Origin of the sequence: Hyunsoonleella ulvae (assembly GCF_016827605.1) — a bacterium.
Classification (GTDB): Bacteria; Bacteroidota; Bacteroidia; order Flavobacteriales; family Flavobacteriaceae; genus Jejuia; species Jejuia ulvae.
In genome coordinates this window covers 115,344-173,014 of sequence record NZ_JAEPJQ010000005.1, presented here as the reverse complement: position 1 = coordinate 173,014, position 57,671 = coordinate 115,344, and the positions used below count along the sequence as shown (strand labels likewise).

General features: G+C 34.0%; 55 protein-coding genes and 1 other RNA gene (2 of these 56 cut by a window edge). 23 read left to right on the top strand and 33 right to left on the bottom strand.

What is annotated here, in order from left to right; translation table 11 throughout:
* Both JS605_RS13650 and JS605_RS13645 read left to right on the top strand, forming a co-directional pair.
* Positions 1-3,940, top strand: the 3' portion of a protein-coding gene (locus JS605_RS13650; RefSeq protein WP_203258276.1) for a PKD domain-containing protein. 2,141 nt of this gene lie to the left of the window's left edge; only the last 3,940 of its 6,081 coding nucleotides appear in the window; the start codon falls outside the window, past its left edge; it ends in the stop codon at positions 3,938-3,940.
* A gap of 4 nt (positions 3,941-3,944) precedes the next feature.
* A complete protein-coding gene (locus JS605_RS13645) occupies positions 3,945-4,949 on the top strand; it encodes a PorP/SprF family type IX secretion system membrane protein (protein WP_203258275.1) in 1,005 nt (334 codons plus the stop codon).
* A gap of 48 nt (positions 4,950-4,997) precedes the next feature.
* Here JS605_RS13645 and JS605_RS13640 read toward each other — a convergent pair whose 3' ends face one another.
* The 4 genes from JS605_RS13640 to rlmD form a co-directional block, all read right to left on the bottom strand.
* On the bottom strand, positions 4,998-6,053 hold the full coding sequence (locus JS605_RS13640; protein ID WP_203258274.1) for an endonuclease/exonuclease/phosphatase family protein: 1,056 nt from the start codon (positions 6,051-6,053) through the stop codon (positions 4,998-5,000).
* A 119-nt stretch (positions 6,054-6,172) separates the two neighbouring features.
* Positions 6,173-6,919, bottom strand: a complete 747-nt coding sequence (locus JS605_RS13635; RefSeq protein ID WP_203258273.1) for a DUF6048 family protein — start codon at positions 6,917-6,919, stop codon at positions 6,173-6,175.
* A complete protein-coding gene (locus JS605_RS13630; RefSeq protein WP_203258272.1) occupies positions 6,885-7,436 on the bottom strand; it encodes a DUF6452 family protein in 552 nt (183 codons plus the stop codon). The genes JS605_RS13635 and JS605_RS13630 overlap by 35 nt, the downstream gene beginning before the upstream one ends.
* 8 nt (positions 7,437-7,444) lie before the next feature.
* Positions 7,445-8,860 carry a 23S rRNA (uracil(1939)-C(5))-methyltransferase RlmD gene (gene rlmD, locus JS605_RS13625; RefSeq protein WP_203258271.1) on the bottom strand — a complete coding sequence of 472 codons (1,416 nt, stop codon included), beginning with the start codon at positions 8,858-8,860 and terminating at the stop codon, positions 7,445-7,447.
* A gap of 121 nt (positions 8,861-8,981) precedes the next feature.
* On the opposite strand from rlmD, the gene JS605_RS13620 reads away from it, so the two are divergent.
* The 6 genes from JS605_RS13620 (at position 8,982) to JS605_RS13595 (ending at position 13,452) form a co-directional block, all read left to right on the top strand.
* Positions 8,982-9,470, top strand: coding sequence for a hypothetical protein (locus JS605_RS13620; RefSeq protein ID WP_203258270.1), 489 nt, complete (start codon positions 8,982-8,984; stop codon positions 9,468-9,470).
* Positions 9,467-10,012: an RNA polymerase sigma factor gene (locus tag JS605_RS13615; RefSeq protein WP_203258269.1), complete on the top strand. Its 546-nt coding sequence runs from the start codon at positions 9,467-9,469 to the stop codon at positions 10,010-10,012. Before JS605_RS13620 ends, JS605_RS13615 begins: the two co-directional genes overlap by 4 nt.
* Positions 10,002-10,388, top strand: a complete 387-nt coding sequence (locus JS605_RS13610) for a DUF6768 family protein (RefSeq protein WP_203258268.1) — start codon at positions 10,002-10,004, stop codon at positions 10,386-10,388. The genes JS605_RS13615 and JS605_RS13610 overlap by 11 nt, the downstream gene beginning before the upstream one ends.
* Before the next feature lie 197 nt (positions 10,389-10,585).
* Positions 10,586-11,869 carry an ornithine--oxo-acid transaminase gene (gene rocD, locus JS605_RS13605; RefSeq protein WP_203258267.1) on the top strand — a complete coding sequence of 428 codons (1,284 nt, stop codon included), beginning with the start codon at positions 10,586-10,588 and terminating at the stop codon, positions 11,867-11,869.
* Positions 11,870-11,982: 113 nt separating this feature from the next.
* Positions 11,983-12,747: a hypothetical protein gene (locus tag JS605_RS13600; protein ID WP_203258266.1), complete on the top strand. Its 765-nt coding sequence runs from the start codon at positions 11,983-11,985 to the stop codon at positions 12,745-12,747.
* A 258-nt stretch (positions 12,748-13,005) separates the two neighbouring features.
* Positions 13,006-13,452 (top strand): hypothetical protein, encoded by a 447-nt coding sequence (locus JS605_RS13595; RefSeq protein ID WP_203258265.1) that lies wholly within the window; start codon positions 13,006-13,008, stop codon positions 13,450-13,452.
* A 59-nt stretch (positions 13,453-13,511) separates the two neighbouring features.
* On the opposite strand, the gene JS605_RS13590 is transcribed toward JS605_RS13595, so the two are convergent.
* Positions 13,512-14,765, bottom strand: coding sequence for a tetratricopeptide repeat protein (locus tag JS605_RS13590; protein WP_203258264.1), 1,254 nt, complete (start codon positions 14,763-14,765; stop codon positions 13,512-13,514).
* Between the two features lie 16 nt (positions 14,766-14,781).
* Positions 14,782-17,319: a DNA gyrase subunit A gene (gene gyrA / locus JS605_RS13585; RefSeq protein ID WP_203258263.1), complete on the bottom strand. Its 2,538-nt coding sequence runs from the start codon at positions 17,317-17,319 to the stop codon at positions 14,782-14,784.
* A gap of 261 nt (positions 17,320-17,580) precedes the next feature.
* On the opposite strand from gyrA, the gene JS605_RS13580 reads away from it, so the two are divergent.
* The 4 genes from JS605_RS13580 to JS605_RS13565 all read left to right on the top strand — a co-directional run bounded on the left by JS605_RS13580 (position 17,581) and on the right by JS605_RS13565 (position 22,465).
* Complete coding sequence (locus JS605_RS13580; RefSeq protein ID WP_203258262.1) at positions 17,581-20,133, top strand: ATP-dependent Clp protease ATP-binding subunit; 2,553 nt, start codon at positions 17,581-17,583, stop codon at positions 20,131-20,133.
* Between the two features lie 118 nt (positions 20,134-20,251).
* Complete coding sequence (locus JS605_RS13575; RefSeq protein ID WP_203258261.1) at positions 20,252-20,815, top strand: RNA polymerase sigma factor; 564 nt, start codon at positions 20,252-20,254, stop codon at positions 20,813-20,815.
* A gap of 8 nt (positions 20,816-20,823) precedes the next feature.
* Entirely contained in the window at positions 20,824-21,393 is a 570-nt protein-coding gene (locus JS605_RS13570) for a hypothetical protein (protein ID WP_203258260.1), read from the top strand.
* Entirely contained in the window at positions 21,371-22,465 is a 1,095-nt protein-coding gene (locus JS605_RS13565) for a hypothetical protein (protein ID WP_203258259.1), read from the top strand. Before JS605_RS13570 ends, JS605_RS13565 begins: the two co-directional genes overlap by 23 nt.
* Before the next feature lie 111 nt (positions 22,466-22,576).
* Here JS605_RS13565 and JS605_RS13560 read toward each other — a convergent pair whose 3' ends face one another.
* The 3 genes from JS605_RS13560 to JS605_RS13550 all read right to left on the bottom strand — a co-directional run bounded on the left by JS605_RS13560 (position 22,577) and on the right by JS605_RS13550 (position 25,925).
* Positions 22,577-23,659, bottom strand: coding sequence for a hypothetical protein (locus tag JS605_RS13560; RefSeq protein WP_203258258.1), 1,083 nt, complete (start codon positions 23,657-23,659; stop codon positions 22,577-22,579).
* Positions 23,660-23,741: 82 nt separating this feature from the next.
* The gene (locus JS605_RS13555; RefSeq protein ID WP_203258257.1) at positions 23,742-25,043 is read right to left on the bottom strand and encodes an MFS transporter; all 1,302 of its coding nucleotides are present in this window, start codon (positions 25,041-25,043) and stop codon (positions 23,742-23,744) included.
* A gap of 66 nt (positions 25,044-25,109) precedes the next feature.
* The gene (locus tag JS605_RS13550) at positions 25,110-25,925 is read right to left on the bottom strand and encodes a M48 family metallopeptidase (protein WP_203258256.1); all 816 of its coding nucleotides are present in this window, start codon (positions 25,923-25,925) and stop codon (positions 25,110-25,112) included.
* Between the two features lie 160 nt (positions 25,926-26,085).
* Between JS605_RS13550 and msrB the strand changes: the two genes are divergently transcribed.
* Positions 26,086-26,574, top strand: a complete 489-nt coding sequence (gene msrB / locus JS605_RS13545) for a peptide-methionine (R)-S-oxide reductase MsrB (protein ID WP_203258255.1) — start codon at positions 26,086-26,088, stop codon at positions 26,572-26,574.
* Positions 26,575-26,648: 74 nt separating this feature from the next.
* Positions 26,649-27,200: a DUF1572 family protein gene (locus tag JS605_RS13540; RefSeq protein WP_203258254.1), complete on the top strand. Its 552-nt coding sequence runs from the start codon at positions 26,649-26,651 to the stop codon at positions 27,198-27,200.
* Between the two features lie 162 nt (positions 27,201-27,362).
* On the opposite strand, the gene JS605_RS13535 is transcribed toward JS605_RS13540, so the two are convergent.
* A complete protein-coding gene (locus JS605_RS13535; RefSeq protein ID WP_203258253.1) occupies positions 27,363-28,646 on the bottom strand; it encodes an NAD(P)/FAD-dependent oxidoreductase in 1,284 nt (427 codons plus the stop codon).
* A 107-nt stretch (positions 28,647-28,753) separates the two neighbouring features.
* Here JS605_RS13535 and lpdA point away from each other — a divergent pair, with 107 nt between their 5' ends.
* Complete coding sequence (lpdA, locus tag JS605_RS13530; protein WP_203258252.1) at positions 28,754-30,130, top strand: dihydrolipoyl dehydrogenase; 1,377 nt, start codon at positions 28,754-28,756, stop codon at positions 30,128-30,130.
* A 109-nt stretch (positions 30,131-30,239) separates the two neighbouring features.
* Complete coding sequence (locus tag JS605_RS13525; protein WP_203258251.1) at positions 30,240-30,728, top strand: hypothetical protein; 489 nt, start codon at positions 30,240-30,242, stop codon at positions 30,726-30,728.
* 12 nt (positions 30,729-30,740) lie between these two features.
* On the opposite strand, the gene JS605_RS13520 is transcribed toward JS605_RS13525, so the two are convergent.
* The 3 genes from JS605_RS13520 to JS605_RS13510 all read right to left on the bottom strand — a co-directional run bounded on the left by JS605_RS13520 (position 30,741) and on the right by JS605_RS13510 (position 32,244).
* A complete protein-coding gene (locus JS605_RS13520; protein ID WP_203258250.1) occupies positions 30,741-31,226 on the bottom strand; it encodes a porin family protein in 486 nt (161 codons plus the stop codon).
* Between the two features lie 19 nt (positions 31,227-31,245).
* Positions 31,246-31,665: a type II 3-dehydroquinate dehydratase gene (aroQ, locus tag JS605_RS13515; RefSeq protein WP_203258249.1), complete on the bottom strand. Its 420-nt coding sequence runs from the start codon at positions 31,663-31,665 to the stop codon at positions 31,246-31,248.
* A gap of 81 nt (positions 31,666-31,746) precedes the next feature.
* Positions 31,747-32,244, bottom strand: a complete 498-nt coding sequence (locus tag JS605_RS13510; RefSeq protein WP_203258248.1) for an outer membrane beta-barrel protein — start codon at positions 32,242-32,244, stop codon at positions 31,747-31,749.
* Positions 32,245-32,467: 223 nt separating this feature from the next.
* On the opposite strand from JS605_RS13510, the gene xerD reads away from it, so the two are divergent.
* Positions 32,468-33,364: a site-specific tyrosine recombinase XerD gene (gene xerD, locus JS605_RS13505; protein ID WP_203258247.1), complete on the top strand. Its 897-nt coding sequence runs from the start codon at positions 32,468-32,470 to the stop codon at positions 33,362-33,364.
* A gap of 86 nt (positions 33,365-33,450) precedes the next feature.
* Here the strand turns inward: xerD and rny are convergent, their stop codons facing one another.
* The 4 genes from rny to JS605_RS13485 form a co-directional block, all read right to left on the bottom strand.
* Positions 33,451-35,025, bottom strand: a complete 1,575-nt coding sequence (rny, locus tag JS605_RS13500) for a ribonuclease Y (protein ID WP_203258246.1) — start codon at positions 35,023-35,025, stop codon at positions 33,451-33,453.
* 56 nt (positions 35,026-35,081) lie between these two features.
* Positions 35,082-35,210, bottom strand: a non-coding RNA gene (gene ssrS, locus JS605_RS13495) — 6S RNA.
* A 55-nt stretch (positions 35,211-35,265) separates the two neighbouring features.
* Positions 35,266-35,559 (bottom strand): cell division protein ZapA, encoded by a 294-nt coding sequence (locus JS605_RS13490; protein WP_203258245.1) that lies wholly within the window; start codon positions 35,557-35,559, stop codon positions 35,266-35,268.
* A 14-nt stretch (positions 35,560-35,573) separates the two neighbouring features.
* On the bottom strand, positions 35,574-35,864 hold the full coding sequence (locus JS605_RS13485) for a hypothetical protein (RefSeq protein ID WP_203258244.1): 291 nt from the start codon (positions 35,862-35,864) through the stop codon (positions 35,574-35,576).
* A gap of 176 nt (positions 35,865-36,040) precedes the next feature.
* Between JS605_RS13485 and JS605_RS13480 the strand changes: the two genes are divergently transcribed.
* Positions 36,041-37,726, top strand: coding sequence for a M23 family metallopeptidase (locus tag JS605_RS13480; protein ID WP_203258243.1), 1,686 nt, complete (start codon positions 36,041-36,043; stop codon positions 37,724-37,726).
* Positions 37,727-37,738: 12 nt separating this feature from the next.
* Positions 37,739-40,201, top strand: a complete 2,463-nt coding sequence (locus JS605_RS13475) for a TonB-dependent receptor (RefSeq protein ID WP_203258242.1) — start codon at positions 37,739-37,741, stop codon at positions 40,199-40,201.
* Here the strand turns inward: JS605_RS13475 and JS605_RS13470 are convergent.
* Positions 40,185-40,811, bottom strand: a complete 627-nt coding sequence (locus JS605_RS13470) for a CHAP domain-containing protein (protein WP_317194156.1) — start codon at positions 40,809-40,811, stop codon at positions 40,185-40,187. The two genes, JS605_RS13475 and JS605_RS13470, sit on opposite strands and share 17 nt — an antisense overlap.
* Positions 40,811-41,947: a cysteine desulfurase family protein gene (locus JS605_RS13465; RefSeq protein WP_203258241.1), complete on the bottom strand. Its 1,137-nt coding sequence runs from the start codon at positions 41,945-41,947 to the stop codon at positions 40,811-40,813. The genes JS605_RS13470 and JS605_RS13465 overlap by 1 nt, the downstream gene beginning before the upstream one ends.
* A 98-nt stretch (positions 41,948-42,045) precedes the next feature.
* On the opposite strand from JS605_RS13465, the gene JS605_RS13460 reads away from it, so the two are divergent.
* Positions 42,046-43,089, top strand: a complete 1,044-nt coding sequence (locus JS605_RS13460; RefSeq protein ID WP_203258240.1) for a hypothetical protein — start codon at positions 42,046-42,048, stop codon at positions 43,087-43,089.
* Here the strand turns inward: JS605_RS13460 and JS605_RS13455 are convergent.
* Both JS605_RS13455 and JS605_RS13450 read right to left on the bottom strand, forming a co-directional pair.
* Positions 43,086-43,643 (bottom strand): Smr/MutS family protein, encoded by a 558-nt coding sequence (locus JS605_RS13455; protein ID WP_203258239.1) that lies wholly within the window; start codon positions 43,641-43,643, stop codon positions 43,086-43,088. The two genes, JS605_RS13460 and JS605_RS13455, sit on opposite strands and share 4 nt — an antisense overlap.
* Before the next feature lie 5 nt (positions 43,644-43,648).
* Positions 43,649-43,834, bottom strand: a complete 186-nt coding sequence (locus tag JS605_RS13450; RefSeq protein ID WP_203258394.1) for a hypothetical protein — start codon at positions 43,832-43,834, stop codon at positions 43,649-43,651.
* 159 nt (positions 43,835-43,993) lie between these two features.
* Here JS605_RS13450 and JS605_RS13445 point away from each other — a divergent pair, with 159 nt between their 5' ends.
* The 3 genes from JS605_RS13445 (at position 43,994) to JS605_RS13435 (ending at position 46,683) form a co-directional block, all read left to right on the top strand.
* Positions 43,994-45,976, top strand: a complete 1,983-nt coding sequence (locus tag JS605_RS13445) for a T9SS type A sorting domain-containing protein (protein ID WP_203258238.1) — start codon at positions 43,994-43,996, stop codon at positions 45,974-45,976.
* 77 nt (positions 45,977-46,053) lie between these two features.
* Positions 46,054-46,347 carry a DUF2752 domain-containing protein gene (locus JS605_RS13440; protein ID WP_203258237.1) on the top strand — a complete coding sequence of 98 codons (294 nt, stop codon included), beginning with the start codon at positions 46,054-46,056 and terminating at the stop codon, positions 46,345-46,347.
* A 12-nt stretch (positions 46,348-46,359) separates the two neighbouring features.
* A complete protein-coding gene (locus tag JS605_RS13435; protein WP_203258236.1) occupies positions 46,360-46,683 on the top strand; it encodes a CCC motif membrane protein in 324 nt (107 codons plus the stop codon).
* Between the two features lie 411 nt (positions 46,684-47,094).
* Here the strand turns inward: JS605_RS13435 and JS605_RS13430 are convergent, their stop codons facing one another.
* The 12 genes from JS605_RS13430 to JS605_RS13375 form a co-directional block, all read right to left on the bottom strand.
* Positions 47,095-48,165, bottom strand: coding sequence for a DUF3137 domain-containing protein (locus JS605_RS13430; RefSeq protein ID WP_203258235.1), 1,071 nt, complete (start codon positions 48,163-48,165; stop codon positions 47,095-47,097).
* Positions 48,166-48,168: 3 nt separating this feature from the next.
* Positions 48,169-48,975, bottom strand: a complete 807-nt coding sequence (locus JS605_RS13425; protein ID WP_203258234.1) for a DUF1266 domain-containing protein — start codon at positions 48,973-48,975, stop codon at positions 48,169-48,171.
* An 18-nt stretch (positions 48,976-48,993) separates the two neighbouring features.
* The gene (locus tag JS605_RS13420) at positions 48,994-49,554 is read right to left on the bottom strand and encodes a LemA family protein (RefSeq protein ID WP_203258233.1); all 561 of its coding nucleotides are present in this window, start codon (positions 49,552-49,554) and stop codon (positions 48,994-48,996) included.
* A gap of 13 nt (positions 49,555-49,567) precedes the next feature.
* Positions 49,568-50,596: a toxin-antitoxin system YwqK family antitoxin gene (locus JS605_RS13415; RefSeq protein WP_203258232.1), complete on the bottom strand. Its 1,029-nt coding sequence runs from the start codon at positions 50,594-50,596 to the stop codon at positions 49,568-49,570.
* Positions 50,597-50,645: 49 nt separating this feature from the next.
* Positions 50,646-51,071, bottom strand: coding sequence for a hypothetical protein (locus JS605_RS13410; protein WP_203258231.1), 426 nt, complete (start codon positions 51,069-51,071; stop codon positions 50,646-50,648).
* Between the two features lie 8 nt (positions 51,072-51,079).
* Positions 51,080-52,162 carry a trypsin-like peptidase domain-containing protein gene (locus tag JS605_RS13405; RefSeq protein WP_203258230.1) on the bottom strand — a complete coding sequence of 361 codons (1,083 nt, stop codon included), beginning with the start codon at positions 52,160-52,162 and terminating at the stop codon, positions 51,080-51,082.
* A 3-nt stretch (positions 52,163-52,165) separates the two neighbouring features.
* Positions 52,166-53,371: a type III secretion system chaperone family protein gene (locus JS605_RS13400; RefSeq protein ID WP_203258229.1), complete on the bottom strand. Its 1,206-nt coding sequence runs from the start codon at positions 53,369-53,371 to the stop codon at positions 52,166-52,168.
* 167 nt (positions 53,372-53,538) lie between these two features.
* The gene (locus JS605_RS13395; protein WP_203258228.1) at positions 53,539-54,105 is read right to left on the bottom strand and encodes a hypothetical protein; all 567 of its coding nucleotides are present in this window, start codon (positions 54,103-54,105) and stop codon (positions 53,539-53,541) included.
* Positions 54,106-54,141: 36 nt separating this feature from the next.
* Positions 54,142-54,354, bottom strand: coding sequence for a hypothetical protein (locus JS605_RS13390; RefSeq protein WP_203258227.1), 213 nt, complete (start codon positions 54,352-54,354; stop codon positions 54,142-54,144).
* A 148-nt stretch (positions 54,355-54,502) separates the two neighbouring features.
* Positions 54,503-55,237 carry a LytR/AlgR family response regulator transcription factor gene (locus JS605_RS17705; RefSeq protein ID WP_203258226.1) on the bottom strand — a complete coding sequence of 245 codons (735 nt, stop codon included), beginning with the start codon at positions 55,235-55,237 and terminating at the stop codon, positions 54,503-54,505.
* A gap of 4 nt (positions 55,238-55,241) precedes the next feature.
* The gene (locus JS605_RS13380; protein ID WP_203258225.1) at positions 55,242-57,251 is read right to left on the bottom strand and encodes a tetratricopeptide repeat-containing sensor histidine kinase; all 2,010 of its coding nucleotides are present in this window, start codon (positions 57,249-57,251) and stop codon (positions 55,242-55,244) included.
* Between the two features lie 357 nt (positions 57,252-57,608).
* On the bottom strand, positions 57,609-57,671 hold the final stretch of the coding sequence (locus tag JS605_RS13375; RefSeq protein WP_262896324.1) for a DUF5712 family protein. 258 nt of this gene lie beyond the right edge of the window; the window shows 63 of its 321 coding nt (coding positions 259-321); its start codon lies off the right edge, out of view — the gene reads right to left on this strand; its stop codon occupies positions 57,609-57,611.

Here is a 57,671-nt window from a genome sequence, read left to right as displayed (position 1 = left end):
TTGTTCTGGAACAGAAACTAGCGAAGTGGTTTTAACTTCCGATATTTCTGGGACAACCTATAATTGGACCGCTACGGCTCCTGCAGGGGTAAGTGGTTTTATTGCTAATGGTACCACCAATATAATACCAGTACAAACACTATTTAATACTAATACGACTTCAGAGGATGTTACGTTTACAGTAACCCCATCAAATGGTACTTGTGATGGTACTTCAGTAAATATTGTGATTACAGTTGATCCCGCACCACAGTTTACCAGTCAGCCTCAAGATGAAACTATTTGTTTAAACGGTACTGTATCGCCTTTAACGGTAAGTGTTAACGGTCCAGGAACACCATCTTACCAATGGTATAGTAATACTGTTGATAATACCACAACAGGAACAGCTATTGCAGGAGAGACAAGTGCATCCTATACTCCACCAAATGCTACTATTGGTGTTGTTTATTATTATGTTACAGTCTCATTTACATCAGGAGCTGGTTGTAACGAGATTACATCAAACACCTCTCGAGTTGAAGTTGTAGAAAATATACAAATAGACTCAAACCCAATAACAACCCAAAGTGTATGTGTGGATGGTGCTGTGAACACTGATTTGATTGTAACACACTCAGGAGGCACTGGCACCATTACTTATCAATGGTATTCCAATACTACAAATACAAATACTGGAGGCACTATTATTCCGGGAGCTACAGCAGCAACATATGCTCCACCTGCTTTTACAGTTTCTGGTAGTTATTATTTTTATGTAATAATTACTGCAAGCGGAAGTGGGTGTTCGCCAATTACAAGCGATGTTTCGGAAGTAGTTGTAGCAGATGATCCTATTATAACCTCACAACCTTTAATTTCCCAAGAGTTATGCCAAGGTACGGTGCCCCAAGATTTAGAAATTACTGCTTCTGGCGGTATAGGTTCTGGGTATTCCTACCAGTGGTATAGCAATACCACCAATACCAATACAGGAGGAACAGCCATTCCTGGTGCGACAAGTGCCATATTTACACCACCAACCAATACCGTTGGAACACTATACTATTATGTAGTTGTTACTGAAAATGAACCTGGATGTAGTGTTACGAGTCAAACATCAGAAGTTATCATAAATGCTGCTCCAGCTTTTACCAGTCAACCTCTTTCTGAGACCATTTGTTTTGGCAATACGTTTAACACGTTGTCTGTAGCGTTTGCCAACGGCGTAGGAACACCTACATATCAATGGTACAGTAACACTGTAAACAACAACACAACTGGAACTACTATCGCAGGAGAAACCACCAATACTTATACACCACCTTCAGGAACTGTAGGTACTGCATATTATTATGCCGTGATAACATTTTCTTCAGGAGGATGTTCTGAAATTGTTTCTCAAGTTTCTGAGCAAACAGTTAATGAAACACCAAATATTGGTAATACATCTACTATAATCTGTAGTGGAACATCTTTTAATATTACTCCCGATAGTTCTGGAGGAGATATTGCACCTGTGGGGACTACTTACACATGGGCAAATCCTGTTGTTAATCCAATAGGGACAATTACAGGAGCATCTCAAGAATTAACGCCCCAAAATACTATTAGCCAGACATTGACTAATACCACAACGACTCCTTCTACCGTTACTTATACAGTAACCCCAACCCTTGGTATGTGTGTAGGTAATACTTTTGAGATTGTAGTTACGGTTAACCCTTCTATAACCATTACTGCATCACAAACCAATAGCCTATGTTATTTAGATAATGGAGGTGCTTTAGAGATAGATATCACTGGAGGTGTACCATTTAGTTCAGGTGTGCCCTATCAAATAAACTGGATAGGACCTAATAGTTTTGTAAGTACTGATGAAGATATATCAAACTTAGCCCCTGGAGACTATACGGTTTCAATTTTAGATGATGGCGGCTGCCCTTACAATGAAACGTTTACTATAACAGAACCTGATGAATTAGTTTTTAGCAACATAGACTTTGATCCTGAAACGATCTCGTGTTTTCAAGCTGATGATGGAGAAATTGAAATTGATGTGTCTGGAGGTACTGCTCCATATACATATAGCTGGACAAGAAATGGAACGCCTTTTAGTTCTGATGAAGACCTATCTAACCTTGCTCCAGGAAATTATGTTATAACGGTTATTGATGCTAACAATTGTAGTCCTATTACCGAAAACTTCAATATTATTGAGCCACCTGAACTACAAGCAAGTTTAGATACAAAAGTTGATGTGATTTGTTTTGGTGAGGCTACTGGAGCAATAAATATAGACGTTACTGGAGGAAGACCCTTTGAAAATTCCCCAGGTATTTTTACTTATACGTATAGTTGGTCAGGTCCTAATGGTTTTGTGAGTACAAACCAAAATTTAACAGGGTTATTAGCCGGAACCTACAATGTAACAGTAACCGATAGGTCGGGCTGTATAGATGACTTGGAGGTTATAGTTAACCAAACAGATGAAATTATTATTGATTATACGGCAACAGAAATAGAATGTTATAATGATAATGATGCGTCTATTACTATAAATTCTATTACGGGTGGAAATGCTCCTTACACTATAACTTGGAGTAATTTGGGATCGGGAATGATGCAAAACAATCTTTCTCCAGGAAACTATGTTATTACGGTTACAGATGCTACCAATTGTGTTAAGCAAGAGACTGTGGTTATTGACTCCCCTCCTGTTTTCAGGATTAATCCACAAGTATCTAATGTCTCCTGTTTTGGAGAAAATGATGCAAGAATTATACTTAACCTAGAAGGCGGTATATCACCCATCAATCTTGTTTGGGATGATGATCCCTCATCAGGTTTAGAACGCAATAACATTGGACCTGGAACATATACAGTTACCATAACAGATAGTAAGCCTTGCGTTATCACAGAAACATTCGTAATTACAGAACCTGATCCTTTAGCTATTTCTGGAACAAAAACAGATGCCTTGGATTGTGATGATGCTAATAGTGGTTCTATAAACGCAATAATTACAGGTGGCACTTTACCACTAACCTACCAATGGTCTAACGGCGCAACTACAGAAGATTTAAGTAATATCCCTTCAGGAAACTACACATTAAATATTGTAGATGCCAACGGATGTGAAATATCAGAAGACTTTATTATTAATCGTTTTGAGCCTTTAGCCTTAGATGTTGAAGTGATAACAAACTATAATTGCGACACAAGAGTTGTAGAACAATCTTTTATTGCCAATCCAAGTGGTGGAGTTCCTCCCTATCAGATTAGTTGGTCTAGTGGTACAATAACAGGTGCAAATAACGAAATAATGCAAACGGATACCAATGGATTAGTAGCTGTTGATATCACTGATGCGTTGGGCTGTAGTAATACATTTTCTTATAATGTAGATATTCCTGTTTTGGGAGACGCCGATTTTACAGTTTCAGCTGAGGCATTTGATACCTTTGGTTTCTATTCTATTGAAGACCCCATTCAATTTACAAATACAGCAATAGGAAGTTTTGTTAGTGTTTCTTGGGATTTTGGAGATGGCACTTTTTCAAATGAAGAAAACCCTGTACACACCTACAAGTCTGTTGGGACTTATGAGATAACCCAAACCGTAGTGTATCCCTTTGATTGTGTTTATACCAAAACCATTACTCTTGAAATACAAAAAGGCTACAGCTTAATTATGCCTAATGCGTTCACTCCAAACAATGATGACTTAAACGATTACTTCTTGCCAGCACAAATAGCATTATCTAGTTTAAAATTAGAAATTTATAATACTTGGGGAAGCATGGTGTATTCTGAAGAAGACGATGAGAATATTGAAGGCTGGGATGGTAAAATAAAAGGTGATCCTGCCGAGAACGGTAACTATTATTATACGTTTTCTGGAGAAACATTCTATGGTAAAAAAATAGAAAGTAAAGGTGTAGTGGTTTTAATTAAATAAAGAAATGAAAGTAAGATTATATATAGCAATTATAGGAGTTTGCTTTTGTTTCAAAGCAAATGGACAAGATCCAGTTTTTTCACAGTATATGATGATGCCAGAAAGTTTAAATCCGGCGTTCTCTGGATTTGAACAGGCTACTTATTTTGGGGTAATCCATCGTACACAATGGCCTTATTTAGATTTACAAGTAGATACAGATTATGCATTTTTTAATACATGGTTAGAAAATGCAAAAGATGGTATTGGTATAGGTTTTAGTTTTTTAAACCAACGTGAAAATAGTACAAGCTATAATCATTTTCAGTTTAATGGAAATTTTGCTTACATCATAGGGTTGAATAACGATTGGTATTTTAGGCCAGCAGTAGAAGTAGGCTATGGTATGAAGTCCTTTAATTTTAGAAACTTAGTATTATCCGACCAAATAAATATTAATTCCGGTATGGTAAATCCAGTCAGTTCAGACCCTTTTGCTATGAATGCCAATAACAATATAGGTTTTATAGATTTTACTGCAGGATTTGTATTTGATAAGAAAAACAGACGTAATGATACGGATTTATGGCTTGGTGCTGCGATTAAGCATTTAAACCAACCAAATATTTCTTTTTTTGATGAAGGCAATGTACCGTTGGATATTTTTTATACTGTACATGCTAGTTATAGGTTTCCTTATTACGACTATAATGATATGATATTGTCTGCAAACTATATGCAACAAGGACGTTTTAATCGTTTGGATTTATCTGCTACTTTAAAGTTTAATAAACTTTTTGTGGGAGCTATGGCTGTTACCAATCCCGCAAAAAATAGTGGTAATAGCCATTTGCTAACTTCCTTAAATGCTTTGGTTGGTGTAGAATTAGAACGTTTTAGATTTGGTTTTTCGTATGATTTTAATACGTCAAACATTGGTAGAACCGATGGTATATACGAAATCTCCATAACCTATCTGGCAGATTGTTTAATTTGTAGAAGCCCTGTAAACAACGAACGTAGAAAATAAAAATACTCCTAAAATTATTGGTTTAAGAGATGTTTAAACTAAATCCAACTAAACAAAATTATCTGTAGATACTGTACACGTCACAGGAAAATGATCAGAGGACTTTGGGAAATCTTTATAAATAGGATTACCACTGCTCATATTAATTAAAATTTCTGCATTCGACACCCAGTTTTGTGGAGCTCTTGAATATAAGATATGATCGATCCACGATCTTCTGTAGCTATTGTTAAAAATAGGATCTTTAAAGCTTGCGGTATACAATGAGGTAAAATTTAATTCCTTTTTATGGCGGTCGCTCAGCGTGTCAAACATAGCATTGCCCAAACACAATTCTGGATGCCATATAGACCCCATTAAGCGTTCCACACCACTTGCCATAATTTTCATTTCACTGGTATCAAAGCCTGGGCCATCATTAATATCTCCACAAACAATAAGTGGGATATCTTTTGTAGCACTATTTGTAAGATAGTCATTTAAAAAATGGGTTCTTATTTGATGACATTGTGCCACAATCTTTTTTCTATTACCATCAGATTTAGACCACCATTTACTCCATTCTAACGATTGAAAAACACCTTTACTCTTAAGGTGTAACCCTAGTACCCTGAACGATTTTCCATCGGCTAAATTAATTGATGCATATAAAGGTCGTCTTTCAAATTTATGTACCTCGTCCAAGCCATCATTGTCGGTATCCATCCTAAACTCATTCGTTGCTGATTTTAATGTATTAGCCTCAGGAGAACCATCAATACTAAACCAGTCTATGGGTGTAGCACTAAACTTTCCTGTATCAGTTCGCACTGCAAGACTTACACTTTGGGCTCCTGCAGGCTGCACGACACATTCCCAATCGCCTATAACATCTGGCCTATCAAAAAATAGTTGTAATTCAGAACTTTGATTAGGGCCTTCAACAATAACCCAAACATCTGAGTCTACATCATTAATAACCCCTCTTAAATCCCTAATGCGATCTCCAATAAGTTGTTTAGTCATATATCCTTTATCTGTATCTGCTCTAAATACAGGTGGAGACCCTGTAAATAATTCGTTAAACCATTCGGCATTCCATAGGGTAAATTTTAAACTGGCCATAATAAGATGCTTTTAAATTACATATATGCCAATGTAAAACTTTTCTATCAAAAAAGGTATAAGTACTTCTACGTAAAAATGTAAAATTACCAAACCTTAACTTTATGGTAAAGTAATATTTAATTCACTGGAGCAATAACCTTGGTTTTTTTGTAAAGTGGAATCCTGTAGGCTAATGTATACCCATAACCCACACCTATTCGCGTACTGTCGTAGGTTTTATTAAATCCAGGGATATAGATGTTTTGGAAGTTATCGGGTTTTGTCTCTGTGAGCAATACTTTAAGTTGCGCATTTAAGCCAAAATAGAGATTAGTAAACAGTTCAGCTTTTATACCCAGGATAAGTTCGGTCCAAATGGCAGTTAGTCCATCTTTTTCAATGGCGTCTTCTACAATATTTTGTGGCTCCCAGTACTGATCTGTACTATATATTTGATATTTATTTATAGTATGCTTAAATGTACTAAATGCAATACGGGATCCAAAGTATACCATATTGTCCATATCCAACCAATTTTGGTATGTATTGTAATCTATACCTGCCTTAACGTAACTTCCTTTTGTTGTAGTGTTTAAAAAATCAGTAATTACAATGCGTTCTTCATTCCCCAATTCTCCTGCTATGTAAAGCTTTTTGGTAAGGCGATAATCTGCAACTAATTCAATGCCAGTATATTCTTCATCCAAAAAGGATCGTATTAGTTTTCCTGTATCTACACCAACACGTAAACCATATTTTAATTTTACAACTGTAGAATCGCTTTGGGTTTTTGGAGTGCTTTCGTCTTGGGCCTGTGCTTTAGAACAAACCAAAACCATCAATACTACACTAATGCAATAATATAAAATGTGCTTCTGCTTCATTTTCTACAATTTGGTTATCATTTACGGCTCTAATTGACTGTATCCATTGATCGGTATCATCTGTATCAACTTCTATTTGAACATTGTTAAACACAGTTTTAAAACCACAGGCTCTGGAGACAAACACGTCTTCACGAATATAGGTTATAGTAATAACATCGGCATTTCCTTCTATAAAATCGTCAGTAGTATCATCTGGAGTACCGTTATCGTTTATAGTAGAATCTTGATATAATCTATATTGGGTCATATCTGCATCTGTTCTCAAAGGTAATATTAGCTCACTAGAGGAAACACCTTGATAATTCTCTAAAACCCCATTACTTTCTCCGTTTTCATTAATGCCTTCTATCCTTAAGCCAAAAATATTCTTACTGTCATCTGGTATGGATACATCAAAGGCTTCTATGAATAATCTAGCGGTTGTTTGTGTAGCGGCAGGACACAAATCATCACGTTCACAGCTATAGTTACATACCAACAGAAGTATAAAAGCTAATACACTTACTTTTTTCATTACAATAATTATCTTTTCTCTAAAAGTACTACATTTTCTACATGAAATGTTTGTGGAAACATATCTACGGGTTGTACTTTGGTTATTTTATACATATGGTTCAATAACTCCAAATCTCGTGCTTGTGTTGCGCTATTACAACTCACATAAACAATTTTATTAGCTGCTATATTAAGCAATTGCGCAACAACATCCTTGTGCATACCATCACGAGGTGGATCGGTAATAATAACATCTGGATGCCCATGGGTTTTTATAAAAGCGTCATTAAACACCTGCTTCATATCTCCAACATAGAATTCAACGTTGCTAATGTTATTTAATTGTGCATTTTCTTTAGCAGCTGCAATGGCGTCAGGAACAGACTCCACACCAATGACCTTTTTGGCTTTTTTTGATACAAATTGGGCTATGGTGCCTGTACCTGTGTATAAATCATATACCAATTCATCGCCATTTAATCCTGCAAAGTCTCGTGTTATTTTATATAATTCATAAGCCTGTTCTGAATTTGTTTGATAAAAAGACTTTGCGTTTATCTTAAATTTTAGCCCCTCCATCTCTTCAAAAATATGGTCTTGCCCTGCGTAACAAACTACGTCTTGATCGTATATAGTATCATTACCTTTTCCATTGATTACATATAACAACGAGGTAATTTCAGGAAACTCTTCTGAAATAAAATTTAAAAGTAATTCTCGTTTTTCTTTATCTTCTTTATAGAATTGAACCAGCACCATAATATCTCCCATACTTGATGTACGAATCATCATAGTACGCAAGAAACCTGTTTGGTTTCTGGTATTGAAAAATTCTAAATCATTTTCAATCGCAAATTGTTTTACTGAATTTCTTATTGCATTAGAAGGGTCTCTTTGTAAATGGCACTTATCAATATCCAAAATCTTATCCCACATTCCTGGAATGTGAAAGCCTAATGCATTTCTATCTCCTAAATCTTTGTCAGATTGAATTTCCTCCTCTGTTAACCAACGGCTATCGCTAAATGAAAATTCCATTTTATTACGATAAAAATATTGTTTTTTTGAGCCTAATATTGGTGTGACTTCTGGCAAATCTACATGCCCAATTCTAGTTAAATTATTAACTACCTCTTTTTGTTTGTAGTACAATTGATGTTCGTAGCCCATATCTTGCCACTTGCAACCACCACAAGTCCCAAAATAGTTGCACTCTGGTGTTACGCGTTTATCAGATAACTTATGAAAGTGTATGGCCTTCCCTTCGTAATAGGCTTTACGTTTTTTAAACGTTTGTACGTTAACTACATCTCCGGGAACGGCATTTGGTAAAAAAACAACCTTACCATCGGGTGCTTTAGCTATGGTTTTTCCTTTGGCTCCCGCATCAATAACCTCTAGATGTTCAAAAATTTTTCTTTTGGAATTTCTTCTTCTTGGCATGCTGCAAAAATAACAATAGCACGAAATAAATGTTTATTTATTTCTATTAACTTTAAGAGATTTTCACTTTTACAAAAAATAAAATGAACCTTTTTAGTTTTTTACCGTCTTTATATAAGAAATGAAAGTGAAAAATACCCATAAGCGTATCATTGACCAACCTAAAGCTAGAATAACAGCTTTAATACTAACATTATCTCAAAAGGATGATAAAGTATGGCCTAAAAATTATTGGCCCGCAATGCGATTTAAAGATGGGCTTAAAGTAGGATCAAGCGGAGGTCATGGTATTATTCGGTATAAGGTAACTGAATTTTCCCCAGATAGCCACATCACATTCACGTTTTTAGAACCTAAAGGATTTAATGGTTTTCACAAATTTGAAATTAAGAGTGTAAATGAAAATTCTACCTGCGTAAGTCATAAGATAGTTATGAGTACAGAGGGTTTTGCTACACTTAAATGGTCAATAGTTATACGTTGGCTACATGATGCTTTAATAGAAAATGCTTTTGATAGGATTGAAAACAATTTTTTTGAAACCAAAGTATTTACAAAATGGAGTTTGTGGGTGCGTTTATGGCGTTTTATTTTTAAACTATTTAGATGAAAACGGACAAGGATATCGTTTTGAAAGTCCAATCTGGATACAAGCAAGAGATAGCGGAGTTGGTTAGACGATGGCACAAACCATTTTGTGAAAAAGCATATTGGATAGTTAAAGATGCTGATGTTGCTAAAGATATTGCACAAGAAAGTTGGACGGTAATTATTGATAAAATTTACCAGTTAGAAAAACCAGAGCGCTTTGGGAGCTGGGCATTACGTATCGTATGTAATAATTCAATGGATTGGCTAAATAAAACATCAAGAATTCGTCATCATTTAAATCAATTAGAGAAAGAACAAGAAAATGTAGTTGTGATAGACGATAAAAACGATAATACCCTGATTAAATTCAAATTACTTGATGCAATTAAAAAATTACCAATGCATCAGCAAGAAGTGCTCAGGTTGTTTTATACTGAGGATTGTTCTCTTAAAGAAGTAAGTAAAATATTGAACATATCTGTTGGTACTGCTAAATCTAGATTGTTTCACTCTAGAGAAAAATTAAAAAAACTTTTAAAACATTATACTTATGAAAACTAATATGGAAGATATCGATAAGCTTATAAAGGAAACTTTAAACGAAGAGGAAAGTAAATTCTATGATGAATTAGAAGAACAAAATGTACTTCAGATGATTTGGGGTTTATTCAGAGGAAAAAATAAATGGATTATGTACATGATGAACTTTATGACTCTGGTGTTTTTTGGATTATTTATTTACTGTATTGTACAGTTTTTAAATGTAGATAGTACTTCAGAACTTATTAAATGGGCCACTGGAAGTCTTATATTCCTTATAGGTGTTAGTATGCTAAAAATATTTGCTTGGATGCAGATGGATAAAAATGCTTTATTAAGGGAACTGAAACGTTTAGAACTTCAAATTTCATCGCTTTCAAGTAGATTGTCGGAATAATTTCTAAAAAAAGTTATTATTTGTTAAATTGCATTCCTATCCAGGGATGATTTCTCTCCCACGCTGCTTTTTCGAATTCTCGGAAGAATAAAGGTACAGAAGGAATGGTTATTTTACTCGTTATGCGAGATTAATTATAGATGTTTAATCACTACAGGTTATACATTTACGAATTAAGTATTTTTAAATTTTTTAAAATGGCTGTTTTAGGACAATTAACATCAAAAGAAGCAATTGCATTAGAAAATAAGTATGGCGCTCACAACTATCACCCACTTCCTGTGGTATTAACTAAAGGGAAAGGTGTGTATGTATGGGATGTTGAAGGAAGAAAGTATTATGATTTCCTATCTGCATATTCAGCAGTAAACCAAGGGCATTGTCACCCTAAAATTGTTAACGTTATGCTAGAGCAAGCCCAGACATTAACGCTTACCTCAAGAGCATTTTACAATGACATGTTAGGGAAATACGAGAAGTATGCTACTGAACTTTTTGGGTTTGACAAACTTTTACCAATGAATACTGGTGCTGAGGCTGTAGAAACAGCTTTAAAAATTGCCAGAAAATGGGCTTATGAGGTAAAAGGTATTAATGAAAATGAAGCCGAAATTGTAGTTTGTAAAAATAATTTCCATGGAAGGACTACCACTATCATATCATTTTCAAACGACCCGGTAGCTCGAGAAAACTTTGGCCCGTATACAAAAGGTTTTATTAAAATTGAATATGATAACCTACTAGAGTTAGAAAATACATTAAAAACCAATGCAAATATCGCAGGTTTTTTGGTGGAACCTATACAGGGGGAAGCTGGAGTATATGTGCCAAGTGATGGTTATTTAATTGCAGCAAAGGCGCTTTGTGAAAAATATAACGTGCTGTTTATTGCTGATGAAGTACAAACAGGAATTGCTCGTACGGGAAGGTTATTGGCTACGTGTGGAAATTGCACCTGTGAAACTAAAAACTGTTCGGGTACTCCAGATGTAAAGCCAGATGTTTTAATACTAGGAAAAGCACTTAGTGGCGGTGCATACCCTGTAAGCGCAGTTTTGGCTAATGATAATATTATGAATGTTATTAAGCCTGGCAATCATGGCAGTACTTTTGGAGGTAATCCAGTAGCAGCTGCGGTAGCTATTGCCGCTTTAGAAGTGGTTGAACAGGAAAATTTAGCTGAAAGAGCAGATGTTTTAGGTAAATTGTTTAGAAGCGAATTAGAGGCTTACATACAAAACAGTAATGTAGTTAAATTGGTAAGAGGAAAGGGGTTGTTAAATGCTATTGTAATTAATGATGAAGAAAAAAACAATATGGCTTGGGATATTTGTTTGGCTTTAAGGGATAATGGTTTATTGGCAAAACCTACCCATGGTAACATTATTCGTTTTGCTCCTCCTTTGGTTATTACAAGAGAACAGTTACTGGATTGTGTTTCAATTATTGTAAAGACATTAAAAACCTTTGAAAATCTTTAGTCTAGTACAATGAAAAAGTACCTATTCTTAAACTTTGATATTTTTTAAATATTTTTTAAAAAATCATAGGAATTAATTTCTTTAATTTGTTGTTATTAACAAATAGAACTAAAATGAAAAAAATACTTTTTATTTTACTAATAATACCTTTAACTACAACGTCTCAAATAATAATCAAAGAGGGTAAATTTGAAAAAAATAAAATTCCTTTGTTTTGCAACTACCTTCCTGAAGATAATGAAATTGCTGTTAGCTATGGTTCTACAATAGCTATATCTTACAATACGAAAATAGAAAAAATAGTAAAGTTTAACTCTGATGGCAAGGAAAGTATATTTTATGATGGAGAACCCTTGATGGATCCATTTTGGTCGCAATCAGGAAATACTCTTAGGGCATCAAAATATAATGCTTTAACTGGTGGAAAAAAATATTTATATGCATCTAATAAGGGCGTCACTGAGTTTAGAAAATATAGCAATTTAAAGAAAACTTATTTCACATCATTCTTCAAATACAATGATGATTATTTAATTGGCTTCGTTAATCAAAAAGGAAGTAGGAATATAAATCTAGAAAAGGATGAATTACATTTACTAAAAAGGAATATTTTTACGGATGAAGTTACTGATATTTTAATTAAAGATAAGCCGGATCCTTCAGAGGTTTTAGGTAAGGATTTACTTAAACCTAATGAATCTAATATCTTTTTCAAGACGGATATTGTAAATGATAATAAAATACAAGTTATTACCAAGTCTATAAATAATGATTACAATGTATCCAATATATACAGAAGAGTTTACAACTTGAATGGCGAGCTTATAGATAAAACAAAGTATAATATTAATTTAGAAAATGGTTTTTTTGCCTATTGAGATACAGGTGGAGGATATATTACTTATGATACTCATAACATAATTAACAATATTTATGTAGATGAAGAGAATAAAGAGGTATACGTCTATGGGCTTTATGGACTAAAGGCAAGGAAATTTGGTGCTTCCAATAAAGTTTCTGGTTATTATATTCATAAATTTTCTATTAGTGGAGATTTAATATTTAAAACTCAACATAGCGTTAACGATAAGAGTGGGCTTAACGAGAAGATTTTCGGTAAAGAAATAAATACAAGAATGGCTGTAGAAAATGATAGTATTACTTTGCGAATTTTCAAGACCCCTTCTTATCAAAATATAGCTGGACATACTTATATTAACAAGTCAAATCTATTTTCACATAGAATTTATTTAAATTCCAAAACTGGCGCGAAGTTGGAAAGGCAAAGAAATAAAAGTAAAACAAGTTTAAATTTCAAAATACCAGTTCTTGGCTATACTCCTAACGACTATAAAAAATTTCTTAAAGGTTCTTACACAGAAAGATCTTTTAGAAAAATGCGTTTCAACGCAGCTATTCCTATGATAATAAAGGAAAATAATGAAGTTAAAAAATATTTGAGATCACTTACTCCTAGAGGTGTTATCAATGTGAGAGGAATTGATGCAAAAGAAGGAGTATGGCTTATAGAAAGTGATAATAAAAAGTATTACAAAATATTGTTTTTCAAAAAGGATACTTAAATTAACAAAAAACCAGAGCAAAATGCTCTGGTTTTTTGTTTAGAATAAAGAGGAAATTTTTATTGACCGCTTTCTATTTCTTCCACTTTAGCCTTCATAGCTTTGAACTCATCTGTCTTACCAAGAACACTATAAAGGTTCATTAAAGTTTTCGCTGCGTCCAAACTATTAGGTTTTAGTTCTAATGCTTTTATTAAGAATGGGATTGCTTGTCTATATATGTCATGATTCTTATCTCGTAACTCATCATAGCGTCTGTTGTCGGCAGCAGAAGTTCCGAGTCCATTCATTTCTTCTACTATAGCTTTACCTTGATTTAATATAACTGCAGAACTATTTATGTAAGCATTCAAGTAGTTTGGATCTAACTCTATGGCTTTTTTATAATATTGTAAAGCTTCTTCTGGTTGATTCGCATCAGCAGATATTACACCCAAATTATATTGTAATTCAGCATTTTCTGGATCTAATTTTGTGGCTGTTTCCATTAACTCTTTAAACTTTTCAGTGTTACCCATTTTATAATAAATGTTAGCTTCCGAAATAATTAAATTAATGTCATCAGGAGCCTCAGCCTTGGCATCTTTAATGGCCTGTATAGCTTTTTCATTATCTCCTTTTGATATGTAAATCAATGCAACATTTTTCACAATCTCACCTCGTTTTGATGAAGTTACTTCATCAGTAGGGTCTTTGTACAACTTTGCCTTAACTTGGAAGTCTCTCTGTGTTTTATCCTCAAAACGATCTTTCTGTCCTGTTTCAACATTTACAGCAAAATACTGAGTTTCAATACCAGTGTATTTTAAATCTTTCAACTCTTGATAAATGCCTAATGCTCTATCATAATCTGGCACGTTTACTGCTGTGGCAGCTGCATAATACAGATATATTGTATCTTGCTTTCTTAAGTTGTACAGTTTTTCAAAATATACTGAAGCAACATCAAACTTCTTTTCTTCATAAGCTTTATTTCCTTTTTCTAAGAACTTATTAACTACGTCATTATTTATTTTAGTTACTTCTTCTTTATAAGCTCCTTTAGCTTTATTTAAGAAACCTAATGCTGTATCAATCTCTTCGTTAGACCCTGCACCATTAGCATATAAAGCTAACCCCTTCAAGTAGTTATATTTAGCTAATAATTTATCATCTAAAGAACTTAACATAGGTTCTACAATCTTTAAAGCCTCCTTAGCTTCCGCAAAATTATTGGCTTTAACGGCTTTCTCAACAGCTTTCAACTCTTTTTTCTGAGCAAAAGAAAATGCACTTATAGAAATTGCTAATGCTATAATTAGTTGTTTTTTCATTTTAATTTAATTTGTGTTATTCATTATTGTTGTTATCTGTATCATTATTATCAACAGTTGTGCCATCATTTGATACATCAGTGTTTTCGGTAGTTTCAACATCATCTACATCATCTTCGTCATGTCTAACTTTAGCAACAGCTGCGATAGAATCTTGACCTTTTAAGTTTATTAATTTAACCCCCTGAGTAGCACGTCCCATAACGCGTAAATCCTCAACAGCCATTCTAATGGCAATACCAGATTTATTAATAATCATTAAATCATCACTATCAGTTACGTTTTTGATAGATACCAGGTTTCCTGTCTTGTCTGTAATAGAAATGGTTTTTACACCTTTACCGCCTCTATTGGTAATACGATAATCATCTAAACTAGAACGTTTTCCGTAACCATTTTCAGAAACTACTAATATGTTACTTTCCATGTCATCAACGGCTATCATTCCTATGACTTCATCCTTATCATGAGCTAATGTTATACCTCTTACACCTGAGGCATTTCTACCCATGGGTCTGGTCTTTGCTTCTTCAAAACGAATAGCTTTTCCTGACTTAAGTGCTAACATCACTTGACTCTCACCAGTAGTTAACTTGGCTTCTAATAACTCATCACCATCCTTAATTGTTATCGCATTGATACCATTTGTTCTTGGTCGAGAATATTGTTCTAACGATGTTTTCTTTACTTGTCCTTTTTTGGTAGCCATAATGACATATTGGCTGTTTATATAGTCCTCATCCTTTAAATCTTGAGTACAAATAAATGCCATTACTTTATCATCTTGCTCAATGTTAATTAGATTTTGAATAGCTCTACCCTTTGAGGTTTTTGCGCCTTCAGGAATTTCATAAACACGCATCCAAAAACATTTTCCTTTTTGTGTAAAGAATAGCATGTACTGATGATTAGTTCCAACAAACAAGTGTTCCAGGAAGTCTTCATTTCTGGTAGTAGATGCTTTTTGTCCAACTCCTCCTCTATTTTGAGTTTTGTACTCGGTTAGTGAGGTACGTTTAATATAACCTGCATGAGATATAGTGATAACCACTTTCTCATTCGGAATCATATCTTCAATGCTTAAATCTCCTCCAGCATACTCTATTACAGAACGTCTTTCATCACCATATTTGTCTCGAATAACTTCCAATTCTTCCTTAATGATATTCATTCTACGATCTTTTTTATCTAGAATATCTTTTAAATCGGCAATGGTTTTAATAATCTCATCATACTCTGAACGCAATTTGTCTTGCTCCAGACCTGTTAATTGGCGTAAACGCATTTCAACAATTGCACGGGCCTGTATTTCTGTAAGTTCGAAACGTTTTATTAAGTTTTCACGTGCTTCATCTGCATTAGAAGATGCTCTTATAATTTGAATAACCTCATCAATATTATCAGAGGCTATAATTAAACCTTCTAAAATATGCGCTCTCTCTTCTGCTTTTCGTAATTCATATTGTGTTCTCCTAACAACAACTTCGTGCCTGTGTTCAACAAAATAATGAATTAAATCTTTTAGATTTAAAAGTTGCGGTCTTCCATTAACTAAAGCAATGTTATTTACACTAAATGAGGACTGTAGCGCTGTATACTTGTATAATTTGTTTAATACAATATTTGGAATTGCATCGCGCTTTAAAACGTACACAATACGCATACCTTTTCTATCAGATTCATCACGAATTGTAGAAATTCCTTCTAGCTTTTTCTCGTTAACTAAATCGGCAGTCTTCTTAATCATATCTGCCTTATTCACTTGATAAGGAATTTCATCTACGATAATACACTCACGTCCATTAACCTCCTCAATATTCGCCTTACCACGCAACACAATTCTACCGCGTCCTGTTTGAAATGCATCTCTTACGCCATCGTATCCATATATAGTACCTCCTGTTGGGAAATCTGGTGCTTTTATGAATGACATAAGTTCATCAATCTCAATGTCATTATTATCAATGTAAGCGATAGTGCCATTTACAACTTCTGTCAGGTTGTGAGGTGGCATGTTAGTAGCCATACCCACTGCAATTCCTGAAGCTCCATTTACCAATAAACCTGGTATTCTGGTAGGTAAAACTGTTGGCTCTTGTAACGTATCATCAAAATTTAATTTGTGGTCAACAGTTTCTTTATCTATATCGGCAAGCATTTCCTCAGAAATCTTTTGCATCCTAGCTTCAGTATAACGCATTGCCGCAGGACTATCACCGTCTACAGAACCAAAATTCCCTTGGCCATCAATTAACATGTAACGTAAACTCCATTCTTGTGCCATACGCACCATGGTATCATAAACCGAAGTATCACCATGTGGGTGATATTTACCTAAAACCTCTCCAACAATTCTTGCTGATTTTTTATGTGCTGAACTTGCTCTAACACCCAATTCGTGCATACCGTAAAGTACACGTCTATGAACAGGCTTTAAACCATCTCTTACATCTGGTAGCGCACGTGACACAATGACCGACATTGAGTAATCAATGTACGCAGATTTCATCTCATCTTCAATGTTAATAGGTATCAGTTTTTCTCCTTCTGCCATATATATTTAATTTAGTTTTTACGATTTTTTCAAAACATGCTAATATACTAATTTCATTAGTGTAAATGCGTGATTTTTGTTTCCCTTTTAGGACTTTTTATTAACAATTTCACTACCGTTTTTCGTTAATAACTATAAGTAGATGAGCTTTGATTTTTTGATTAATTTTTCGTCAATTAGCACGACTAATACATTTTAAGGTACGGTTTTTGTCCTTAGTTAAAATGTTTTAGTATTTTTAATGCAGAAAGGAACTTAGTTATGGATGATAATTTTTCCCCTAGAGTAAAGGATGTGATCGCTTACAGTAAAGAAGAAGCGTTACGTTTAGGACATGATTTTATTGGCACCGAACATTTAATGTTGGGCCTACTTAGAGACGGTAATGGAAAAGCAATAGATATATTAAATGCATTAGATGTAGACTTAAATCACTTAAGACGAAAAGTGGAAATTTTAAGTCCCGCTAATCCAAATATCAGTATTGCTTCAAATCAAAAGAAAAATCTGCACCTAACGCGTCAGGCAGAGCGTGCCTTGAAGACGACTTTTTTAGAAGCGAAATTGTTTCAAAGTACCTCTATAAATACAGCACATTTATTGTTGTGTATTTTAAGAAATGAAAATGACCCCACAACCAAACTACTAAACAAGTTGAAAGTAGACTACGATAATGTTAAAGAACAATTTAAGCAAATGATTACAAACGAAAATGACGATTATATAGAACCTAAAGCAGAATCCTTTCAAGACGATGATGCCAATTTAGGAGATGAATCTCAAAAAGACAATATTTTTAATTCTCCATCAGGGAAGTCCAACAAAAAGTCTAAAACCCCTGTTCTGGATAATTTTGGACGTGATTTAACGGCGTTAGCTGAAGAAGGTAAGTTAGACCCTGTTGTGGGGAGAGAAGCTGAAATACAGCGTGTTTCACAGATTTTGAGTAGAAGAAAGAAAAATAACCCACTTTTAATAGGGGAACCAGGTGTTGGTAAATCTGCCATTGCCGAAGGTCTAGCTTTAAGAATTGTAAAACGAAAAGTGTCAAGAATATTATTTAACAAAAGAGTGGTTACTCTAGATTTAGCGAGTTTAGTAGCAGGCACAAAATATCGCGGACAATTTGAAGAGCGTATGAAAGCCGTAATGAACGAGCTTGAAAAGAATGATGATGTTATTCTTTTTATTGACGAAATTCATACCATAGTTGGTGCTGGAGGTGCTACCGGAAGCTTGGATGCTTCCAATATGTTTAAACCAGCATTGGCGCGCGGCGAAATTCAATGTATAGGTGCTACTACACTTGATGAATACAGGCAATATATAGAGAAAGACGGTGCTTTAGAGCGTCGCTTCCAAAAGGTAATTGTACAACCAACTACTGTTGAAGAGACTATTGAAATCCTTAATAATATTAAAGGAAAATATGAAGAGCATCACAATGTAGATTTTACACCAGAAGCTGTAGAAGCTTGTGTAAAGCTAACAAATAGATACATGACGGATAGATTTCTTCCAGACAAGGCCATTGATGCTTTAGATGAAGCAGGCTCTCGTGTACACATTACTAATATAGATGTTCCTCAACAAATTCTAGAACTAGAAAAACAACTAGAACAAGTTAGGGAAACCAAAAATTCTGTAGTGAAAAAGCAGAAATATGAGGAAGCCGCTAAATTGAGGGATGATGAAAAACGTCTTGAAAAAGATCTAGCAATTGCACAAGAAAAATGGGAAGAGGAAACCAAGCAGCATCGTGAGATCGTTACAGAGGAAAATGTAGCAGATGTAGTATCGATGATGACTGGAATTCCAGTGAATAGAATTGCACAAACTGAGATTAATAAGTTGGCAGAATTACCAAACCTTATTAAAGGTAAAGTAATTGGGCAAGATCAGGCGGTAGCGAAAGTGGTTAAAGCCATTCAACGTAATCGCGCAGGATTAAAAGATCCTAACAAGCCTATAGGTTCTTTTATTTTCTTAGGACAAACTGGTGTTGGTAAAACCCAATTAGCCAAAGTATTATCTCGTGAACTGTTTGATAGTGAAGATTCTTTAATTAGAATAGACATGAGTGAGTACATGGAAAAGTTTGCAATTTCCCGTTTAGTTGGAGCACCTCCTGGATACGTTGGTTACGAGGAAGGTGGGCAATTAACCGAAAAAGTAAGACGTAAGCCCTACTCTGTTATCCTACTAGATGAAATTGAAAAGGCACATCCAGATGTATTTAATATGCTATTACAAGTGCTTGACGATGGGCATTTAACTGATAGCTTAGGCCGAAAAATAGATTTTAGAAATACTATTATCATCATGACCTCTAATATTGGAGCCAGAAAACTCCAAGATTTTGGTTCAGGTATAGGTTTTGGTACTTCTGCCCAAAAAGCCCAAGAAGATGCTAATGCCCAAAAAGTTATTGAAAACGCACTTAAAAAGTCGTTCGCACCAGAATTCTTAAATAGAATTGATGATGTTGTGGTATTCAATCCTCTTGAAAAAGAAGATATCAATCAAATCATCGATATTGAGTTAGATAAATTATTATCTAGAATTAAAGGTTTAGGTTATAATTTAAAGTTAACCAATACCGCAAAAGATTATATTGCCGACAAAGGTTTTGATAAGCAATATGGTGCAAGGCCTCTAAAAAGAGCTATTCAAAAATATATTGAAGATGCACTTGCTGAGGAAATCGTTGCATCCAATCTTCAAGAAGGTGATAAAATCATCATTGATTTAGACAAGAAAACCGATGAGTTAAAAATAGATATCGAAAAGGCTGAAAAGCCCACGGAGTCTTAAATAAACTTTTTTATAAATATTAAGCCTACATCTAATTTCAAGATTGTAGGCTTTTTTTTTGATTAAAACTGTAACAAGTTAAAAAAGTAATTCTCCTTAATAGTAAACCAATCGTTTTTTGACGACCAACCACCAAAATATTGAAAGTTTAATTGAACAGTGTATGTCTGGCAATCAATCTGCACAATTAGAAATATATAATAGGTACTATAAAGCAATGTATAACACGTCTTTAAGAATAGTAAAAAATAGTTTTGAAGCAGAAGACATCATGCAAGACTCGTTTTTAATGGCTTTTACAAAACTTAATACCCTAAAAGACAAAACTGTATTTGGCTCTTGGTTAAAACGAATAGTTGTTAATAACAGCATACATCATTATAAGAAACAATCAAAAAAACAAGAAACATCATTAAATGACACTTTATTTAAAGTTGAAGATCAAAATATCAATGATAATACAAATCATGCTGAGATCTCTTTAAAAGTTAAGCAAGTATTAGATGGATTAAGTAGTTTAAAAGATAATTATAGAGTTGCGCTTACACTAAATCTAATAGAAGGATTTGATTATGATGAAGTAAGCGACATAATGAACATAAGTAACGCAAACTGTAGAACTATGATTTCAAGAGCAAAAAATAGTTTGCGTCAAAAATTAGAACACTTAAGAATTAATTAGCTTAAAACATGAAAAAAGATTACTTAGATAGCTTTTTTGAAACAGCTAAAAAAGATTTTGATATTGAAGAACCCAGTGCTAATCACAAGCAACGGTTTCTTGAAAAATTAAATGATAAAGGCGAGCTGTACCTTACTAGTGAAAATAGACAAAGGCGTCGTTTATGGAAACCATTACTAGGCGTGGCCGCCTCTATCCTACTAATTATAACACTAGGTCTTAGCCTTACTTCTCAAGATAATGAATTAAGGGATCTAGCAAGTGTATCACCAGAAATGGCAAAAACAGAAAATTTTTTCACTGTTACCATTTCAGAAGAGCTTTACAAACTTGAAAACGCATCTAGTCCTGAAACACAAAAATTAATTCAAGATGCAATAAAGCGATTAGCTAATCTTGAAAAGGCCTACGAAAATCTAAAAAAAGATTTAAATGAAAGTGGAGATGATAAACGCGTAATATTTGCGATGATTACAAACTTTCAAACAAGAATTGAAATATTAAAACATACACTTCAAGAAATAGATAATATAAAACAATCAAAAATCACATCATATGAAACGAACAGTACAATTTAAATCACTTATTACTTTTTTACTGATACCACTCTTTGTTTCTGCACTGAGTAATTCAAACGATAAAGGTAAATACAGTAAGGAAAAGAAAATTAACAAAGAGTATTCCGTATCATCCAATGCCAACTTAAGTATTAAAAACAGTTATGGTAATTTAGATATTATCACTTGGAATGAAAATAGAATTGTTTTTGAGATAACAATTACTACTTCTGGTAACAACCAAGAAAAAGTTGAAGAGCGTATAAATGATATAACTGTTGAGTTTGAAGGCAGTAGTAGTAATGTATCTGCTAGAACTAAGTTTGGTAAAGGAAAATCTGGCTCATGGTGGGGAAATAATAAAAAAAACAATGTAAATATTTCTGTAAATTATATTGTTAAAATGCCAATTACCAATAGTGTTGCTTTAAATAATAATTATGGCAACATAAACTTAGGAAAGTTAGAAGGACAAGCTAATATAAACTGTGATTATGGCAAAATAACCACAAAGGAACTCATGGCTGATGATAACATTTTAACTTTTGATTACTCCAGTGGGTGTTATTTTGAGTATATAAAATCTGGTAGTATAAATGCAGATTACAGTGGCTTTACAGTAGGAAAAACCAAAATGCTTAACATCAATAGTGATTATACCAAATCAAAAATAGAAATTGCTGAACAAGTAAATTACAATAGTGATTATGGCTCATTATACATAGAAAAGGCAAATATTATAAATGGTAATAGCGATTATGTAAATTTGAAATTTGGCAGTATTTACGATAAAGCCACTATAAAAGCCGGCTATGGTTCTATTAAGATTGAACAATTGCAGAGTAGCTTGAAAGCTTTAACCATAAAAACTAATTATACTGGCTCTAAAATTGGATTTCATCCAGACTTAAATTTTGATTTTGATTTGGATTTATCTTATGCGAATCTTAGTGGAGATAATGATTTTAATTTCACCTATAAATCTGTAGAATCTACACAAAAAAGATATTCAGGGTATTGTGGGAATAAAGGTTCGGGAGCGAAAATAATTATAAAATCTAATTATGGGGGGCTGAATTTTTATAAGAATTAAAGAGTGGAAAAAGGCCGAAAAGCCTACAGAGTCTTAAACAAACTTTTTTATAAATATTAAGCCTACATCTAATTTCAAGATTGTAGGCTTTTTATACAACCTTCTCTTTTTTTAGTTTCCTACTTTAATTGGAATAATTTCTCCTGTATAATTAGATTTATAGCAAGGTAAATCTTCACTACTAATGCGAGAATCAAATAAGTCAATAACAGAATCAAAACAAAAGTTATAGATACCATCTTCTTCAATACTAATGCTTACTACTCCATTAAAAATTATATTTCTTTTATCACATAAAAGAAAACCATCATTACAACCTTGATCTCCAAAATAACCTCCGCCAAAATATGATCCATTGGAAGGTATAAATTCAAATAAACCAGGTATTATCTTTTGAGAATTTTGTGTTCCTTTATAATTAATTTCTAATTCTAATAAGTATGTCTGCTCATTAATAGAGACAATTTTGTTTTCATTGTCTAATGAGATTATTCCATCAGTAATATAGAATATCTTACTGTAATGATCATTTACCCCATCGCTGTCAACATCTGTAAAATAGGTTTCAACATCCATGTAAATCTTATCTATAGTTAGGCTTTCATAAATACTATAATTACAAGAGGTAATTGGTAACCCAAAAATGTCAAACATTTGTAAATTATTGCAGGTATTAGAGCCAGTAGAGTTATCATTTTCACAATCTCCTAGACTATTTATTATTGATGATAATTCATCATTATTAGTTCCACATAAATTGATTTGTTCTTGTAGGGCACTTTTATAAGAATTGCAGAGGGTAACGTAATTTTCATTATCAGCATTATCAAATGCTTCTTTAGCTTGAGTTACTTCAGATTTAGCAATATCACAATCACTTAATTGCTCTCCACAGCTTAAACTATTAACTATAATTTGTATTATACCCCCTTCATCTCCACATAGTTCTATCTGGTTTTCTAGTGCAGTTTTATAAACGTTACATAAATTTTGATAATTTTCACTTGAAGAAGATACTTCGGCAAAAGCTTGTGCTGCACTAGCAGTATTTAGTATAGCTTCTTCACAAGAAGCAGGTTTGTCACTATTTGTTTGCCCATTTACCTCCCCTTCAAAAGGCTCTATGTTACAAGAGATAATAACCAAAGTTGCACATAAGGAAAGTAAAAGAAAAACGTGTTTGGTAAGTTGCATTGCTAATAAAATTTGATTAATCAAAAGTAATAATAAGACAATACTTACCTATGATTTTTCTCATAAAAAAAAGGATTTTAGACTAAGTGTTTATTTTCTCCTTTGTATTTACTCTAAACAATAGAACTATACCAATTAAAAAGAAAACAAACAGAAACAAAATAGCAGAACGCATGGTATAAACTTGGTCTACAACTGCGAAAATTGACATTCCTATTACTATTCCTATTTTTTCGGCTACATCATAAAAGCTGAAGTATGATGTGGTATCCTCTGTTTCTGGCAAAAATTTTGAATATGTGGATCTGCCCAAAGATTGCACACCACCCATTACAAAACCAACTATAGTAGCTGCCACATAAAACTGTATTGGGGTTTTCATAAAATAGGCATAAAAACATAGCCCCATCCATATAAAATTGATGATGATTAAAGCTTTAATGTTTCCATAGCGTTCAGACATTTTAGAAGTAAGAAATGCACCCAAAACGGCTACGAGCTGTATGACCAAAATACTTATAATTAAACCAAAGGTTTTTTGCTCATCGTTTTCCCATAAAATTTCTTTCTCACCAAAATATACCGCCATTAGCATTATGGTTTGTACTGCCATACTAAACACAAAAAAGGCATTTAAATATCGTTTTAACCTCAAATTACCTTTAAGTTCAACCCAAACTGACTTTAATTCTTTAAAACCATTAAATATGACATCTCTAGTGACTTTATGTCCTTTAGAACTCCCTTTAGGTAGATGATAAAAACTGTATTGACTGAATAAAATCCACCATAAACCAACGGTTATAAATGAATATCTCATCATCTCTCTTTTAGCTTCCCCTGTATCTTGAGACATTACCATAGCCAAATTTATAATTAGCAATATTACGCTACCAAAATAACCCCAGGCAAATCCTTTGGCACTTATACTGTCTTGTTGTTCTGGGTAAGCAATATCTGGCAAATAAGAGTTGTAAAACACCAAACTCCCCCAATAACCTAATAATCCCATGAAATAAAACAAAATACTAGTATGTATGTAGTCTAAATCAAAAAAGTACAAACCAATACATCCCAAACCGCCCATATAGCAAAAGAATTTCATAAAGTTCTTTTTATTTCCTACATAATCAGCAATGCCAGATAGCAATGGAGAAAGGAAAGAAACCACCAAAAATGTAAAGGCAGTAACAATAGAGATTAAAACCGTTTGTTTCATTTCAAAGCCAAAAGCTGTCACTAGCTCTTCTTTTGAATCAAATAAACTAGAATAAAATAATGGAAATATAGATGAAGCAATAGTTAAGGTGTAAACCGAGTTTGCCCAATCGTAAAATGCCCAGGCATTTAGTAGCTTTTTACTTCCTTTTTTAAGTTCGCTCATAAAAAAAGTCACGTTTGTGTTGCGTGACTTCTAAAATAAACAAATAATTTGTTCTATATATTAATATTATCTAAATGTTGTAACACCATATTTTTTCGCCTCAGCTTTTGCTACCGGTGCCCATTTAGTAAGATTAGCGATACGTGTATCGTTAGATGGATGTGTACTCATAAATTCTGGTGGTGCTTGTCCTCCACTTTTAGCTTTCATACGCTTCCATAATTCCGCAGCTTCGTCTGGATTATAACCTGCAATAGCCATTAGATGTATTCCTATTTGATCTGATTCTGTTTCGTGACTTCTACTAAAAGGCAGCATTACTCCCACTTGAGAACCAATACCATAGGCTTGATTAAAAATTGCCCTAGTTTGGTCGTCTTTTATAGCTACATTCCCTGCTACAGCTCCTAATTGTTGTAAAATGCCAGCACTCATACGTTGCTGACCATGATTTGCCAATGCATGCGCTACTTCATGCCCCATAATGGCTGCCACTCCAGCTTCATTTTTGGCGATAGGCAAAATACCAGTGTAAAAAACTATTTTGCCTCCTGGCATACACCAAGCATTCACAGTTGCGTCTTGCACTAAATTATATTCCCATTTATAATCTTTTAAGTAGCCCTCATGTCCGTTGGCATTTAAATAACGCTCAGCAGCTACGGCTATACGCTGGCCAACACGCTTAATCATTTCAGAATCCTTAGTACCAGTAACCACATTATTATCATTTAAAAATTGATTGTACTGCGCAAAAGAGGTGGGAAATAACTGGGAATTAGGCACTAAAGCCATAGTTTTTTTACCCGTAAATGGATTGGTTGCACATGCTATTACAAGCAATACCATTCCAAATCCTAGTATAATTTTATGTCGTTTCATAATACCGTTAAATTTTAGAGTTAAAAATACAAAATCAATGTATATTAATAAGACACTTTTTATTTTTATTGGTCACAATACATTTGTAAGTCGCCGTGAAAATTTAAAAGAAATGTTATGTTAAAGGAATGACACCGACAGATTATAGAAAATTAGAATTATGAAACATGTACTCTTGCTCTTGATTTTTTTGATGACATTTAGTTGTAATACTTTAGCACAAAAGAAGGGAGAGCCTACCAAAACAGAAAAGACATACAAAGTAACAAAGACGGATGCTGAATGGAAAGCACAACTTACTGATTTAGAATATTACGTATTAAGAGAAGCTGGTACCGAACGCTCGTTTACAAGCCCTTTAAATAAAAATTACGAAGAAGGCATATATGTATGTAAGGGATGTGACACACCACTTTTTAAAAGCATGCATAAATTTGATTCTGGTACTGGATGGCCAAGTTTTGATAGGGAGATTAAAGGTAACGTGGCCTACTCTACTGATTATAATTTGGGTTATGCCAGAACTGAAGAGCATTGTGCCACCTGTGGGGGACATTTAGGGCATGTGTTTAATGATGGCCCCAGAGATACTACAGGAAAGCGACATTGTATTAATGGCGTGTCACTAAAATTTGTTCCAAAAGAATAATTGACTTTTAAATCCCAATAGTCAATATTTAGGTTTTGGAATTTAGTATTTGTATATTGAGATTTTAAAGAGTTATGGAAAGCTACTTAACCAGTATTATTAAGCAATTTGAGTATTACAAATCCTTGGGTGATAAAACTTTTAAAGGTTTAACTTTTGAGGAGTTGCAAAAGGAGTTTGTTGAAGATTCTAACTCTATTTCTGTTATTGTGAAGCATATGGTTGGTAATATGTTGAGCAGATGGACTAATTTTTTGACTGAGGATGGCGAAAAAACATGGAGGCAAAGGGATGAGGAATTTATTGATACTTATAGAAGTAAAGCAGATTTGCTTACCAATTGGGATAAAGGTTGGACTTGCTTATTTGATGCTATTAAACCTTTGAAAAAAAGTGATTTAGAGCAACTTATCTACATAAGAAATCAAGGGCATACGGTTACTGAAGCTATTAATAGACAGTTGGCACATTATGCTTACCATGTTGGGCAAATAGTGTATCTAGGCAAATTAATTAAAGGTAAAAACTGGAATTCACTTTCAATTCCAAAAGGTAGTTCTGCAAAGTATAATTCTGATAAATTTAGTAAAACTAAGGGACGTAGACATTTTACTGATGATCTTTAAATCAAGAGAATTTGTTTACGCAAAGTATCTATATCCTTAATTTTAGGTTGTAGTTAGCAAGCATCTCCTGCGAGAGGGATTGAACGGCATGTTGGAGCTCCTCGCAGAGAGCGACTAGTGAAAGCCCGTTTGCCATTTTTCTGGCAACTCGCCCAAATACAATTACTCCTTATGTATGCTTTTAAAGGGACGAATAATTAACCGTGCCTCCCTATCAAACCTCACATAATTGTATACCCAGTTTACAAATACTACCATGCGGTTTCTAAAGCCTATTAAGAAAAATAGGTGTACAAACATCCAAACATACCACGCAAAAACGCCTTGGAATTTCCAGTTTTTTAAATCTACTACTGCCTTGTTTCTACCTATGGTGGCCATTGCACCTTTGTCTTTATACGTAAAGGGTTTTAAGGGTTTGTTTTCTATTAGTTTAAGTAGGTTGTCCCCCAACTGTTCGCCTTGTTGTATGGCTGGTTGTGCCATCATGGGTAAGCCGTAAGGATGTTCATCGGAAGTCATGCAAGCAATATCGCCAATGGCAAAAATGTGGTTGAACCCTTGTACTTGATTGTATTCGTTTACTGTAATACGGTTCCCTCTGGTAACGTAATCTTCTGCATCTAGCCCTTTAATTGTGGCGCCTTTTACACCAGCAGCCCAAACTACTGTAGCGGTTTCGAAGGTTAAATCTGTATCCGTACTCACTGTCTTACCATCATACCCTGTTACTCGCACATTTTTCCAAATATTAACGCCTAGTTTTTCTAAAAAATCTTCTGCTTTTTGTGATGCCTTGGCACTCATGCCCTTTAAGATACAATCTCCCGCTTGGATAATATGTATTTGTGCTAATCGAGTATCCAAATCTGGATAATCTTTTGGTAAAATACCTTTTTTAATTTCTGCCAAAGCACCAGCAAGCTCTACTCCTGTTGGCCCTCCCCCTACTATAACAAAATTCATCAGTGCATTGCGCTCATTTAAATCGGATGTTAAAAGCGCATCCTCAAAATTTTCAAGAATTAGGCTGCGTAAGTTTAAAGATTGGGGTATGGTTTTCATCGCCATACTGTGTTTTTCAATCTCAGAATTTCCAAAGAAATTGGTTTTAGAACCTGATGCTACTACTAAATAATCAAATTTTAAATCTCCAATATTGGTTTTTACCTTGTTGTCCTTAGTGTTAATTTCTTCAACAGCGGCTAATCTGAAAAAAAAGTTGGGAAAGTCCTTTAATATTTTTCTAATGGGATATGCAATAGAATCTGGTTCTAGACCACCTGTAGATACTTGGTACAATAGTGGTTGAAATGTGTGGTAATTGTGTTTGTCTAATAATACTACCTGAACTTCTTGTTTTGATAATTTTTTGGCTAAGGCAACGCCTGCAAAACCTCCGCCAATAATAACAACGCGAGGAAAACTAGTTCTGGGTATATTCATAATTATAAAAATTGCTGTACAAAGGTAGCAAAAGTTACAAATTTAGTACCCTTCTATATTCGTTATTCAAACTTCATTTTGTAAATTTGCAGCTTAAATTTTAACACATGAGTAAATACGATATTATAGTTCTTGGAAGTGGTCCTGGGGGTTATGTAACAGCTATTAGAGCATCACAATTAGGTTTTAAAACTGCTATTGTTGAAAAGGAAAGTCTTGGAGGCGTTTGTTTAAATTGGGGATGTATTCCAACTAAAGCCTTATTAAAATCTGCTCAAGTATTTGAATATCTGAAACATGCGGAAGATTATGGTTTAAAAGTTAAAGATGCTGAGCATGACTTTGATGCCGTTGTAAAACGTAGTAGAGGTGTTGCCGATGGTATGAGTAAAGGCGTTCAATTTTTAATGAAGAAAAACAAGATTGACGTTATTGAGGGCTACGGAAAAATAAAACCTGGTAAAAAAGTTGATGTTGATGGCACAGAATATACTGCAGACCATATTATCATAGCAACTGGTGCTCGCTCTAGAGAATTGCCAAGTTTACCGCAAGATGGTAAAAAGGTAATTGGTTACAGACAAGCGATGACTTTAGAGAAGCAACCTAAAAAAATGATTGTGGTTGGTTCTGGAGCTATTGGTGTAGAGTTTGCCTATTTTTATAATTCTATGGGTACCGAAGTAACTATTGTGGAGTATTTGCCAAACATTGTACCTGTTGAAGATGAAGAAGTTTCTAAACAATTAGAGCGTTCTTTCAAGAAAAATGGCATAAATATTAAAACCTCTGCAGAGGTAACCTCTGTTGACACTTCAGGAAAAGGTGTTAAAGCTACTGTAAAAACGAAAAAAGGAGAAGAGGTTTTAGAGGCTGATATCATTTTATCTGCTGTTGGAATTAAAACAAACATAGAAAATATCGGATTGGAAGATGTTGGGATTGTTGTTGATAGAGACAAAATTCTAGTAAATGATTTCTACCAAACCAATATCCCAGGATATTATGCCATTGGAGATGTTACTCCTGGGCAAGCTTTGGCACACGTTGCTTCTGCTGAAGGTATTTTATGTGTAGAGAAAATTGCCGGACATCATGTAGAACCAATAGATTATGGTAATATCCCCGGATGTACGTATTGTACTCCTGAAATTGCAAGTGTAGGTTTAACCGAGAAAGCAGCTAAAGAAAAAGGCTTTGATATTAAGGTTGGAAAATTTCCATTCTCTGCTTCTGGTAAAGCAAGTGCTGGAGGTAATAAAGAAGGTTTTGTAAAAGTAATTTTTGATGCCAAATACGGTGAGTGGTTAGGATGCCACATGATTGGAGCTGGTGTTACGGATATGATAGCTGAAGCGGTTTTGGGTAGAAAACTTGAAACTACCGGACATGAAGTATTAAAAGCGGTACATCCTCACCCAACTATGAGTGAAGCAGTTATGGAAGCTGTTGCTGCTGCTTATGATGAAGTAATTCATATTTAAAATAAATATTCTTTTTTTGCTAATGACTCGTAAGTCATTCCTAAAAAAATAATTTTGAAAGAAAGAATCCATATTATATATGGGTTCTTTTTTTGTTTATATTTAGTTTATGAAAAAACTTATACTTATTACCTCTATTGTACTTTTTGGATCTAAAAGTTTTTCCCAGGATATAAAAGGTATCATAAAAACCGATATTGGAGGGATCTCGGAATATAACTTTTATCAATTATCTTACGAGTTTAATATTAAGGAAAAAAACGCTATGGAGATAGGTGTTGGATATGGCACTGAATCTGGAATTAATATTTTTGGATTGAGCATTCAATCTCGATATTACATATCTAAAGAAGCTCCAACTGGCTTTCATATTGGTCCTAGGGTTTTAGCAATTCATGCAGAATCTAAACAAAGGGATGTATTTACAGGTTCAAAAGATAATGCATTTGGTTTCGAAATTGATGGCTTAATTGGTTATCAATTTTTAATTGAAGACCTAATATCATTAAATCCATATTTAGGTTTAGGCTTAGCTACAGTTAATAATCAAACAACGACAGGTATTGTTTGGGGTATTACTTTAGGAATCGCATTTTAGTCATTGTAATTTTTAAATTTTACAGCCAAGACCAATAAACAAGCCATTAGGTGTGATTTCTTGAAATCCTAAAGTATATTTAATATGTACATCTATATTTTTACTTAGCTGGTATGAAGTTGCAATATCTCCCCTAACTTTAAACTTATTACTAAAAAAGTCGAAAAAGTAGTTTAAACTTGGTCCAACTAATACATTTAAATTATGCCCAACCTTATATTTCATATAAATAGGTGCATTAATAAAATTAAAGTCGTTGAGTAGTATGTAGAGTACTTCTGGTTGTACTGAGGCATTCTCATCAATTTCAAGATCTATAAAACTTCCAAAATAGAAACCAGTTGCTGTATCTGGATTAGTACCAAAATTACCCTCTACTACCTTAAAAAAAGTGAAGTTAGCACCAGCTTTTACCCCAAAAGAAATTTTATTTTTAGATTGCGATGCGCATTTAAAAGTAATGATTAGAAGTAATAATAATAGATATAAGCACCTCATACCATAATTTTTACAGGAATTAACTTAAAAAACTCTGTATTGCTAGTTCATAACTCTGCAATCCAAATCCGAGGATGACCCCTTTGGCATTGGGCGAAATATAAGATTGATGCCTAAATTCTTCTCTCCCAAAGGTATTAGAAATATGAACTTCAATCACAGGTACCTCTATAGCTTTTATCGCATCACCAATACCAACAGAAGTATGCGTGTATGCAGCAGCATTCAATATAATGCCATCATAAGAAAACCCAACCTCATGCAATTTATCTATTAATTCCCCTTCTATATTCGACTGAAAATAATCTAAATCTACTTTTGGATATTTTTGTTTTACCTCATCCATAAACTCAGTAAAAGACAAGCTACCATATATATTTGGTTCTCGTTTACCTAATAGATTAAGGTTAGGGCCATTAATGATGATTAATTTTTTCATGAGTCAAAAATACAAAAGTTATTGCATAAAAAAGGGAGGTTTTATTAACCTCCCTTACGTTTTTATTCAAATTATATTATGTTATAAAGCAAATTCTACACCTGCAGTTATAACATTAAAACCTACACTAATAGGTCCAGCATCGAGGCTTATTCCTCTGTAAGCTACAACAACATCTAGAGATTCACTTACAGCATATTGAACTCTTGGCGCATAATAAAAGCCACCATCATTCCCATCATTGATACCAACAGCATATCCTAAATCCACTCCTACAGTAAATTCATCAGAAATGTTAAAACGACCTGCTGCAGCTAGAGGCAAAAATTGTGCGTCTTCAGCATCTGCAAAATCAGTATCCTTACCAAAAGAGTGAGAGAAACCTGTAGCAGCTCCTACTTCAATTTGATCTGATACTTCCCATAAATATGAAGCGTCTATTGTAAGATTGAAAGAGTAAAAATCACTGAAATCTCCAGTAATGAGTCCAGCATTAACACCTCCATTAAATTGTCCTTGAGCATTTACACTAAGGCTTCCAAAAATGACAATAATTGCCACAAAAAATAATTTTTTCATAATGTATAAAGTTTATAGTTTGATAGTTTCAAAAATAGATAAATTTCCAGTAAAATAAATACTACGTGTATACTTTATTAACACTATTATTAACACAAAACATAAGATTTTGTTTATCAATGGGTTAAACAATATAATTATTAACAATTTTAACAAGAAACACATACAACTATACATGTGCACCAGAATTTCTTTATGATTTTTTCAATACTTTTATAGCTGTATGAAATGGCGAAATGCGATTAAAGATTATTCCTTGTATTTGAAGATTGAACGTGGTTTGTCCCAAAACTCCATAGACAATTACATCCTTGATATTCTTAAACTAAAAAACTACTTGGAGTCCAATGAAATTAGCCACAGCCCTATTTCTATTTCTAAAGAAGTGATACAACAGTTTATTTATGAAACGGCTAAAATAATTAATGAACGCTCCCAATCCCGATTAATCTCCGGGCTTCGTAGTTTCTTTAATTATCTGGTTTTTGAAGATTATAGAAATGATAATCCGTTGGATTTAATTGAATCCCCAAAAATTGGGCGAAAACTTCCCGACACACTTTCGGAAGAAGAAATAGATCAAATTATTAGTGCTATAGATTTAAGTAAACCAGAAGGCGAACGTAATAGAGCTATGCTTGAGACACTATACGGCTGTGGCTTACGTGTTAGTGAACTTATTAATTTAAAACTATCTGATTTATTTTTTGATGAAGGTTTTATTAAGGTTACAGGCAAGGGAGATAAACAGCGTTTTGTGCCAATTGTTGAATCTACAATGAAATATATAACTATTTACAGAACAGAAATCAGAAGACATTTAAACATTCAAGCGGGATATGAAGATACGTTGTTTTTAAATAGAAGAGGCAAACAATTAACCAGAGCCATGGTGTTTACTATCATTAAACAATTGGTTGAAAAAATAGGGCTAAAGAAAAACGTATCTCCACATACGTTTAGACATTCTTTTGCGACGCATTTGCTTCAAAATAATGCTGATTTACGAGCCATACAATTAATGTTAGGCCATGAGAGTATTACCACTACTGAAATTTATGTGCATTTAGATAAAAGCCATTTAACTAAAGTTGTAGAAAAGTTTCATCCTAGGAAATAATAGTTAGTGAAATTAAAAAATCCAGCTTACACTGGATTTTTCAATATTATTTATTCTATTCTATAGCTCTCTATTACAGAAATATTTTATTTAGCGATGTTAACAGCTCTTGTTTCTCTAATCACTGTAATTTTCACCTGTCCGGGATATGTCATATCCGTCTGGATTTTCTGGGAGATGTTAAAAGATAGTTCTGCAGCTTTTTCATCATTTACTTTTTCACTTTCTACAATAACGCGTAATTCCCTTCCTGCTTGTATTGCATATGCCTTTTTAACACCGTTAAATCCAAAAGCAATATCTTCTAAATCTTTTAAACGTTGGATATAGCTATCTAAAACCTGACGCCTTGCCCCTGGTCTTGCTCCAGAAATTGCATCACATACTTGTACTATAGGCGCAAGTAAAGATTTCATTTCTATCTCATCATGGTGTGCGCCAATGGCATTACATACATCTTCTTTTTCCCCATACTTTTCGGCCCATTGCATCCCCAAAATAGCATGTGGTGTTTCCATATCGGTTTCTGCATCTGGCACCTTTCCTATATCGTGTAGTAATCCTGCGCGTTTTGCCAATTTAGGATTTAAACCTAATTCTGCAGCCATGACACCACACAGTTTTGCTACCTCTCTAGAGTGTTGCAACAAGTTTTGTCCGTACGATGAACGGTATTTCATTCTACCTACTGTTTTTATTAATTCAGGATTTAAATTATGAATACCTAAATCTATTACAGTACGTTTACCAACTTCAATAATCTCTTGTTCAATTTGTTTTTTGGTCTTTTTAACGATCTCTTCTATTCTAGCTGGATGAATTCTACCATCAGTAACCAGTTTGTGAAGTGACAATCTTGCAATTTCACGACGTACAGAATCAAAACATGATAAAATGATAGCTTCAGGAGTGTCGTCCACAATAATTTCAACACCTGTTGCAGCTTCTATTGCCCTTATGTTTCTACCTTCTCGCCCAATAATACGTCCTTTAACGTCATCTGATTCTATATTGAATACAGATACACAGTTATCTACGGCCTCTTCTGTACCTACACGTTGTATGGTATTAATTATAACCTTTTTAGCTTCTTGTTCTGCGGTTAATTTAGCTTCCTCAAGTGCACTTTGTATATACGCCATAGCATCATTTTTAGCTTCTCCTTTAAGGGATTCTACCAATTGTGCTTTGGCTTCTTCAGCAGATAAACTGGAGATAACCTCTAATTGCTGTACTTGACTTTTATGTAACTTATCTATTTCGGACTGTTTCTTATCAAGTACATTTATTCTATGGTTATAGTCCTTTAGCTTATTTTCAATTTCTGCGTTTAACTTTTTATTTTTAGATAGTTCGTTTGATACTTGAGATTCCTTATCCCTGGTACGCTTTTCAGCTTCGGCCATTTTTTTATCACGAGATAAAATTACTTTTTCGTGTTCTGCCTTTAGTTCAATAAACTTCTCTTTAGCTTGAAGTATTTTATCTTTCTTTAGGGTTTCTCCCTCGCTCTTAGCCTCTTTCAGTATTGATGCTGCATCCTTTTTAGCATTTTTTATAAGCTTAGATGCATTGTTTTTTTCCATTGCCTTGGCTACAATAAATCCTATTATCAGCCCTACAATTACTCCTCCTACAATTAATATAATTGAGTTATCCATTTTAATTTAGTTGATTATATATATAAAAAAACCTACATCAGTATAATGTTTTGTATAAACTCCTTAAAAACAAGTTTAGGGCTAACAAGCTGATCAAGGGTCTGCCCGAGATACTGGGATAAACCAGCACTAGCAGCATGCTTTTACAACTTCAACTTACCCTTTTTAAAGAATTAACGTTGAGTTTATCAAAAAAATAACCGATGTAGGTAGTAACTTTTTACTTTATTTTAAAGAACGTTAAGCACTTAAATGAGCTTCTAACATGTTGTTGATAGCCGTAAGCTTCTCTTCAACAACCTCATTTCGTACTTCTTTATCTATTGTTTTTTGTTCCGCTTGGGATGCAAATTGTAAAGCACACATAGCTAATACATCTTGTTTATCCCTAACGGAGTAACTTTGCTCAAATTGCTTAATCATTGTCTCTATATTCTTTGCCGCCTTTCTTAATCCTTCTTCCTGAGACACATCTATGGTTAAAGGATATACTCTATTGGCTATAGATAGCTTTATTTTAAGCTTTTCAGACATTGATTTATTTTACTTTAATCAGATAGTTGTGCTATACAATGGTCTATGTCTCTAATTAACGCGTTTATTTTAAGCTTAGTATCTCTTTTATTATCGTCACTACCAAGCATTGAATTTGCAATTTTTAGAGCTTCATACTTTTCTTCCCAATTAGTGTTTATTTCTTTTTGGGCTTGAATTTCCTGTCGTGCTGATGCTAAATCTTTAGACAACGCTAGATTAGTTTGTTTTAAAGTGTCTACCTTAAGCAGTACTTTGCTAATTTTGTGTTCTAAAGAATCGACAATATCTTCAATCTTACTCATTTACAAAAAACAATACTCATGTAACAAAGTTAACATACCTAACCCTAAATAGCAATTGTTTTTTCATAATTTTTAGAAAATTATCCCTAACATCCTGATTCCTATTATATGGCTTGATTTTTGTTTTATCCTTTGGATATTGTACTCAAATTAATATTTTAGCCTAATACATAAATATGCGAATACTTCTTGCCCTAGCACTTCTGTTTTCTATACCTATTGGAGCACAAAATATATATCCTCAAGATTACTTTGGTAGCCCTTTAGATATCCCACTCATACTATCAGGAACATTTGCAGAGTTACGTTCCAACCACTTTCACTCAGGTGTAGATATAAAAACACAACAACGTACGGGTTTAAAGGTAAAGGCTGCTGCTGACGGTTATGTTAGCAGAATAAAGGTATCGCACTATGGTTATGGAAAAGCATTATACATTACACATAACAATGGATATACAACGGTTTATGCGCATTTAAAAAAGTTTGCTCCAGAAATTGAGGATTACATCAAAAAGAAACAATACGAGAAAGAATCCTATGAAATTGAACTTTTCCCTAAAACCGATGCGTTACTCGTTACAAAAGGCAATCTAGTTGCCTATAGTGGAAATTCAGGTGGCTCAGGTGGTCCGCATTTACATTTTGAAATCCGTGATAATGCAGAGCGCCCCATAAATCCAATGTTATTTGGTATTAACATTAAGGATTCCAAGCTTCCAACTGTTACATCTATTTATGCTTACCCTCTAGACGATAGTTCTTGTGTAAAGCATTCTTATGTAAAACAAAATCTAAAGCTAATCCCTTTAAAAAATGGAGACTATACTGTTGAAAATATTCAAGCATTTGGGAAAATAGGGTTTGGAATTACTACTTGGGACAGGCAAGATTTAGCTGTAAATAAAAACGGAGTATACAACATCCAAACCTTTGTAAATGGCAGTAAAAATTTTGAGCTCGATTTTAAACGGTTTGCGTTTCATGAAACCAAACATATAAATCAGCTTATAGACTACAAACATTTTAAGTCACACAAACAAAGAATTCAAAAACTCTTTAGAATAAACAATCCGCTGAGTATTTATAAAGATTTATATAAAGATGGTGTTTTAACTATTGCCGACAGCACATATTCGGTATATAAAATTAAGATTAGCGACTTTAAGAACAATACTGCATGGGTTACAATACCTATTAAAGGTCAAAAAAACACAAAAACAAAAGCTAAACCCAAAACAACAACGCCCTATTATATTTTTGCAAACAAGAGTACAACTCTAAAAGAGAATCACATCAATGTAGATATTTACCCCGACACATTTTACCAAGATTTTTATATGGATTTTAGTGTAAAAGGAGATACCTTAAGCATTCATGAAGATGTTGTGCCTTTAAAGAAAAATCTTAAAATCTCATACAACATAAGCAAGTATAATGCTGAGGACAAGAATAAACTTTTTATTGCCAGGTTGTCTGGTTATAAGAAAACGCCATATTATTCGTTTACCAAGCGTACAGGCGATACATTATCGTCTTACACTAAAAGGCTAGGCACCTATGCTTTGACCTATGACAATGAGGAACCAACCATAAGCCCCGTTAACTTTAAAAAAGGACAATGGTTGAGCAAATATCGTTTTCTTAAAATAAAAATTAACGATGAGCTTTCTGGTATATCAAGTTATAGGGCTACCGTTAACGGAAAGTGGATTTTAATGGAATATGATTATAAAACTAAAACGCTAACCCACGATTTTAATGATGGGGCTGTAGTTGACACAAAAAATAATTTAAAAGTAATTGTTACAGATAATGTTGGAAATAGTTCTACTTTTGAAACTATATTTTACAGAAAATAAACTAGACTGCCTTTGAAAACGACTTACCGACTAACCATAGTACTTTTCTTTTTTGCTATTTTAACTGGTGTTTCTCAAGAAGCCACCTTAAAAGGTGTAGTGCTAGACGAAAACAAAAACCCCATAGAGAACGTATCTGTAAAAACTGGAAATACAGGAACCCAAACCAATGAAAACGGGTTTTATTCTATCAATATTCCAGCAAATCAAGAGGTTATTGTAGAGTTTACCCATATTTCACATAAAAAAGTGTTGGTAACTTTTAATTTAAAAAATGGGGTTATCAGAGAGTTTTATCCAGTGATGAGCACCTCTGTGGAACAAATTAACGAAGTGGTGATCTCAGGGAAACGCAGAAAAGAAGTTGAAGGTATTGTTACCTTAGACAGGGAAACCGTTAGAAGAATACCTGGAGCAAATGCTGGGGTAGAAAATTTGCTATTATCACTTCCCGGTGTAAATAACAATAATGAATTAAGTACGCAATATTCAGTAAGAGGAGGTAACTACGATGAAAACTTAGTTTATATTAATGGTATTGAGGTATATCGCCCCTTTCTGGTAAGATCTGGACAACAAGAAGGGTTGAGTTTTGTAAACCCAGATTTGGTACAGAATGTTGATTTTTCCGCTGGTGGCTTTCAGGCAAAATATGGAGATAAACTATCTTCCGTTTTAGATATTACTTATAAAACCCCTTATATGTTTGAGGTAAATGCAGATTTAAGTTTACTTGGAGCAGCCGTTTCTGTTGAAAACATTAGCAAAGACTCAAAATTTACAGGTATAGTTGGGGCAAGATATCGTAATAACAACCTTTTTGTAGATGCCAAACAAACCCAAACCAATTTCCGTCCTGTTTTTGCAGATTTACAAGGGTATTTTAATTATAAATTTTCAAATAAGTTTCATTTAAGTTTCTTGGGCAACGCATCCTTAAATAGTTATGATTACGAACCATTAACGCGACAAACCAATTTTGGAACCATAGCTGATCCAGTAGCGCTAATAGTATTTTATGAAGGGCAAGAAAAAACAGAATACCAGACTTATTTTGGTGCTTTTCAAGGTACGTATTTTGCCAATGACGACTTAACCTTAAACTTAACAGCCTCAACATACCATACTACTGAAGAGGAATACTTTGATATTTTGGCACAGTATAACCTAGGAGAGGTAAACACTAGCATAGGCGATGAAAACCTAGGAGAAGTTGAGTTTACCGAAGGTATAGGCAGCCAATTAAACCATGGAAGAAACGATTTAGATGCTTTAATTTCTACCGTACAAACCAAAGGCGATTTAAGAATTGATGACAACAGATTTGAGTGGTCCTTAAAATATACAAACGAAGACATAAGAGATCGCTTGGTGGAATGGGAAGTAATAGATTCGGCAGGTTTTTCCATAAGACCTCCAGGAACTATACCGAGAAATGAACAGCCGTATGTAGCCTTTGAAGGGCCACTAACACCTTTTACAAATGTGCGCGCAAGAAACAATACTCAAATTAGTAGGCTCCAAGCATATGCGCAATGGAGTAAACGGTCTTACATAGGCGAAAATGAAGTGTGGTATAATGCTGGTATACGCATGCATAATTGGAGTGTTAAAGGCGATAATATTAGCACTTCAAACCAAACAGTTGTAAGTCCAAGGGCACAATTTGCAATAAAACCTAATTGGAAAAAAGATATGCTGTTTAGAGCAGCAGCAGGTTTGTATTATCAACCTCCCTTCTATCGTGAGCTAAGAGATTCTATGGGAATTGTTCAACCCAATGTAAGGGCGCAAAAATCATTTCATTTAGTATTAGGAAACGATTATAGTTTTAAAATGTGGAATCGCCCCTTTAAACTAACCTCAGAGGTATTTTATAAAAACTTAACTGATGTTAATCCATATACTTTAGAAAATGTTAGAATCCGTTATCGGGCAAGAAACAATGCCAAAGCCTATGCCTATGGGCTTGATATGCGCCTTAATGGAGAATTTGTTCCCGGTACAGAATCTTGGTTTAGTTTTGGATATTTAAAGACGGAAGAAAATATAGATAACAGAGGTTATATTTCTAGACCAACAGATCAGCGTTTAAAGTTTGCCGCATTGTTTCAGGACTATGTGCCAAATATACCAAACATGAGAGTATATCTTAATTTAGTATACAATACAGGGCTTCCTGGTGGTTCTCCAAGTTATGCAGACCCTTATGATTTCCAAATTAGGTTGCCTGATTACAAACGTGCCGATGTAGGTTTTCAATTTGTTTTGGTAGACAAAAACAAACAATTTAAAAGTGGTTGGAAAAAACCGTTTAAGCAACTATCCTTTGGCGTAGAAATCTTCAATATTTTTGATGTGCAAAACTCAATTACCAACACTTGGGTAAGGGATGTGTCAAGTAAGCGTCAATTTGCTATTCCTAACTTTTTAACCCCAAGGGTTTTCAATGTTAGAACTACAATGAAGTTTTAATACCCAACCACCCTAAAACAGAAGTATCATCTACCAGCCAAGCGTTGTTTTTAAATTCTAAATCAATAGATGCTCTGGATGTTTTGCCCACATTTTGTTGTATAATTTCAATATCAACATCGGTAACTTTAGAAATTATGGCCACATGCCCATAAGGATTAAACATATTGCCTTTAAAGACAATTATATCGTTAACCCTAGGTTTTTGCTTGCTCCCATTTTTAAACTGCTGTAGATTTCTGTCCCTGTTAAGCTTACCATCCTTAATGTTGGTGTTAAAAAAGTCTTTAGCATGACCGTAACTGTTGGGCATTTTATGGTTTAAGTATTCAAAATAATAGCGCTTAACAAATTCAACGCATTGCCATTTTAATCCTAAATTATAACCGTCTTTGGTTAGATGCCTTCCGTAGGTATTGTTCATGCTTTCATTATAGAACACATAAACCCCGTTAAAAACATCCAGGGTATCACCAGGATTTATAACTCTATAAAGCGGGTGCTTTATCTCTTTTTTAATTACAATTTCATTACGATGAACAGTGGGTCTGTTATTATTTTTACAAGAAAGAACAAGAAATATGGCAAAAAATACAACTACAAGTTTCACTACATGTGTTTTAAAACACTAACAACGTAGTCAACCTCCTCTTTAGTATTATAAATACTGAAAGAAAATCGTAATGACGGTTTTTCTAAATCCTCAGCACTTAATATTTCAGTCAAAACATGAGATTTTTGGTTGCTTCCACTTTGGCATGCACTGCCCCTGGAACAAGCTATCCCTTTTAGGTCTAATTGAAATAAAAACATGGCGGATTTCTGTTTAGGTATTGGCAAACGCACGTTGGCCAATGTATACGTACTCCTATCCATGTCGTTAGACAGTCCATTGAACACTACATCAGGAATATCAGCTTTAATCCTTGAAATGAAATAAGATTTTAAACTTTTTATATAAGTCATTTCAGATTCCAATTTTTCATAAGCCATAACCATAGCTTTTTCAAGACCAACAATGTTATGAACACTTTCGGTTCCTGCTCTCAATCCACGTTCTTGCTCTCCTCCAAAAATTAATGGTTTAACAATATTGTGTTTATTTATGTAGATAAAGCCCACACCCTTAGGGCCGTGAAACTTGTGCGCACTTGCAGCTAAAAAATCTATTTTAATAGCCTTTAAATCTATATTGTAATGCCCAATAGCCTGTACGGCATCTGTATGAAATAGGGCATTATTGGTTTCGCACAAATCCGCTACCCTTTTTAAATCTAAAACATTCCCAATTTCATTATTTACATACATTAAACTTACCAAAACATTTGTGTTGGTTTTTAAAAGCATCTCCAATTGTTCATAATCAATGGTTCCATACTTATCTAGGTGAAGAAAAGTAACATCAATATTGAATTCTTTTTGCAGCGCTTCAATAGTATGTAAAACCGCATGGTGTTCTATTTTTGATGTTATAATATGGGTTACACCCAAATCCCTCACAGCACAACGTAATGCCAAATTATCAGCCTCTGTGCCACCTGAAGTAAAAATTATTTCACTAGCAGAAACATTTAGAAGTTTGGCAATTGTTTTTCTGGAATTTTCAATTAAAGATTTAGATGATCTGCCTAAACCATATGAAGATGAAGGATTTCCGTAAACATTTTTTAAAACATCAGTCATTGCAGAAACAACTTCTTCCCGCATTTGGGTAGTTGCTGCATTATCAAAATACACCTGTTGCATACGTACAAATTTTTCAACAAAAATACTCCAAATAAAATTATTGATAAATACAGACGTTATAGTTACAATTCTATATTTTTGTCTAAAATAAATTACCTATGCGCTACCCCTTTCTTTCTATTTTCTGTTGCCTTTTTTTAATCGTATTTTCTTGTAGTGATGGCGACGTTCTAACTGTTGAATTTGATTTTGAAGATACTTTTGAAGGTTGTGAGGAAAGTGAATTACTATTTTACAAGACGAAAGAAAATCCTTCAGAATCTTTGTCGTTATTATTCACTAGTATTAATTATGTCGATATCTTTCAGAGAAGTGAAGATTCATTGAGGTTTATTGGGGATACCATTGTATTTGAAGAGCCTGCTCAATTTAATTACAGGACTTATAACAGAGAAAGTTTGCCAAACGATCTATTCTGTAGCCTTATACCACCTAAAGACCTAAATATTAGCATTGACGAACCAAGCGATGTAAATGTCACTATTACTAGGGTTTTAACAGAAGATGATAACGACGGGATACCTGCTGCGCTAGAAGGTCCAATAAATCCCTTAGGAGATGATGATAACGATGGTATATATAATTTTCTTGATGATGAGCCTGATAATCCTTTAGTTAAGGACGAAAACAACCAAATAGAGGATGGATTTGATACTGATGGAGATGGGCTTCCTAATTTTATTGATGATGATGATGATGGAGATAATGTACTTACAAAAAATGAAAATCCAGACCCGAATGAAGATGGTAACTTGAGTGATGCTCAAAACACAGACTTAGATTTATCTGGTGGAGATACAATACCTGATTATTTAGATCCTGATGATGACGGTGATGGTATACCTACAAGAGATGAAGAAAATGATACTCAAGATGAAAACCCATTAAATGATATTAGAAATAGTGACATTGGCCCAGATTTTTTGAATCCTAATATAACAACATCAGTTCCTGCATCAGCTTACAGGCAGCATGAAATCAGTTTAACGTTTTCAATCAGGACAGTTGTCAAGGATATTAACATTAGTTTTTTAGCGCAAGATGTATTAGATTTTGGAGAACTAAGTACTACCAATACCAATGCCGCGGCAGATTCTCTAAAAATTAACCAAACACGAACGGCAACACCTGTGTTCCCTTAATTAGAGTTTTGATAAATATATACCTCTGTAGCACCAAATCCGTATTTTTTAAAATCAGCATCATAATAGGTTAAATTATCATATCTCCTAAATAGGGTTTCCAGTTCTTGTTTTAAAACCCCTTCCCCTACACCATGTATAAATACAATACGCTGTATTCGTTTTTGAATTGCAAAATCCAATTGCCGTTTAGCTGTAGCGAGCTGTAGATTTAACATTTCAAAATTAGTCATACCTCTAGTTGATTTTACTAAATGATGGACATGCAAATCTACCTCCATTGTGGGAAGCGATCGTTCTTTGGGTTTCACTCGCTTTGATGATTTTTTCTTAACGCATTCCTTTTCAGCAATTACATCATCAATTTTAGTGTTACTTAATGTGTTTTCAATGTCTGTATTAGAAGTTTTAAGTAACACCAACTCTGATTCAAAAAATTCAAGTAAAAAACCGTCTTCGGTTTCTATAGTTACTGCTGTGCCAGTAATGTTCTTTACAATCCCGGATAAATCATCGTCTAAAACGAAAACTTTGTCCCCAATATTAAAAGCCATGGGTTCTATTTTTCTAATTCGTCTTGATTTTCATTCTTCTTACTAGGGATAGTTTTTGATATCCTATATATACCAATCATTAAAATAACAATACCAACTATTAAAATAAGTTGGTTTTGAGCTTTACCTGCTTTAGCATACATCGCCACGATAGCGCCTATCAATATTAAGATATAGTTGAAGTATTTCATAAAGGATTCTTCTGGTTAAAGGCATGCAAATTTACATTAAATAGTGATATAATCTGCTTATTAAACTTATGAAAAACAAACAAAACATCGATAAAATACACATAACGCCGTTAAAAAGATAAAATTTTGTATATTGGCACTCAAAATCACGAAAAACCAATGGGCTTTATTGTTAATGTATTAAGGAAATATGGTATTGCTAATGCCAAGGTATGGTTTAGCAACCTAATAGTGTTTACTTTTATTTTATTGAGTATAAACGAGTGTTTTGCCCAAGACCTATATGTAGATAACAATTCCTATTTATATGCTAGGGATATTGTACTTTTTGTTAATGATGATATTAGATTAGAAACTGCTACTTCTAACATATACATGAGGGGTAATGCTCAATTAATACAAAATACAGATACTAAAAACTCTGATGCTGGCGAATTATCTATTTATCAAAACCAGACTACTGGGATTTATGAATATAATTTTTGGTGCTCACCTGTAGGCGTAAGTGTAGACGGTACTACTAATGAAAATGTTGATTTTGACGGTACCAATATTCATGATCCAGCAGACCATACAGATTTAACAAATGTGGCGTCTAGTGCTTATGGGTATACAAATTCCTATAACGGCAATGCGGCTCAACTATCCCAACGCTGGATTTATACTTTGATTTCTGCTGGAGGATATAACGGATGGGTATATCAAAGTAGCACAGGAAATATTGCTTCTGGATATGGATTTACATTAAAAGGCAGTCCTAATGTAAATAATGTTTTGGATTTAAGGGGCAGACCAAATACTGGAGATATTTCGATTGACTGTACATTTACAGGAGTGGATTTAGATCCGCTTTCTGGGCCTTCAACTCAGGCAGAAACACTTACAGGTAATCCTTACCCATCTGCATTAGATCTAAAACTATTTTTAACAGATGGCAATGGATCTGGTTTTCCAACTGGTACCAATAATAGAAATGTATTAAATGGAGAAGCATTTTTTTGGGAACAAAGAAACATCAATTCTCACAATATACAGGATTACGAAGGTGGGTATAGTGTTTATACCCCAGGAGATCCTACAAATTTATCTGATAATGGTACTTATGCCACTGCTCCTTTTGAAAATTATAATTTAGATGGCAGCGTAAATGGCACTACTGCTGGAACTACCCAGGATTTTACCGCAAATAACGCAAGGCGATATGCGGCTGTTGGACAAGGTTTTATTGTAAGTAGTTTAGATAATGGAGGAGCGCCTTCTGGTGGTACTGCTGTATTTAATAATGCCATGCGATTATATTTAGCAGAAGATTCTACTACAGGAGGTAATGGTTCTGTTTTTGCAAAAAATCAATCAAAAGATAAAAATGAAGAAAATAAAAAGCCTCAGGTAATAGCTATGTCTCATAACGGTATAGATTACCAGCAGATTATTAATAACCCAATAACAATTCCTGAAATAAGAATTCATACTAAGATTGATAATACGTTTTACAGAGAGAGTGTTATAGCATTTAGAGATGGCACCCCCAATAATAATACCTACAATAGATTTTTTGACGGTAAAAATTATGAAGGAGGTTTAACAAGAGATGCTTACCTTTTATCTGAAGACAAAGAATTAATTATTAAATCCATTAATTATAGTGAAGACACCAAAATTCCAATGGGTTTAAAAGCAGATAAAGATAATATGCCTTTTGAAGTTACCATACATAGTAACAAAGCTATTCCTGAAAATGTCACTGTTTACATTCACGATAAATTAAACGACACCTATACTGATATACGTAATAATACTTTTAGTGTGGTTTTAGAAGAGGGTGTATATAATGATAGGTTTGAAATAGCATTTAGTAAACAAAGCACACTAGACACAGAAAAAATTGAAATATCTGATTTCAAGGTGTTTGAAAACTTAAAGCGAAATCATTTAGAAATTATCAATCCAAATCGCAAATTTATAAATGCAGTAGAGCTATATGATATTTCAGGAAAAATAGTTTTGAAACAAAACACTGTATCCAATAAGCGTAAACATACAATATCTACAAAATCATTAAGTTCTGGTGTATATGTTGTTTCGCTTAAATTATCGGATAATCAGACACTTAACGCTAAGGTCGTGATTTCGGGTAATTAAAATATACCTTAAACATAGTTTCTATTCGTTTCTAATTCCTTTCATTTTCATTATATTTAGGACAAATTATATTACAAATGTTATTAATTTGTGAACTTGAAGAATACATGCTCCCTTGCCTAAGCAAAAAGTTTTTAGGAATAGAATGTATGGGGTGTGGTTTACAGCGAAGTTTTGCACTTTTAATGCAGGGAGAATTTGTTGCGGCTTTTAAAATGTATCCAGCTATATTTACTTTAATAACTTTCTTAGTAGTAGTAAGTATAAGTTTCATTAAACCTTTTAAATTTTCCAATAAAGTAATAGCAGCTTTAGCTATTTTAAATTTAATTATTATTGTAGGTAACTACACGCTAAAAATTTTAACTTAAAAACCTGAATACATGGAACAACAAAAATTAAATCCGGCAATCGTATATGTTTTAGCAATTATTGGCTTATTATGTTGCTGTATTGGTGGATTTGGACTTATACCAGCAGGTATAGCCTTTTTTATAGCTCAAAGCAAACTAAAGTCTGCCCAACTTAATCCTGAGAATTTTGACCCTGCTAATGTGAAAAGCATGAATACTGCTAAAACAATTGCACTGGTTATATTGATAATTAATGTTTTATATTTAATCTTCACTATATACAGAATTTCTACTGTGGGTTGGGATGAACTTATGAGGCAGTCTCAAGAAATGATGGAGCAATATCAAGGCTAATTTGATTTATAAATATATTTTTGACTAGTTCTAAAAAGCCTTTGTGTGATCACAAAGGCTTTTTGTTTACCATTTATAGAATCCGAAAAGGGACAGAAAAAAAACCACTTATGGACGAGACATAACATAAAATAGAAAAGCCCTGAACAAAGTTCAAGGCTTTTTTTAAGTCGGGGTGGCAGAATGTTATTACCACCACTCATATCCTTATAAATCGAAAAGTTATGGTCTTTTTAATTAACATGGTAACCGAATAAGTAAATTATTTGATAAGAACTTTTGTTATTGTTTTCTTCCTTAAAAGCTATGAGAATATACAACTTATACCAAAATATCCACAAACAAAGTTTCGTTTTTGTTTCATGCTTTTTTAAGTTCCAATCTTAATTCTATTAAAGAAAACATACTGATTTAGTTCAGTTTTAATTCTGTTGCTATTTGCAAAGCGGTATTTACATCTTTGGCAAGTTCTTCTATGATTTTTACTGTTTCCAATTTTCCGGATGGGAAAGAAAACAGACCGTTTTCATTTTTTACAGCAAGATACATTTGCCGGTTCTGGAAAGATAAAAGCATGGGTTTGTCAAATTTTTCCTTTAAAGAAACTATTCGCTCCATAAGTGCTGTAGACAAGACATAACGCGCTTCTACCTGATCTGTACCATAAACTACAAATTGATTGGTAAACCTAAGGTCTTCCAAGTTTATTTTTTGTTCTTCCTTAAAGTTGGTACTGAAAAACCGATTTAATTTAGAACTCTGGTTATTTGTTAAGATCACTGTATGCCCATTGAGTGATTTCTTAAACCTTAACCAGCAAAACATTCCCCTAAAGGTATAATAGACATTATCTGCCGATTTGTTGGCAACTATATTCTTAAGAACAAACTGGTACAGAATCACAACTATATTCAATATAGGAATATGCATTAAAGTACCCTTTGTTTTGTTCGAAACGTTTTCTTCAATGATACCTATGTCGGCAATGTTGATAATACTTCCATTTGTTGAACTTCTTAATTGACCGTAACTGTACATTGTTGCATTTGTCTTAACCCAGGCAAAGAGTTTACTTTGGCCAATTTCATTAGTGGGAACAGTTGTATTTTGGGCAAAGCTTACTTTTGGGAATAGCATTTTTACCATTTTGTTCATGGTTTGCGTTTCCCTTATTTTGAATTTTTGAAATGCTCCCGCAAATAAATACGTAGTTACATATAATAAAACCACCAGACCCACAATTGGGTACATGTTGGCATAAGGATTTTCGGGCGTAGCCTTGAACCGTTCAAAAAAGCTTAGAAAAATATTTCCTGAATTTGGAAAATAATTGGTTGCTATATTCAATAGCATTAATACAAAATATAGGCCTGTGATGAGCCACATTATTTTTTGAAAGAACAATGTGCGTTTTCTTTTTTTGTAAATAAAAGAAAGCTCATTACTTACCTCAGTATATGCCTTTTCTATTAAACGTTCCATGGTTTAGCTTTTGGGCCAGCTAATGGTATTCCAAGGACTTTCTGGGTGTTCAGAGACTTGTTTGTAGAGATGGTAGACTTCCTCTCTATAAGAACGTTCACGGTGTTGCTGGTCGAACGCAAAGCCAAGGATGAAGCTTTTTCCAAATTCTTCCCAAGATGAGAAATGGTTCAATGCAAGTTCCCTTGCAAATTTGATAACTTTAAAAGCTTCTTCTTCTGTAATTATACCTGTGGTATAGGCTTTTCTGGCATGCCCTACCAAGATTGCTGCATCGTACCCGGCAATGCTTATATCCATTTCGTTATCAAAAGTTAAAAGCCCGTTTTGTTTGAGTTCGTTCAGTGCTTTATTGGATTTTAAGACTTTTAGATAGTTGAAGGCTCTTTCATTATTACCAAAATAATCTTTCATTATCTTTTCCCAATCTTCTTCGGGTAATGTGTTCATCATATTATATATAAAGTTATAGTACCAACGCCTACCATCTTTCATAAAATACTCGGTTAGATCCCAGTACGACTCCTTGGTATCTATATGCCATCTTTTTAAGTAGCGATTTGCAGATTTTGTGTCAAGAAATGTCAAGGTATTCGTGTCGGCGCCCCACCACTCTGCCAGAGGAGTGTAGAGCGCAATGGCAAACTGTTGTTCTTTGGTCAAGCTACTGTCTTCGGATACTTTAAATTTTGCCTTTTTTAAATCGGCTTCATCATGACCTTCCTTTGCTATTTTAAAATATTTAAATACGTAGGAGAGAACTCCTAATGCCAGTATCGCATAGCCATACCATGGTAAATTTTGTAACATTTGCATAGTTGTTATTTTTTATGCGTTTAGTAGTTGGTTGATATTTACTTCTTTTTGTTCTGCTTTTGGGATTTCTAACAGCGTTTCCGCTTTATCTTTTCTCATACCGGCAATTATACTGGCCGGAAACATTTGTATTTTGTTGTTATAACTTGTAACTGCAGCATTAAATGCTCTACGGGCTGCAGAAATCTGGTTTTCCATGTCCGACAGTTCAAACTGAAGGTTTATAAATTGTGTGTCGGCTTTTAAATCTGGGTAGTTCTCTACATTAATGTTCAGACCACTCATCACTTTGGTCAATTTATTGGAAGCCTGTATTTTTTCTTTAGGTTCGGTTGCCTTTTCTATTTGACTCCGAAGCTCTGTAACTTTTAGCAAGATATCTTTTTCATGGGCCAAGTATTTATTGAGCGTTGCTGCCAGATTAGGGATTAGGTCAAATCGTTTTTTTAGATAGATTTCAATGCTTCCAAAGGCTTGTGCCACTAGGTTTTTTCTGGCAACTATTTGGTTATTGATTACAATTCCCGCTATAAGAACCAGTAATATGACTGCTGCTATTATCGCTATTCCCATAATTTTTGCTTTTTTAATGATTATATTCTCTTCGCATAATTTCTGTTCCCATATCGTATTCTACCTCCCGTATCAATTTTCCCGCTATGTTGTAAAATTTCCAAATTCCGTTTTTAGAACCATTTAAATAATTTCCTTCTTGCTCGACCAACTTACTTCTGTAATAAGTTTTATGAGGTCCGTTGGCAACGTCGTTCTCATATGAAGTTTCATAGTATAGCCAGCCATTGCTATCCACATATTTTTTAAAAACGCCGGATTTGTACCCGTTTTCATAAATGCCTTCATACGATTTTGCACCAGAACTTTTATAATCTATACATGTGCCATGTAGTTTTCCGTTTTTAAAATTGTAAACTTCACGAGGTCTACCGTTATCGAAAAAGCTTTCTCTTTTTTCTAAAACATTATGTGCAAACAATTCTTTTTTTAATAAAATCCCAGCTTTGGAATACAAGAACTGATTACCGTTCAATTTGAAGTTTTTGTAAGATTTTTGTTCATAAAGCTTTCCGTTGGCATGGTATTTTTTTTGAGTGTAGCTGCCCTTGCCATTGAAAATTCTTTCCTCTTTTAGAGTGCCATTCTTCCATTTTTCGATCCACCTTCCTGTGGGGATATTATTTTCATAAAATGATATACTGGTATAATAGCTACTATTTACCATGGCTTTTTTCCACCACTTCCCTGTTTTTAGTCCCTCCTTATAATTTTCGATGGTTTTGGGTTTTCCGTCTTCGTCATAATATGTCCATTCCCCATCTCGTTTTCCATTAAGATATGATTGGGTGCTTATTAAGCGTTCATCCGAACTATAATTTTTCCTTACCCCGTGAATTTTTCCTTTTTTAAAAAAAATTTCTGAGTAGCTACCATTAGCCGATGCTATTTTATAAAGCCCATTAATGGGTCTATTATTTATGGACTTGTACACGGTTTCCGTTCCAAAACGATGTAACTTTATTTCATCCCAACTTGATAATGTTTGTGCTTTAGAGACTACCGACACCAGAATGGTCATTAAAACTAAAAACTGTTTCATTTTTTATATAATAAGTTTGAAAAACATTAAAGCCTGGCATGCAAAGATTCTAGTTTACGCTTCCACGAAAATGGTATGTACTTATGTTTTTATTTTTATTTGGTTTTTTCCCAATGAGTTGTCCTTTGCTTAATTCAAGTGCCACGCTGTCCCTAAGAGTGTGCATTACCTCTTCAGGGTTGAACATTATTTCTGATCTACTCCCCTTTTGCCATTTCCATGTAAATTCTCCAATCAGATCGGTTGTTTCCTCTCCACAAGAAGAAATTTGTTGCTCTACAACATCAACAAACGTTTTGCCAAAGTGTAGCACAAGATAAATTTCCTCGCCTACGCAAGGGTTGTTATCTGGGGTTTCTTCACATATTGAACCTATTTTGGCTATAAAGGTCTTATTGACCAGTGAGTTCTGATTCTCTTGAGCTTTACCAAAAAAAGTCATCAATAAAAAACTCGTCATTACTAGTCGGTTCATTATTTTAGTTAAGAGCAAGATTTACTATAATGTGTCATTTTTGCACCAAAGTCATTTACGAACATATCATCTAGATCATCAGCCTTCATGGCCAGTTGGGCAATCTCTTCAAGAAATTCTTCCTTGTTCTCTGAATACAAATCGCTTATGTGTATGCGATAGGAAAGGAATATTTGATTGTTGGAAATGGACAATCTATGCTTTCCCGTATCGGCGGTCAAAATATACTCGTACACTTCAGCTAAATTTTTACGCGGCAAATCGTTTAGTGGAGAGGTGGCAAATAAATAATTGTTATCATACACAAACATTCGTATTTCTGCACTACCTTGATGAAAATACCAACGTTCCCTACCAGACCGAGCCAAAACAGGATCTAAATCTAATTTGGTAATGGCTTCTTCTACTTTTAAACTGAAATCTGAAAGCGGATTTTCTTCAAATAGTTTTTCATCGATATCATTTCCGCAATTGGGACAATAATCCGTTTTTTCTTCAATTAAGCCATTGCAACTTGGGCAACCTATAGTGAACTCACCAGACAGTTCTCCAATAATTTCCAGTTCTTCACGAAGTGTTTCCATAGGGATTGCAAAACCCATATTGTCTGCATCGGAGAATTTGGATGTTACAATACCTACCAATTCCCCTTTTTCATTGATTACCGGGCCACCACTGTTTCCTGGATTTATTGCAGCATCGGTTTGTATAAAGTTGCTGCCATCAATAATCTGTCTAGGATTGGATACAATGCCTTCTGTAACCGTAAAGGGCATACCATACGGATACCCCAACACCAATACTTTATCTCTAGAAGTGGTTTCACTGTCATGGTCTGTAAGTATTGTTACGGCAGGTTTTGGCAGGTGTTCTGCTTGCAAAAATGCAATGTCCTTTCTTTGGTTTATATATATGACCTTGGCCAAATATCTGTTCTTGTCCTGCCCTTCTATACTTACCGTTAAGCAACCAGATACCACGTGATAATTGGTTACAATAATGTTGTCATGTAGGCTATAAAACCCAGTTCCGGAACCATTGGCAGTATTAATTCTATATACTGAATTTTCTATGTTGTTTATGATACTCATTGCTTAATTTGTTTTGTAGTTGGCCATCATTTGCTGCATTGCCGCAATAGATTGTTGCATTTGTTCTCCCATGATTTGTGATAGGTCCATTCCATAATCGTTACCAAAAAGATTATCTTCCATAATGGCTTCCATTCCTTTTAATAGAATTGGTGCAGCTTGGTTCCAGTCCAATCCATTGGCTTGGGCCAAAGCATCAGTAATGGGCTTACTAATGTTTTCATCAACTAAGTTGTAGTAGAACAGGCTATAAAAACAGGATTGCAGCAAATTTGCCGCATCTTCAAATCTGGCATTGGCTATCATTTCTTGTGCATCGGTATAACTATCTTCCCAATTTTCCCTAATATTTTCTTTCTTACCACTATACTTGTGGGGTATAAATGTCTCTACTTGATATAAATCTTCTGAAAATTTATCGTTTGAATAGCTTTTTAACTTTTCCAAACTAGCCTTCCCATTTAGCAGGCGATTCTGGAAAGGGGTATTCCTGTCAAAAATGCCATCTATGGCTTTTTCTACTATGGTACGTAAATAGCCTTGCGGCTCTGCGTAAAACTCTATTCTTTTTAAAGTAATGTTCAACGTATACCAGGCATTGTTTTCATGCCGATTTTCCATGTAATAATTGAAACGCTGTATACCTTCTTCTATAATTTTCTGATAATTGGAGTAGGCCTCTTGTTTTAGCTCATTGGAAAAAGGAATTGTTTTTGGTTCTTGAAGATGTGTAGCGTCAAACTTTTCTATGAACTCATCATCGTAGCTATCTGCGTAGTAGCAAATTTCCCTGAGCACACCGTAAATTTTATAAGGTTCACATAAATTTATGGGACAGGAGAATGAAAAATAGACCAGCTTGTCCTTCAAGGACACATTGGTAAGGTTAAGCGGATGCATGCGTATTTCTGCCAACCTGCGCATTAGAGGTACTTTTTTAGCATTTTCTATGTTCAGGAAAGGACATTTTACCAACAGTTCCGTTGCCGTTTGTGTAATAGTAATTACTACAGATCCATGGGCTATTTCATAAGTATTGCCATTTTTTTTGTTTTGTAAATGACTGCCAACATAATCCAATATTGTGGGTAAAACCCTATCATATTGTCCACTGTTGAACAGGGCTATTGCTTCATCCCATTTTTCATCTTGCCGAGTAGCAGTTTTTTTATCATGTATTGATGGAAAGTAGGTGTTGTTCTTGTTCATTTCATTTAGGTTTATTGGCGGATTGGCTTATAACACTTTTAAAAAGAAAGCGTAATCCAGTATTGAAGTTTAACTCTAATGTTTTGTTGAAGTACGCAATACCAATGGGCATCTTTTAGCGATAAGTAAACCGTCTTTAAAATTAGATGGTTTGCTTTTTTCATTCTTTAGTAGCTCATATTTATAAAATCACCGTTCAACTTATAGGAAAATGTGAAACTTGTGCCTCCATTTTCTGGTTTCAGTACAACTATGTATTCTGCTTTTGAAATATCCCCGTTCCTAGGAAAATTCACGTAGGCCATTTCTAATCTTGGGTTTTCGATATTTTTTTCCGCCGTTAGCTGTTCAGTTGATTTTTCTACCAACCCACCTAATCTTGAAAGGTTAATCTGTTCATTTAACTGAAACATAAAATCAGAGGCTTTTGTGCCCTCTGGAATTTCAATGGTGATGCCCGATTCTTGTTTCCAAGAGCCTCTTACAAAATTCCATTCTTCCATTTTTAAAGATTCCGGTGCTTCTGCAACCGTCAATGAAACCGTGTTCCCGATAGATTCATAGTGCATTACAGTTATTTTAGTGAAGTAAGCATCCTTACCAAACTTGTTTTCTATTTCTTTCTCTATAATCGCAAAGCCATCAGCATTGATAGGTTGGTTGCCTATACCTCCCCCACAAGAGGCCAGCGCTATTATCATTAGTAGTACAGCCACATATTTCGGTGCTTTCATTATCTTTTCTGTTATGATTGTTATTTACTTTGATTATTATTCCTCATCGTTGTTTCCAAAGAAGTAGTATAAAGCGCCTCCTCCGAGTATCAAGAGAATTCGGATTACCCACCCCATGGAACTGCCCCAGATATCAACCCATGCGAGCAATCTGATGTTGTAATTGAAAATTGAGAGTAGAATCGATATTATTCCCATTGCGCCAAGTACAAGTCCTGCCTGACCCAACTTGTGTTTAATGTTTTCCATAGTATTACTTTATCATTATTTTGATGATAAAAGTATATGGGATTACCGGTAAAAAAAATAGGTAAACTATTTTCGCCGCCTAGCAATAAATAAGTGCATTACTTGATGGTATATCCGTAATGTAATAAAAGATCAATTTTAATGAGAACTAATTATCCCAGTTCAAGAATGTGGACAAAAAATGTTCTTTTTTTCGAGATGAGACCGGTATTTTTTTTCCATTTTTCAAATAGACAATACCAGATTTATCATACTTGTCTATAAATTTTAGGTTGACCATAAACGATTGATGGGTGCGTATAAAATTGGCTTTGGCCAACCGTTCTTCAAATTCCTTTAAAGTTTTTGAGACCACATATTTTTTATTTTCTCTACAATGAAATGTGGTATAGCCTTTATCCGATCCACAAAACAGCAGTTCATTTAAATCTATAACCTGAAAGCTGTCTTGGAGGGATAGAATGAGTTTGGTGGTATCGTTACTCCAAACCTGTTTGGCAATCTCTAATTGCTGTTTTTGTTCGGGAATGACCAATTGAGCAACTTTTTTCAGTGCCATCTTTAACTCATCTACATCAACAGGTTTTAAAATATAATCTACCGCACCTATTTTCAAAGCCCTCAACGCATGCTTTTCATAAGCCGTGATAAAGATGGTTTTAAACAATAAATTTTCCGTTTGTTCTAAAAAGTCGAACCCACTTCCATCAGTAAGGTTAATATCTAAAAAAACCAAGTCTGGCTTACAGGCATTGGCAACTACGACGGCATCTTTTACAGATTCGCATTTACCAATCACCTCTACTTTGGCATCTATTAGCTGCAATAGATTGCATAAACCTTTTCTGATGTACTCTTTGTCTTCTATTATTAATGTTTTCACCTTCTTATACGTTGTGTATTATATAAGGAATGATTAAAGTAACCAAAGTCCCTTGTTCATTATATTTCTTTCTATCTTCAACGGTAACTGAACTTTTCATTTTAAAATCTTTGGATAACATTTTTAATCGTTCTGAAGTTATGGTTGTGGACAGTGAGTTTTTATCATGGTTTTTGTTCTTCTTCAAGGCATCGATACCTATACCGTTATCGATTACCGTGCAAATCAATTTTTTGTTTCGAAATGTAAGCCTAATGGCAATGATTCTGTTTTTTTGCCGATTTGCAAACGCATGTTCAATGGCGTTTTCTACAAAGGGTTGAATAAGCATTGGAGGAATTTTAAATAAATTTTCATCTATGGTATCGGTTATCGAAACGGTATATTCAAAATTTTCATTTTCTAGACTTTGAAGCGCCAAATAATTTTTGACGGCTTTTAATTCTTGTGAAAGTAAAACCGTTTTATCTCTTGAGTTTTCCAGGACGATATAAAGCAATTTTGAAAATTTTGACAGGTAAGAAATGGATTTTTTTTCTTCTTTGTTTAATATCATGCCTTGTAAAACCGAAAGGGAATTAAATATAAAATGTGGTGTCATTTGAGAGCGCAACAGTTTTTGCTCTACAATGACATTTTGAGTTTTGGCTTTCGCATTTCGTAATTTTTGATAAAAAATAACTGAACTAGATATGATAGTCACTAATAGAAAACCTATAACTGCCCACAAGTAATTTCGTTTGGATTTTTCTAAATCTTTAGATGTTTCCAATACTGTTTTGGTTAATTTCAATTCTCTTTTCTCTGCAGACTCAAGCTGGGTCTTATACTTATATTCGTATTCTATTTGGGTGATTTTTTCAATGCTCTCTTTATTAAAGATACTGTCACTCATTACCTTGAATTGTTCGTAATTTTCCAATGCTTTTTTAAACTGTCCAGTATTCTTGTAAACTACATAGAGGAGCTCATGTGCTTTTTTTTGGTTTCCCAACAATTCTAGTTCTTTAGCAATTCTTTGTCCTTTTTCAATAAGAGATAGTGCCTTTTTGTATTGTTTATCATATAGATACGTCTGGGCAATGGCCAAAAGACTTGTACAATAAATGTCCTTATTATTGGTCTGTTGGCTGATGTCCCTAACTTCAATAAAACTATTACGGGCAATTATGGGTTTATTCAACTCCAAATGTATCTTTCCAATATTGACCAAGCTTATAGCTGCTTGTTTCAAATCATTGATTTCCTGACTTATTTCTAACGATTTTTGGTAATGCTCAAGTGCTTTTGAATACGCTTTTTTGGAAGCATAAATATCTCCTAGGTTTCCGTTGTTCACAGCTGTTCTTTGCTTGCTTTGGCCTTTTGGAGCAACATCTATAGATTGTTGGTAATAGGCTATCGCCTTGTCGTATTTTTTTAATGAATTGTATATCCTACCTAGACTGCCAAGTGTTTTCGCTGTAGATAGGGTATTGCCTAATTTTTGATGATAGTCTAAAGCCTTGTTGTAGTTATCAATCGCTAATGGGTAGTTGCCTTGTTTTGTATAAAGTGCACCAAGGTTAAGGTTTACAAATGCTACTCCATCCTCATCATGGATAGCCCTACTATGTTTTAATGCGTTTTTATAATTGATAATGCTCTCGTCAAAATTTCCTATTTCGGAATAGGCGTTGGCGGTGTTTATCAAAATGGTGGCAAGCTCTCTTTTATCGCCCAAATCGGTATAAATTTCTTTCGCTTTTTGATAGGCATCTATGGCTTTCTCGTATTGAGATTGATCATAATGGGTTATCCCAAAAGCTGTGTGAATGTTTGCAATTCCTTTTTTATTTTGAATGGATTTGTAATGCTTTAATGCCGTTTTAAAAAAGTCTAAACTTAAAGCGTAATTGGATTTTATGTTTTCCTGTATACCTTTAAGGTAATACACGTTGGCCTTTCCTTTTATGTAGTTTAAATCATTGCTTAACTTTTCGGCTCTCTCTAGATATACTTCAGAAGAATCCATATTTGTCCGAAAAAAGGAAAATGCCAATTTATATAATAAGTCTGCTCGAGCGGAATCGTTAGCTTTATGATTGACCAACTTTATTTTTAAGCTATCGATATTTTTATTCTGAGATTGTAGGCTTCCTGTAAAACACAGAAGAACAAATAAGAAAATTATATTTATATTGCTGATTTGGGTCATAAAGTATGTTATTCCTTATCTTATTTTTTTTGAAATTTACCTGCAATTTAATCATGTCCCATACATGATCAAAAGGATTTCTTAAAAGATTTAAAATCGTATAATAAAAAGAAAATTAGGGTTATATTTCTATTGCACCAGAACCAATCCCCTTTTCAATCCCTCTTTTAAGCTTCATAAACGCCTTGAATGCCAATTGTGACTATTGGTAGGGATATTGGGAATGTGAATTCCTGA

What these genes read in the sequence shown, in the direction of transcription:
- JS605_RS13645 (WP_203258275.1), top strand. Translation starts at nt 3,945, where the DNA reads ATGAAAGTAAGATTATATATAGCAATTATAGGAGTTTGCTTTTGTTTC.
- JS605_RS13640 (WP_203258274.1), bottom strand. Translation starts at nt 6,053, where the DNA reads ATGGCCAGTTTAAAATTTACCCTATGGAATGCCGAATGGTTTAACGAA.
- JS605_RS13635 (WP_203258273.1), bottom strand. Translation starts at nt 6,919, where the DNA reads ATGAAGCAGAAGCACATTTTATATTATTGCATTAGTGTAGTATTGATG.
- JS605_RS13630 (WP_203258272.1), bottom strand. Translation starts at nt 7,436, where the DNA reads ATGAAAAAAGTAAGTGTATTAGCTTTTATACTTCTGTTGGTATGTAAC.
- rlmD (WP_203258271.1), bottom strand. Translation starts at nt 8,860, where the DNA reads ATGCCAAGAAGAAGAAATTCCAAAAGAAAAATTTTTGAACATCTAGAG.
- JS605_RS13620 (WP_203258270.1), top strand. Translation starts at nt 8,982, where the DNA reads ATGAAAGTGAAAAATACCCATAAGCGTATCATTGACCAACCTAAAGCT.
- JS605_RS13615 (WP_203258269.1), top strand. Translation starts at nt 9,467, where the DNA reads ATGAAAACGGACAAGGATATCGTTTTGAAAGTCCAATCTGGATACAAG.
- JS605_RS13610 (WP_203258268.1), top strand. Translation starts at nt 10,002, where the DNA reads ATGAAAACTAATATGGAAGATATCGATAAGCTTATAAAGGAAACTTTA.
- rocD (WP_203258267.1), top strand. Translation starts at nt 10,586, where the DNA reads ATGGCTGTTTTAGGACAATTAACATCAAAAGAAGCAATTGCATTAGAA.
- JS605_RS13600 (WP_203258266.1), top strand. Translation starts at nt 11,983, where the DNA reads ATGAAAAAAATACTTTTTATTTTACTAATAATACCTTTAACTACAACG.
- JS605_RS13595 (WP_203258265.1), top strand. Translation starts at nt 13,006, where the DNA reads ATGGCTGTAGAAAATGATAGTATTACTTTGCGAATTTTCAAGACCCCT.
- JS605_RS13590 (WP_203258264.1), bottom strand. Translation starts at nt 14,765, where the DNA reads ATGAAAAAACAACTAATTATAGCATTAGCAATTTCTATAAGTGCATTT.
- gyrA (WP_203258263.1), bottom strand. Translation starts at nt 17,319, where the DNA reads ATGGCAGAAGGAGAAAAACTGATACCTATTAACATTGAAGATGAGATG.
- JS605_RS13580 (WP_203258262.1), top strand. Translation starts at nt 17,581, where the DNA reads ATGGATGATAATTTTTCCCCTAGAGTAAAGGATGTGATCGCTTACAGT.
- JS605_RS13570 (WP_203258260.1), top strand. Translation starts at nt 20,824, where the DNA reads ATGAAAAAAGATTACTTAGATAGCTTTTTTGAAACAGCTAAAAAAGAT.
- JS605_RS13565 (WP_203258259.1), top strand. Translation starts at nt 21,371, where the DNA reads ATGAAACGAACAGTACAATTTAAATCACTTATTACTTTTTTACTGATA.
- JS605_RS13560 (WP_203258258.1), bottom strand. Translation starts at nt 23,659, where the DNA reads ATGCAACTTACCAAACACGTTTTTCTTTTACTTTCCTTATGTGCAACT.
- JS605_RS13555 (WP_203258257.1), bottom strand. Translation starts at nt 25,043, where the DNA reads ATGAGCGAACTTAAAAAAGGAAGTAAAAAGCTACTAAATGCCTGGGCA.
- JS605_RS13550 (WP_203258256.1), bottom strand. Translation starts at nt 25,925, where the DNA reads ATGAAACGACATAAAATTATACTAGGATTTGGAATGGTATTGCTTGTA.
- msrB (WP_203258255.1), top strand. Translation starts at nt 26,086, where the DNA reads ATGAAACATGTACTCTTGCTCTTGATTTTTTTGATGACATTTAGTTGT.
- JS605_RS13540 (WP_203258254.1), top strand. Translation starts at nt 26,649, where the DNA reads ATGGAAAGCTACTTAACCAGTATTATTAAGCAATTTGAGTATTACAAA.
- JS605_RS13535 (WP_203258253.1), bottom strand. Translation starts at nt 28,646, where the DNA reads ATGAATATACCCAGAACTAGTTTTCCTCGCGTTGTTATTATTGGCGGA.
- lpdA (WP_203258252.1), top strand. Translation starts at nt 28,754, where the DNA reads ATGAGTAAATACGATATTATAGTTCTTGGAAGTGGTCCTGGGGGTTAT.
- JS605_RS13525 (WP_203258251.1), top strand. Translation starts at nt 30,240, where the DNA reads ATGAAAAAACTTATACTTATTACCTCTATTGTACTTTTTGGATCTAAA.
- JS605_RS13520 (WP_203258250.1), bottom strand. Translation starts at nt 31,226, where the DNA reads ATGAGGTGCTTATATCTATTATTATTACTTCTAATCATTACTTTTAAA.
- aroQ (WP_203258249.1), bottom strand. Translation starts at nt 31,665, where the DNA reads ATGAAAAAATTAATCATCATTAATGGCCCTAACCTTAATCTATTAGGT.
- JS605_RS13510 (WP_203258248.1), bottom strand. Translation starts at nt 32,244, where the DNA reads ATGAAAAAATTATTTTTTGTGGCAATTATTGTCATTTTTGGAAGCCTT.
- xerD (WP_203258247.1), top strand. Translation starts at nt 32,468, where the DNA reads ATGAAATGGCGAAATGCGATTAAAGATTATTCCTTGTATTTGAAGATT.
- rny (WP_203258246.1), bottom strand. Translation starts at nt 35,025, where the DNA reads ATGGATAACTCAATTATATTAATTGTAGGAGGAGTAATTGTAGGGCTG.
- JS605_RS13490 (WP_203258245.1), bottom strand. Translation starts at nt 35,559, where the DNA reads ATGTCTGAAAAGCTTAAAATAAAGCTATCTATAGCCAATAGAGTATAT.
- JS605_RS13485 (WP_203258244.1), bottom strand. Translation starts at nt 35,864, where the DNA reads ATGAGTAAGATTGAAGATATTGTCGATTCTTTAGAACACAAAATTAGC.
- JS605_RS13480 (WP_203258243.1), top strand. Translation starts at nt 36,041, where the DNA reads ATGCGAATACTTCTTGCCCTAGCACTTCTGTTTTCTATACCTATTGGA.
- JS605_RS13465 (WP_203258241.1), bottom strand. Translation starts at nt 41,947, where the DNA reads ATGCAACAGGTGTATTTTGATAATGCAGCAACTACCCAAATGCGGGAA.
- JS605_RS13460 (WP_203258240.1), top strand. Translation starts at nt 42,046, where the DNA reads ATGCGCTACCCCTTTCTTTCTATTTTCTGTTGCCTTTTTTTAATCGTA.
- JS605_RS13455 (WP_203258239.1), bottom strand. Translation starts at nt 43,643, where the DNA reads ATGGCTTTTAATATTGGGGACAAAGTTTTCGTTTTAGACGATGATTTA.
- JS605_RS13450 (WP_203258394.1), bottom strand. Translation starts at nt 43,834, where the DNA reads ATGAAATACTTCAACTATATCTTAATATTGATAGGCGCTATCGTGGCG.
- JS605_RS13445 (WP_203258238.1), top strand. Translation starts at nt 43,994, where the DNA reads ATGGGCTTTATTGTTAATGTATTAAGGAAATATGGTATTGCTAATGCC.
- JS605_RS13440 (WP_203258237.1), top strand. Translation starts at nt 46,054, where the DNA reads ATGTTATTAATTTGTGAACTTGAAGAATACATGCTCCCTTGCCTAAGC.
- JS605_RS13435 (WP_203258236.1), top strand. Translation starts at nt 46,360, where the DNA reads ATGGAACAACAAAAATTAAATCCGGCAATCGTATATGTTTTAGCAATT.
- JS605_RS13430 (WP_203258235.1), bottom strand. Translation starts at nt 48,165, where the DNA reads ATGGAACGTTTAATAGAAAAGGCATATACTGAGGTAAGTAATGAGCTT.
- JS605_RS13425 (WP_203258234.1), bottom strand. Translation starts at nt 48,975, where the DNA reads ATGTTACAAAATTTACCATGGTATGGCTATGCGATACTGGCATTAGGA.
- JS605_RS13420 (WP_203258233.1), bottom strand. Translation starts at nt 49,554, where the DNA reads ATGGGAATAGCGATAATAGCAGCAGTCATATTACTGGTTCTTATAGCG.
- JS605_RS13415 (WP_203258232.1), bottom strand. Translation starts at nt 50,596, where the DNA reads ATGAAACAGTTTTTAGTTTTAATGACCATTCTGGTGTCGGTAGTCTCT.
- JS605_RS13410 (WP_203258231.1), bottom strand. Translation starts at nt 51,071, where the DNA reads ATGAACCGACTAGTAATGACGAGTTTTTTATTGATGACTTTTTTTGGT.
- JS605_RS13405 (WP_203258230.1), bottom strand. Translation starts at nt 52,162, where the DNA reads ATGAGTATCATAAACAACATAGAAAATTCAGTATATAGAATTAATACT.
- JS605_RS13400 (WP_203258229.1), bottom strand. Translation starts at nt 53,371, where the DNA reads ATGAACAAGAACAACACCTACTTTCCATCAATACATGATAAAAAAACT.
- JS605_RS13395 (WP_203258228.1), bottom strand. Translation starts at nt 54,105, where the DNA reads ATGAAAGCACCGAAATATGTGGCTGTACTACTAATGATAATAGCGCTG.
- JS605_RS13390 (WP_203258227.1), bottom strand. Translation starts at nt 54,354, where the DNA reads ATGGAAAACATTAAACACAAGTTGGGTCAGGCAGGACTTGTACTTGGC.
- JS605_RS13380 (WP_203258225.1), bottom strand. Translation starts at nt 57,251, where the DNA reads ATGGATTCTTCTGAAGTATATCTAGAGAGAGCCGAAAAGTTAAGCAAT.